Genomic DNA, 54622 nt, shown 5'->3' on the forward strand with positions numbered 1-54622 from the left:
TCCAGGGGGCCCGCTATCTGGCGGGCAACCGGGCCATGCTGGAGGAGCACGGCGTGGAATTGGGGGCCGACCGGCTCATTGCCGACGGCCTGGCGGAAAACGGCAGGACCCCGCTGTACTTTGCCGGGGACGGCAAGCTGCTGGGCATCATCGCCGTGGCCGACACGGTGAAGCCCACCAGCGCCCAGGCCATCCAGGGGTTCCGGGACCTGGGGCTGGACGTGGTAATGCTCACCGGCGACAATCGGCGCACCGCCGAGGCCATCGGCCGGGAGCTGGGCGTCACCCAGGTCATTGCCGAGGTGCTGCCCCAGGACAAGGAAAAGGTGGTCTCCCGGCTCCAGCAGGAGGGGAAACGGGTGGCCATGGTGGGCGACGGCATCAACGACGCCCCTGCCCTGGCCCGGTCCGACGTGGGACTGGCCATCGGAGCAGGCACCGATGTGGCCATCGAGTCCGCCGACATCGTGCTGATGAAGAGCGACCTGCTGGACGCGGTGACGGCGGTGGAGCTCTCCAGGGCCACCATCCGCAACGTGAAGGAGAACCTCTTCTGGGCCTTCCTCTATAACACCATCGGCATCCCCCTGGCGGCCGGGGTCTTTTTCCCCGTGCTGGGGTGGCAGCTCAACCCCATGTTCGCTGCCGCCGCCATGAGCCTCAGTTCCGTCAGCGTGGTATCCAACGCCCTGCGGCTCAAGCTGTTCCAGCCCAGGCACAAGGCCGCCGCTTCCCCGAAAACCCAATCAAAAACCGAAAAGGAGGTGTATGTTATGGAACGGACGCTCACCATCGAGGGTATGATGTGCCAGCACTGCGCGGCCCACGTCACCAAGGCCCTGAACGCCCTCCCCGGCGTCACCGCCACGGTGGACCTGGACGCCAAGACCGCCACTGTCACTGGCAGCGCCGACGACGCAGCCCTGAAAAAGGCCGTGGAGGACGCGGGCTATCAGGTGACCACCATCTCCTGATTCCCGAACGCGCCGGAGGCAAAGCCTCCGGCGCTTCCTTTTTGCCGCCGGATATGCTATGATGAAGCAAAAGGGAAAGGAGGCTCGCCCATGTCCACCCTGCTCGTGAAAAATGCCCGGTATATCGTCTCCTGCGACGACCAAGACACCCTCTACGAACGGGTCCATCTCTTTGTAGAAGACGGCGTCATCTCCTCCATCGGCCCCCAGCTCCGCCAGGCGGACCAGGTCATCGACGCGGCCCATATGGTGGTCTACCCCGGCCTCATCAACACCCATCACCACCTCTATCAGATCTTCTCCCGCAACCTGCCCGAGGTGCAGCGCATGGAGCTCTTCCCCTGGCTGGTCACCCTCTATGAGGTGTGGAAAAACCTGGACGAGGAGGTGGTCACCTGGTCCTCTCTCACCGGCCTGGGCGAGCTGCTCAAGACTGGGTGCACCACCTGCTTTGACCACCACTATGTCTTTCCCCAAAGCGGCGGCGACCTGATCGCCGCTCAGTTCCGGGCGGCCGCCCGGCTGGGTATCCGTCTGGTGGCCTCCCGGGGGTCCATGGATCTGTCCCAAAAGGACGGCGGCCTGCCCCCGGATTCGGTGGTTCAGACCATCGACGAGATTCTGGCCGACTCCGAGCGGCTGGTGCGGGTGTGGCACGACCCTGCGCCCTATTCCATGCGCCAGGTGGTGCTGGCCCCCTGCTCCCCCTTCTCGGTCTCCGGCGACCTGCTGCGGGAGTCCGCCGATCTGGCCCGTTCCCTGGGGGTGCGGCTGCACACCCACGTGGCCGAGACCCGGGACGAGGAGCAGTTCACCCTGGAAAAGTACGGCCTGCGGCCCCTGGCCTATCTGCACTCCCTGGGCTGGACCGGCCCCGACGTCTGGTACGCCCACGGCATCTGGTTCAACGACGCCGAACTGCGCCTGCTGGCCGACACCGGTACCGGCGTGGCCCACTGCCCCGCCTCCAACATGAAGCTGGCCTCCGGGGTATGCCGGGTGCCGGAGATGCGCAAGCTGGGGGTCCCGGTGGGCCTGGCTGTGGACGGCGCCGCCTCCAACGACGGCTCCAGCCTGCTGGAGGAGATGCGGGTATGCTATCTGCTCCACCGCCTCCACTCCAGCGCCGCCGCCCCTACCGGCTACGACGTGCTGAAGATGGCCACCCGTGGCTCCGCCCGGCTGCTGGGCCGGGACGACCTGGGCCAGCTCGCCCCCGGCAAAGCCGCCGACTTCTTCCTCGTCAACCTGGAACGGCTGGGACTGGTGGGCGCCCAGTTCGATCCCATGTCCATGCTGGGCACCGTGGGCTTTCCGGGCAGCGTGGACTACACCGTAGTGGGCGGCGTCCCCGTGGTCCAACAGGGTGAGCTGACCACCATGGACGAGACCGAGCTGGTGCTCAAAGCCAATCAGGTGGTCCGCCGGTACTTGGGCCGATAACGGTATCATTGGGAAAAAAGCGTGACCTTTTCGCCGAAAAGGTCACGCTTTTTGTGTAAGTTCCTGCTTGCAATTGCCGTGTCCTATAGTACAATAAATAGATATTGTAAAAAAATCTTGCGGAGGATCGAGGAACGGCATGGAAGAAATCAAGGAATCACAGCCTGTCAGCCCGCTTTTCACCGGCGGCGAGCTCAAGCGGCTCATCATCCCCCTGGTCATCGAGCAGCTTTTGCTGATGACCGTCGGCATGGCCGACACCGTCATGGTCACCACCGCCGGAGAGGCCGCCGTCTCCGGTATATCCCTGGTGGATAGCATCAACCTGCTGCTGATCCAGGTCTTTGCCGCCCTGGGCACCGGCGGCGCGGTGGTGGTGTCCCAATATCTGGGCCGCAGGGATCTGGACCGGGCCTGCTCCGCCGCTAAGCAGCTTTTGTACGTCATCACCGCCGTCTCGCTCACGCTGATGGCCCTGGCCCTGCTCTTCCGGCAGTCTATTCTGGCCTTCCTCTTCGGCAACATCGAGCCGGACGTGATGGAAAACGCCCTGGTCTATTTCCTGCTCACCGCCCTGGCCTATCCCTTCATGTCCATCTACAACGTGGGAGCCGCGCTGTTCCGCTCCATGGGCAACAGCAAGGTGTCCATGTTCAACTCCCTTCTGGTAAACATGGTCAATATTGCAGTCAATGCGATCCTCATTTACGGCTTCGACATGGGGGCTGCGGGGGCAGGCATCGGTACTCTGGCCTCCCGGGTGGTGGCCGCCGTCATCTTCATGGCCATGATCCGTAACCCGGCCCACCCCGTCCACATTGAAGGTGTGCTCCACTTCGAATTCCACTGGGATACCGTGAAACGCATTCTGGGCATCAGCATCCCCAATGGCCTGGAAAACGGCATGTTCCAGATCGGCAAGCTGCTGGTCCTCAGTCTGATCACCTCCTTCGGCACCGCCGCCACCGCCGCCAACGCCATCGCCAACTCTGTGGCCAGCGTGGTCAACGTGCCCGGCTCCGCCATCTCCCTATCTCTTATCACCGTGGTGGGCCAGTGCATGGGTGCCGACGACAGCCGTCAGGCGGTCGCCTACACCCGAAAGCTGATGCTGGCCGTCTATGTCTCCATGGGCACGCTGAGCGCTCTGCTGTTCTGCTTTGCCGGACCGTTGGTCGCCCTGTTCCACATCGGCGCGGCGGCCTCCGTCATGGCCGCGGAGGTCCTGCGCTGGTGCGCCGTGTTTTCCGCCACCGTCTGGCCCCTTTCCTTTACCCTCCCCAACGCCCTGCGGGCCGCCGGAGACGCCAAGTTCACCATGGTGGTCTCCATGCTCTCCATGTGGATCTTCCGCATCGGCTTCAGCTATCTGCTGGCCCAGTTCATGGACTGGGGGCTCCTGGGAGTCTGGGTGGCCATGTTTATCGACTGGATCGTCCGTGCCCTGGTGTTCCTGATCCGCTTTCTTCGGGGCCGCTGGAAGGCCAAACGGGTCATTTAGGACCAAAGGCTTGCGATTTTTCCCGCTTTATGTTATAATAAGTCTTGATATCGTTTTTTCGATGGGTCTGCCGGCGGCTCCCATCCCGTCCGCCCCCGGGAAAGGCGGTGGTTTCCATGTCTGATTCCAATATCACCAAACGGGCTCTGGCCCAGACCATGAAAGACCTGATGGCGGAACGCCCCTTCGCCAAGATCAGTGTGGGGGATATCTGTGAGCGCTGCGGCATGAACCGCAAGAGCTTCTATTACCACTTCCGCGACAAGCACGATCTGGTCAACTGGATCTTCCAGACGGAGTTTATCGAAACCATCCATCTGACCGATTACGCCAATGCCTGGGTCTTTCTGGGGGCCATTTGCGCCTATTTTTACCAGGAAAGGGACTTCTACCGCAGCGCCCTGCTCATCGAAGGGCAAAATTCCTTCCGGGACTACTTCATCGAGACCGTCTCCCCCTTCCTCAAGGCCTTCACCGAGGACATCTTCCAGGGGGTTGAGGACCCCGCCTTCTACATCACCTTTTTTGAGGACGCCTTTATGGCAGCCATCCTCCGCTGGCTCACCGGCAGCCAGCCCATGTCCGCCGAGGTTTTTTCCCAGCAGCTCCGGGACGTGCTGGTCAATGTCGCCCGCAAGACCCTCAGTGAGCTGGCCGAGAACGCCCCCGCCCCATCCGAATCGTAAAAAACGTGGAATGCGTGTGACACGCATTCCACGTTTTTGGGTTCAGATTTCCAGGCCCCAAATCGTGTGCAGGGCCCGCCCGTCCAAGCGCTCCTCCGTGTCCGCCTCGCAGCCGTCCCGATAACGGGTCAGGGTCCCGTCCGGGCGCAGGCCCAGAAAACAACGCTTGCCGGAGATAATCTCGTCCACGTAGAGATAGTCGGAGAAAAAGTCCATCAGAAATACGGAATAGTACTGCTCCGTCCGCGCCCGGCGGATATAGCCCTCCACCCGCCGGCTGACGGGCTCTGGGCAACTGCCTCCCGCAAAGCAGAAGGCCAGGGCCGGACAGCAGGCCATGGTCACCCGCTTCAGCCAGTTCCCGGTGGTAATCTCCCGCGCCTGCTCACCGTCTTCATAGGTGCGGTATACCCCGTAGAGGCACCGGGCCGCCTCCAGTCGGTGCGCCACCTGCTCCCAGCCCGGCTTCTCGGTATCCACCGAGGCGGACAAGTTGTGACAGCCCGCCACAGCCGCCGTGATCTCCGGCGTAAAAGCCTCCGGCGGCGCAAAAAGCAGAAACGCACAGGCGGACTCCCGCCGGACCAGCTCCAGCATGGGCCCCAGGCCGCAGGACGGGGCGTCCACCCGCAAGAAATAGGTAAAGATGCCGTCGGTCTTCCCCTGTTCGATCACTCCGCGGTACAGCGGCGGAACGCCTCCCTCTGCGGAGGCATCCAGGTGCAGCGTCAGGCCCCAGGGGATATGCCGCTGCCCTTCCGCCTCCAGCGCCCGGATGATCCGGGCCCCGTTGGTCCAGCTTCCCAGGCCCAGGTTGATGCCGAAGGTCTTGATGGCGTCGTGGTCCGCCTTCCGCACCACGTTGCGGACCAGCGTATAATAGGGGCTCTCCTCATCCTCCAGCATTTTCTGGGTCAGGTCCAGATACTGCCGCTGGAAGCGCCCCCTGGCCAACTGCCGCCCCAAATCCACCAGCTTGCGGACGCTGCGCTTGGGGTCCTCCTCGATCTCCCGGATACAACGGTCCACAACGGATTCCGTGATGGTCCTTGTGAGTATGTCCCGATCCACCTGCGACCACCCTCATGATCAATCTGTTTCCTGCATAGGATTCTCTAAGATAACATTTTTATCATACTGCAAAAGCCCCCCGTTCAAAAGGGACAAACTGCTCCTTTTGTCCCAAAAGGTAACATTTTGGGGGATTGTCGCAAAATGTCACATCCCACCGGATCTGTCCGGGGACAATCGGGTCCGGGGGGAGTAAAATAAATCAAACATGGGACATCAGAACCATTTCGATTGCAAAAAGGAGTGTCTGATATGAGCGACAGAAATCTCGTAGAGCATGTGGAGGCCTTCGCCATCAAACGGGTCCTGGACTATCTCAACGATACGGAGAACGTGGACGACGCCATTGAGAAGGCTATGGACTGGGTGGATCGGTTCGACAAGAAGGGTGAGGTCGCCGGTCAGCGCGCAGTCTTCCGCAAGATCGTGGACAGCAAGCAGGGAAACTGGTACGACCTCATCAAGAAGGTTTGGACCGAGATCGACCCCGGCGTCCGCGGCAAGTTTTTCGAGAACTTCGTTCTCAACGCCACCGCCATTGGCGGCCAGCGTCAGGACAAGACCAAGGAGAAGTACGGCTGCAACGTGCCTTGGGCCATCCTGATGGACCCCACCTCCGCCTGCAACCTCCACTGCACCGGCTGCTGGGCGGCGGAGTACGGCAACAAGCTGAACATGGACTACAACACCCTGGACTCTATCATCCGGCAGGGCACCGCCATGGGCACCTTCATGTACATCTATTCCGGCGGTGAACCGCTGGTCCGCAAGGATGACATCATCCGCCTCTGCGAGGCCCACCCGGACTGCATGTTCCTGGCCTTCACCAACGCCACGCTCATCGACGAGTCCTTTGCCGACGACATGCTGCGGGTAAAGAACTTTATCCCGGCCATCAGCGTGGAGGGCTTCGAGGAGGAAACCGACTTCCGCCGGGGCAAGGGCACCTATCAGGCCGTGACACGGGCCATGGAGATCCTCAAAAGCAGGCGTCTGGCCTTCGGCGCGTCCTGCTGCTACACCAGCAAGAACGTGGACGTCATCGGCAGCGAGGAGTATTTCGACGACCTCATCGCCAAGGGCGCGCTGTTCGCCTGGTTCTTCACCTACATGCCGGTGGGCGCCGGGGCCCCCACCGATCTGATGGCCACCGCCGAGCAGCGGGAGTTCATGTACCACCAGATTCGCAGGTTCCGGGACACCAAGCCGCTGTTCACCATGGACTTCTGGAACGACGGGGAATACGTCAAGGGCTGCATCGCCGGAGGCCGGTATTATCTGCACATCAACGCCAACGGCGACATCGAGCCCTGCGCCTTTATCCACTACTCCGACTCCAACATCCACGACACCACGCTGCTGGAAGCCTACCAGCGGCCTATGTTCATGCAGTACCACGACCACCAGCCCTTCAACGGCAACCATCTGCGGCCCTGCCCGCTTCTGGACAACAACGGCGCGCTGGCCGAAATGGTCCACGCCGCCGGGGCCCACTCCACCGACCTGGCCGCGCCCGAGGATGTGGATGGGCTGTGCGCCAAGTGCAAAAAGGCCGCCGCCAACTGGAAGCCGGTGGCCGACGAGCTGTGGGTGGAGTCCGGCCACGATGCCTCTGACTGCGCCAGGGTGAGCTGCGGCTGCGAGGCCCATCCAAACTGAGCCGGCACGGCAGGACGAAACGGGAGGACATCGTATGAGCGACTATCAAATCATCACCGACGCCACGGCGGATCTCAGTGCGGAGTGGGCCGACCGTATCGGCGTGGCCGTCATCCCCATGGATGTGGAGTTGGACGGGAGCCCCTACCTCTTCGGCCCGGGCGGGGACATCACCGGCTCGGAGTTCTTCACCGCCATGCGGCAGGGCAAGCTGGGCAGCACCTCCCAGATCAGCCCCGCCCGCTACGAGGCCGCGTTCGAGCGCTACCTCTCCCAGGGTCTGGATATCCTGTATATCTGCTTTTCTTCCGGCCTCAGCGGCACCATTCAGGCCGCCCGCATCTGCATGGACGAGCTGCGGGAGAGGTACCCGGAGCGGAAGCTGCTCTGCGTGGATTCCCTGTCCGCCTCCGCCGGGGAGGGCTTTCTGGTCACCGGCGCGGCGGAGCAGAAGCAGGCGGGGCTGGACATCGAAGCCCTGGCCGCGTGGGTGGAGGCCAACCGGCTGCATGTATGCCACTGGTTCACGGTGGAGGACCTGAAATTCCTCCACCGGGGCGGCCGGGTCTCCGCCGCCACGGCGGTGGTGGGCTCCGCCCTTCAGATTAAGCCGGTGATGCACTGCGACAAGGAAGGGCACCTTACCAACACCGGAAAGGTCCGGGGCCGGAAGCACTCTCTGCTGGCCCTGCTGGACCACGCCGACCAGAGCTGGACGCCCGGGCGGGGTCGGAAGGTCTTCATCTGCCACGGCGACTGCCTGGCCGACGCCCAGTTCATGGCCCAGGAGTTCCAGCGCCGCCGCCCTGAGGCCGAGATCACTCTCTTCCACATGGGCCCCATTATCGGCGCCCACTGCGGGCCGGGCGTCATCGCCATCTTCACCTGGGGCACCCAGCGGTAATCCCCTTTTCACAGGCAGCGCCTTCGGCGGGGCAACCCGCCGGAGGCGCTTTTCTTCTTGCCAAACTCCGCCCGATCTGATATCCTGTCAGCGATGAAGGGAGGGTTGGGTATGGAACAAGTCCAAGACCCCAGCCGCCTGGCGGAGCATTTCGCTCGGCACCACATGGCGGACCGTTTTCCGTGGCTGAACCGCTACCCCTGGTCACTGCTTCACTACCGCAAGGGGGAATACCTCTGCCGGTACGGCGGAGACGTGCCCCGCCTGCTCTTCCTTCTGGAGGGGCGGGTGGCCGTATCCATCACCCCGTCCCACGGGCGCACCCATCTCATCACCTGCTATGATCCCGTTGCCCTTATCTGCGGAGACGTGGAAGTGGCCCTTGGAAACACCCATGCCACCGCCGATCTTCGGGCCATTGACGGAGAGGTCTGGTGCGCTGCTCTCCCCATCGCCGTCTACCGGGAGCGGCTGATGGCCGATCCGGACTTTCTGCGCTACACCGTACAGCGACTGGCCCGGGAGATGGTGAAGGATTCCATCTACGCCACCAATAACCTGCTCTTCCCCCTAGAGGAGCGGCTGGGCGCCTATCTGGTGAACCACGCCCGGGAAGGGGTGTTTCAGGGCAACCTGACCCGCACCGCCGAGCTGCTGGGGGTGAGCTACCGGCAGCTTTCCCGGGTGATGAAGGTCTTTTCCGACCGCGCCTGGATCGAAAAGGACAGCGGCGGCTGGCGTATCCTCCAGCCGGCCCCCCTGGAACGGATGGCCGCCCGGATGGATGAACCGCCCGCCGCTTCGAACTTCTGAGGGCAAGGCCCCCTTCGGCTGTGCCGAAGGGGGCCTTTTTTCATACTAGGACAGATGTCCTACCAGCGGGCAACCGGTCTCTGGTAGGATAGGTGCAGAGCCCGCCGTTCCTTTAGCGCAGGCCCTTGTCGTAGGGGATACCCTCCGCCTTGGGCGCTCTGGACTTCTTGGAGGTGAAGGCCAGCACGATCAGCGAGACGATATAGGGCAGCATATTGTAGACTCCGCTGGGGAGATTCAACGCCTTCAGGAATTCAAACCCGGTGTACACGTTGCCCAGCGCCCGGAAGAAGCCGAACAGCAGAGCCGCCAGAGCGATGCGGGTGGGCTTCCACTGCCCGAAGATCATAACGGCCAGGGCCAGGAAGCCGAAGCCTGCCACGCCGTACTCAAACTTCCACTCGCTGACGCCGGCGGTGATGTAGACGATGCCGCCCAGGCCGCCCAGCATGCCGGAGATGAGTACGCCGGCATAGCGCATCTTATAGACGTTGATGCCCACCGAGTCCGCCGCCTGGGGATGCTCGCCGCAGGCCATAAGCCGCAAGCCGAAGCGGGTCTTATACAGCACCACGTAGGAGCAGACCAGAGCGATCAGTGCCAGCAGCATGAACCAGTTGAACTCAAAGCCGTTGATATTCACCAGAAATGCCTTTTTTGCATTGATATACTGAATGGTGGAGGACACGTTGTCCACGCTCTCGGCGGTGTTCATGGCCTTGACGAACACGGTGGCCGCGGCGGTGCCCAGCAGATTCATGGCGGTGCCCACCAGCGTCTGGTCGGCCTTGAAGTTGATGGCCGCCACGCCCAACAGCAGGGAGTAGAGCATGCCCAGCAGGATGGAGGCCAGCACCACCAGCACGATCATCACGATGGCGCTGGTCCCGTCTGGCAGGAACTTCATCATCAGCGCGCCACCCAGTGCGCCCATGACCATGATGCCCTCCAGGCCGATGTTGATCACGCCGGAGTGTTCTGAGAAGCAGCCGCCCAAAGCCACCAGGATCAGTACGGAGGCAAAGAGCAGCGTATATTGAATCAGCAGCATTACTTCCCGCCTCCTTCCCCATTGGCCGCGTCTGTCTGGGCGACCGCGGCCTCCTGCGCCGCCAGGCGCTCCCGCTCCCGCTCTTCCTTCCGGGCGACCCGGCTGCTCATAAACTGCTTAAAGAACAGCACGAAGGAGCACAGGTAGATGATCAGGGCGGAGATGAAATCCGAGATCTGGGCGGAGTACATGGTCTTGTCCACATACGCGCCGCCGTTGGTGATATGCTGGATGAAATAGGAGGAGAGAATGGTTCCGATGGGACTCAGTCCGCCCAGGAAGGCGGCGGCGATGCCGTTGAAGCCCATGGCCGGGACCGAGGACTGGGTGCACTGCCACTGCTCGAACCCCGTGAGGAACAGCATGGCCGCGCCCATGCCGGCCAGCCCGCCGGCGATGGCCATAGTGAGAATCAGGTTCTTCTTCTCCTTCATGCCGCAGTATTTTGCGGCGAACTTGTTGCAGCCGGTGGCCTTCAGCTCGTAGCCCAGCTTGGTCTTTTCCAGCAGGACCCAGATCAGGATCGCCACCAGGATCGCCAGCGGGATGGCAACGGTCACATACTTGTTGTCGTTAAACAGCTTCTCCAGGCCCATGGAGGGCAGGATTGCACCGGGGTTGGTGCTGGAGAGCGTCATGGTGTAGGGGCTGGCGGACTCCTTCACCAGGCTCAGGAGCATATTCACCAGATACAGGCTGATCCAATTGAGCATGATGCAGGAGATAACCTCGTTGACGTTGCAGTAGGCCTTCAGCAGGCCGGAGATCGCGCCCAGCGCGGCGCCGGCCACAATCGCGGCCAACAGGCACACGTACCAGGGCATGCCCCAGGCCAGGGCGCAGTAGAGGCTAGCCCCGGCGCCCACCACGTACTGCCCCGCGGCGCCAATGTTGAACAGGCCCACCTTATAGGCGAAGAGGACGGACAGGCTGCACATCAGCAGCGGTGCCGTCTTAACCAAGGTGCTGCCCAGATACTTCAACTGCGCGGACGGTTTGGAATAGGTCATGAAGTTCTTTACGATGGTCACAATGGCCTCGCCGGCGCCGGCGGGGTTGATGACCAGCAGCACCACATAGCCCACCAGCAGGCCGATGAGAACGCACAGCAGCGAGGCCAGCAGGGACTGGACGGCGCCGTTGCGCAGCAAGGGTGTTTTTTCCCGTTTCATACCTTACACTCCCTCCCGTTTCGCGCCGGCCATATACAGGCCCAGCTCTTCCACCGTGGTGGTCTCGGGGTCTAGCTGGCCCACGATCTCCCCCTCGTACATGACTAGGATGCGGTCGGACAAGGCCATAACCTCGTCCAGCTCCAGGCTCACCAGCAGTACGCCCTTGCCCTCGTCGCGCTGGGACACGATCTGCTTGTGGATGTACTCAATGGCGCCCACATCCAGGCCGCGGGTGGGCTGGACGGCCACCAGAAGCTGGGGGTCCTTGTCGATCTCACGGGCCACGATGGCCTTCTGCTGGTTGCCGCCGGACATGCTCCGGGCGGGCGTTACAGGCCCCTGGCCGGAGCGCACGTCGTATTGCTCAATCAGTCTGGTGGCATAGTCGCGGATGGCCTTGCGCCTGAGGAAGCCCGCGCCACTGACGAACTGGGGCTCAAAGTACCGCTGGAGCACCATATTGTCCTCCAGAGTATAGTCCAGCACCAGGCCGTGCTTGTGGCGGTCCTCAGGGATGTGGCTCATCCCCATCACAGACCGCTCCCGGATGGGGGACTTGGTGATGTCCCGGCCGCACAGCGAAACCTTGCCGCCGTGTACCGGCTCCAGGCCGGTCAGGCCGTAGACCAGCTCGCTCTGTCCGTTGCCGTCGATGCCGGCGATGCAGACGATCTCCCCCGCCCGGACCTGGAAGGTGACGTTTTTCACCGCGTTGTTCTTGTGCTGCTTGGAGGCCATGGTCAGGCCCTGCACGTCGAGAATGACCTCGCCGGGGTGGGCGGGCCCCTTTTCCACGGCGAAGCTCACATTGCGGCCCACCATCATGCGGGAGAGCTCCTCCTTGGTGGTCTCGGCCACATGGACCGTACCGATGCCCCTGCCCTTGCGCAGGACGGTGCAGCGGTCGGCCACCGCCATGATCTCGTTGAGCTTGTGGGTGATGAACAGAATGCTCTTCCCCTCGGCCTTCAGCCCCCGCATGATATCCATCAGCTCGTCGATCTCCTGGGGCGTGAGCACGGCGGTGGGCTCGTCGAAGATGAGGATCTCGTTCTCCCGGTAGAGCATCTTCAGGATCTCGGTCCGCTGCTGCATGCCCACCGTGATGTCCTCCACCAGGGCGTCCGGGTCCACCTTCAGCCCGTATTTGTCGGACAGGGCCAGCACCTTTTCCCGTGCCTCCGCCTTTTGCAGGAAGCCGTGCTTGCAAGGCTCCACGCCCATAATGATATTGTCCAGCACCGTGAAGCACTCCACCAGCTTGAAGTGCTGGTGGACCATGCCGATCCCCAGCGCGTTGGCGTCGTTGGGGTCGCGGATCTGGACCTCCTTGCCGTCCTTCTTGATGGTCCCCTCTTCCGGCCGGTAAAGGCCAAACAAAACGCTCATCAAGGTGGACTTTCCGGCGCCGTTTTCGCCCAGCAGAGCATGGATCTCGCCCTTTTTCAGTTGGAGCGTGATGTTGTCGTTGGCTACGATGCCCGGAAACCTTTTGGTGATGTTAAGCATCTCAATGGCATATTGGCTGTCCACGCTTAACGCCCTCCCCACTCCTGTGTTTTTTGTACAAAACGATCAATCTTATTGTACTATATACCGCGCTATATTTCAAAGGAAAAATGAGAATATTTCTCCCGCTTCGCCGCCGGACTTCCGCCCCGGCCCGGGAGGCAAAAAAAGAGGACGGGAAAGCTTCCCGTCCTCTTGGTTCGCAGGGGTAATTTACTTGATGTTGCCGTACTCGTTGACCGTGATGGTGACCGCGGGCATGGCGGTGATGTCGTTGGAGACGGTGACGGTGCCGTCAAACATGGCCTTTACCAGGGTCTTATAATCGTCCTGGGTGAAGCCGTCGCCCCACTGCGTGGTCTCCATGGGGATCTGGACGTAGTTGGCCGTGGGATCGTCGCCGGACACCAGGCCCAGAGTCTCGATCTTGCCGCCGTAGTTGGCGAAGTTGCCGGCCGCAACCTCTCCCAGCATGTGCTGCACGGTGGGAGCCAGACCCTTCATGGCGGAGGTGACGGTCATGCCGGCGCCGTAAGCACCGTCGATGATGCCGGCCTGGTCCACGTCCACGCCGATGACCTTGGCGCCGTCCACCTTGGCGGCCGCCTCAGCCGCGGAGGCGTAGATGCCGCCGCCGCAGGCGAACACGGCCTGCACGCCCAGGGTCTGATACCAGTTGTCCATGTAAGCGGTGATGTCGGCGTCACCGAAGAACTGGTTGCCGTAGACATACTCCACGGTCACGTCGGCGCCAGCCTCAACCGCAGCGGCGTCCGCGCCCTGCACGAAGCCGTAGCCGTAGCGGACCACGGCGGGAACGGCCATGCCGCCCAGGAAGCCCAGGTGGGTGTAGCCCAGCTTCACGGCGGCGTAGCCGGCCATGTAGCCGCACAGCTCTTCCTGATACACGGCGCAGTAGACGTTGCTGGGCAGGGTGTAGTCGCCCAGGTCGCCCTCGCCCACGTCCAGGGCGATGAAGGTCACGTCGGCGTACTCCTCAGCCACCTGGGTGATGGTCTCACCGAAGGCGTAGCCGGGCATCACGATGACGTTGTAGCCCTCGTCGGCGGCGGCCTCTACCATGGCCACACGCTCGGCGGTGGAGTCACCGGCGGGCTTGTAGTAGTTGAACGGTACGCCGTTGGCGTCGCAGTAAGCCTTGCAGGCTTCGTAGGTGGTCTGGTTAAAGGATTGGTCGGTGATGTCGCCGTAGTCGGTGATCATCGCCACACTGAAATCCGCGGCGGCGGGAGTGGTCTCGGCCGGGGCGCTCTCCGTGGGAGCGGGCTGAGAGGCGGACGGGGAGGGGCTGGCGGTGCTTCCGCCGCCACAGGCCGCCAAGGCAAACACCATGGACAGAGAGAGAAGCAGCGCGACAAGTTTCTTGGAATTCTTCAAGCTGATCTACCTTCCTTTCAAGATAATGGCCTGGCGCGGGGCACAATCCTTACCTTCCGTCCGTTGTGGCTCCGTTCTTCCAGGCACGGGCCCATTATAACGCAATTTTTACCTAAGCGCAACCGATATTTCATCTTTATCACCGAAAGTTTACAAGAATGTTTCCAAAGTGTTAACCGCCCGATGCAAAAAACCGGCTCCGCCTTAGAGCGGAGCCGGTCAGGCTGTCAAAAAACCCTCCTGGAGAAGAGCCTCGCAGAGTTCCGTCGTCCGCAGACGCCGGAAGGAAAGGAAGCTCCGTCATTTTCGGCGACATGCGCGTCGGAAATGACACCTCTCATGATGGACAGGGCGACTTTTCTGCAAGAATCGAGCCCTGTCCGTCATGCATCCCTCTGTCGAAAAAGGCCAAAGGCCTTTTTCGACAAGCTGAAAACCGGCTCCGCCTTAGAGCGGAGCCGGCTTCCACTGTTTTCAGTACCCTTCGCCCTGCTGGCCCTTTACCAGCTTGACGATACGGGAAGTCCCCAGACGGTCCGCGCCCAGGGCCAGAAAATCCTCCGCATCCTGCATGGAGGAAATGCCGCCGGCAGCCTTGATCTTTACGCTGGGGCCCACGTGTCTGGCGAACAGCGCCACGTCCTCCCGGGTGGCTCCCCCGGTGGAGAAGCCGGTGGAGGTCTTGATATAGTCCGCCCCGGAGGCGGTGACCAACTCACACAGCTTGATCTTCTCCGCCTCGGTCAGCAGACAGGTTTCCACAATAACCTTGAGGATGCGGCCCTGACAGGAAGCCTTGACCGCCTTAATCTCGTTGAGGATGTCGTCCCAGCGCTGGTCCTTGGCCCAGCCGATGTTGATGACCATGTCAATCTCGTCGGCACCGTTGCGGATGGCGTCCTCGGTTTCAAAAACTTTTACTGCTGTGGTGGAATAGCCGTTGGGGAAGCCGATGACCGTGCAGATCTTCAGGCTGTTGCCCACATACTCGGCGCAGGCCTTCACGTAGGCGGCGGGAATGCAGATGGAGGCGCAGTTGTATTTTTTCCCGTCGTCGCAGACCTCTTTGATCTGCGCCCAGGTGGACTCCTGCTTCAGCAGGGTGTGGTCGCAGTGGGCCAGAATTTCCTTGACATCCATAGTCGTCATCCTTTCCATAACCCATTTTCCTTGGGGGGCTCGTCACAGGAGCCGCAGATACCTTACAGACGGATCAGCTCGTAGTCCCGGCTGCCCAGGCCGATCTTCTCGGCATGCTCCAGACAGCTTTTCCATTCGGTGTCCGGCGTGGTGTTGCAGAAGTGGTCGTGCTGATCCACAAAACCCTCCTCGTGCATCCGCTGGTCCAGCAGGCTGCCAGGGATGGGGTCCAGCTTCAGGCAGGCGTCCACGCAGGCCTGGTCCAGCGCCACCGGGTCGAAGGAGGCAAACATACCCACGTCCGGCAGGATGGGGATGTCGCTCTCGCCGTGGCAATCACAGTAGGGGGAGATATCCTGAACCAAGCTGATGTGGAAGGCGGGCCGCCCGTCCACCACCGCTTTGGCGTACTCCGCCATCTTGCGGTTGAGCTCGCCGTTGGCGCTGTCGTCCGGGCTGAAGATGGCGTCGAAATTGCACACGCCGATGCAGCGGCCGCATCCCACGCACTTTTCGTAGTCGATGGCCGCCCGCTTGTCCTCGCCGTAGGAGATGGCGTTCTGGCCGCAGTGGTGGCTGCACACCCGGCAGCCCACGCAGCGGCGCCTGCTCACCCGGGGCTTGCCCGCCGCGTGCTGCTCCATCTTGCCCCGGCGGCTGCCGCAGCCCATGCCAATGTTCTTGATGGCTCCACCAAAGCCGGTGGCCTCGTGCCCCTTGAAGTGGGTCAGGCTGATGAACACGTCGGCGTCCATAACAGCCCTGCCGATCTTGGCGCTCTGGATGTATGCTCCGCCCCGGACCGGCACCTCCACGTCGTCGGTTCCCCGCAGGCCGTCGCCGATGACGATCTGGCAGCCGGTGGACAGGGGCGAAAAGCCGTTTTCATAGGCGGCGTCCAAATGCTCCAAGGCGTTCTTCCGCCGCCCGGCGTAGAGGGTGTTGCAGTCGGTGAGGAAGGGCACGCCGCCCAGCTCCTTCACCATGTCGGCCACCACCTTGGCGTAGTTGGGGCGCAGGAAGGTCAGGTTGCCCGGCTCCCCGAAGTGCATCTTGATGGCCACCAGCTTGCGCTGGAAGTCCATCTCCTCCATGCCCGCCTTCCGGATCAGCCGGTCCAGCTTTTTCAGCACGCTGGTCCCCACCGGTGCGCGAAAATCGTCAAAATATACCTTTGCCTTTTCCATGGGTGTCGCTCCTCACTTTCATGTTTCTGCCGCCCGGCGGAGCCGTCAGCAGGGGTAGTACCGCAGCAGGCCCTCTCCGTCCGGCTCTTCCCGGATCAAGTCCCTGCGCTTGAGATAGTCCATATGGGAGGCGCACTCCCCTACGGCAAACCATTTCTGGGCCAGAGGGAATTCCTCCCAGGAGTTGGCCCGAATCTTCCAGGTCATGTGCCCTGCCAGGAAGTAGGCGGTGTTGCCCGGGTACTTCTTTACCACCTCCAGCGCCTCGGCCAGACGGCGCTCATGGTGGGCCAGCAGATCGTCGATGCGGGCCCGGAACGCTCCTCTCCCCCGGTGGCCGGGCAGGGGGAGGGCCACATCGTAGGCCCGGATGGCCCGCAGGCTGTCCAGGTAGTTGCCCAAGGAGTCGTCCACGCCCTCCCAATTGGTGATATTGGGGGTGATGTCGAAGAGGACGTGGTCCCCCAGCAGCATGGCTCCTTCCTCCTCCAGCCAGTAGCACATCTGGCCCGGGGTGTGCCCGGGGACCTGGATGCACCGGAGTCGGTAGCCGCCGCACGTGATGACGTCGCCGTCAAACAGGCTTTTGTAGTTGTCGGTCACCGGCGGGGCCATGGTAACGGCCGGGTTGGACCTGCCCTCCGCGGACAGCTCCTCCTCGGTAAAGCCCTGGGCCCGGCGCAGAAGGGTCTTCTGGTTCACGCCGCCGCTCCGCTGGACCTGGGCATACTTCTCCAGCAGCCTCCGGTCTACATCCCCGACGTAGATGTGCCGCCCCTCCCCCGCGGCTACCTCGGCGGACAGTCCGGAGTGGTCGGAGTGCAGGTGGGTCAGCAGCACGTCGGTCTCCTCCGGATGGACGCCCAGCTCCCGCAGCCCGGCAAACAGCGCCCGGCGGCAAGGCTCCTGGCGAAAGCCGGTGTCCACCACCAGCGTCCGGTCGCTCCCCTTGATGACATAGCTGTTGAGTTCCTTCAGCGGGTTCCCCGGCAGGGGCACCGGGACCCGGTAAAGATTCTTCCGTATTTCTTCCGGCATAGGGCCCTCCTCGAACTGTTTGTATAATGAATTATAATAATGCGTACTGAACAAAGCGGAAAGCCTTAAATCCCAAGGCTTTCAAGGCCAATTTGCTTTGTTCAGGTGCAAGGTTTTTTGGCAAATGAGCCTGAAAACCTTGCACCTTCCGCTGGAGCAATACGGCGCTCCAGCGGAAATACGCATTGTAACAATGTCTAAATTTCATCAAAAGGGCTATAAATAGCCCTTTTGATGAAATTATGCGGCAGTGGCCGCACAAATAAACCGCTTGGCGGTTTATTTAGTAGACATTATAATAGCATAGGTTCTGGAAAAAGGAAAGCCCCGGATTGGCCCCACCTCTGCCGGGAGGAAAGGAAGAAAAGGGCCCGCGGCAATGCCGCGGGCCCTGGAGGATACAGGCTTAGTAGTTGTCGGCGTGGATCTCGAAGTAAGCCTGGGGATGGCCGCAGACGGGGCACACGGCGGGAGCCTCCAGACCGTACTCCAGATGGCCGCAGTTGCGGCAGTACCAGACCTTGATGTCGGCCCGCTTGAAGACCTCGCTGTTGGAGAGGTTCTCGGCCAGCTTCATGTAGCGCTCCTCGTGGCTCTTCTCGATCTTGCCCACGGCGGCGAAGGCGTCGGCCAGAGCGTGGAAGCCCTCCTCCCGGGCGGTCTCGGACATCTCCTTATACATCTCGGTCCACTCTTCGTGCTCGCCCTCGGCGGCGGCGATCAGGTTGGCTGCGGTGTCGCCGATGCCGCTGAGCGCCTTGAACCACAGCTTGGCGTGCTCCTTCTCATTGCCGGCGGTTTCCTCGAAGATGGCCGCGATCTGCTCATAGCCCTCCTTGCGGGCCTTGCTGGCAAAGTAGGTGTACTTATTGCGGGCCATGGACTCCCCGGCAAATGCCTTCCAGAGATTGGCCTCCGTCTTGCTCCCCTTCAGTTCCATGCGAAACAGCTCCTTTCTTTTTTTGTGGATGCTTGTGTGGTGTCGTTACTCGTTGCCCTTCCAGAAGCCGTGGAGATTGCACAGCTCATAGGCGGTGACGGGAGCCTCGGAGCTCACCTTGAGCACGGGCTCGTCGCCGGGCTTGGGCAGCTTGAAGGTGACGGTGTCGCCGGCGGCAGCGGCGATGATCTGGATGTAGTGCTCCTCCAGCATGGGGTGGATGACGGAGCCGACCTGGACGGAGACTTCCTTGCCGTCGCGGCTGACGGCGGGGACGTGCTTCTCCAGCGCGCCGTCGGTGGTGTTGGGCACCAGCTCATCCATCTTCTGACCGCAGCAGAACAGGGGCACGCCCTTGTCTACCAGCTTGAACGCCACGTTGCCGCAATGGGCGCACCGATACAATTTCAGTTCCATAAGTTCAGTCCTCCTAATTGTAATATTTTTCTATTCTTGGCTGTGCTTACTATAGCACATGCTTTCGGGAAAATCAATGCCTTTTCGTGCAGTGAACGCAAATCCCGCTGAACACCAGCTCGTGCCGCTCGACCTTGTGCCCGCTGGCGGCGGAGATCCGTTCGTCCAGCTCCCGGTCATAGGGCAGGCCCTCCAGATCGTACACATGGCCGCAGCCGCGGCATTGAAAATGAGGGTGGGGCCGGATGTTGGCGTCATAGCGCTCCACTGGGAAGGCCATTCGGGTAATGCTGCCCTCGTCCGCCAGCAGATTGAGGTTCCGATAGACCGTTCCCAAACTCAGGCTGGGGTTTTCCGGCTTCAGCCAGTTGTAGATCATTTCCGCGGTGGGGTGCTGGTCTGTCGCCATCAGGGTCTGATAAATGAGCTCCCGCTGGCGGGAGTATCGCTTGCCCTTCATAACTCACCTCCCAGTCCATTATTGATAATCATTCCTGTTACTGATTGAAGTATAACAGGAATCATTTTCAATTGCAAGTCTTTTTTCAATTCCTCTAAAAAATTTTTCCGTGTGTAACTGTGCCGCCGCCGCACATACTAACCATCGGACGGAATGTCTCATTGTATGAATAGGAGGATGCGCAATGAAACGCAATCTGCTTGGTCTGGCCCTGGCTCTCAGCCTGGTCTTTGCGCTGACCGGCTGTACCAGCGACAAGGCCCCCAACGTGACGCCCAGCCCTTCCACCAGCGTAGCCCCCAGCGTAACGCCCAGCACCACGCCCAGCACCACGCCCAGCGCTACACCCAGCGAGACCCCGGGGGACATCACCGAGACTTCGCCGGCGGTCACCCCCAACCCCACCCACTCCAATTATGAGGCCGGCACGGACGGTGCGGTGGAGAACACCGACAACGCCGCAGGCAAGACGGTGCGCAACGCTGTGAACGACGCGGGCAACGCAGTGCGCCGCGGCGTGAACGATGTGGGGCAGGCGGCCAGGAATATCGGCAACGATGTGTCCAACGCCCTGCGCTGAACCCGAAAAGAGAGACGGCATGCCGTCTCTCTTTTCGGGTTCAGATATCCCCGTCGCCCTTCCTGACATAGCGGAAGACCCAGGCGCCGTCGGGGCGCAGGTAGCCATAGCAGTCCTCGCCATAACGTCCCGTCTGGAGCAATCCGCCGTACAGAGCTCCGGAGGTTGCCAGCACCCGGCCGTCCTCGTCCAAAAGCAGGACTTCCCCGGGATTCTCATCGGTACTCTTCCAGAAATACGGTTGGCCGGTCAATTCGTCCGTGGAACTGTAGAGCCTCCCTATCGAGCCGAAGGGCTCCACCACCTCCCCCTCCGGGGAGATCAGCACACACTCGCCGGTATCCTCCAGGGCCACTATCCCATGGGGGCCCACCGCAGAGCAGTATTGGTACCGGAACTCCGTGACCCACCGGCCCTGATCGTCGGCCAGAGCGTACCGGTTTACCCATTCCCCATTCTCTTCCCTCACAGCGCCCAGGATCAGCAGGGGCAGGGTCCCCCGGCCGTCCGTGTCATAGTCCCACCAGCCGGCCTGATAGACCGAATGAAACACCGGGTCGGTAATGAGCTCGCCCTCCGCATTGCAGAGGCCCCACAGCTCCTGCCCGCCGGAAAATCCCCACTCGTCTGCGTTTCGGCGGTCCAGCCTGGCCCCCCGGTAGGGCAAAAGCTGCCCATAATCCCCGGCGGGGATCAGCCGGTCGGTAAAACTCTCATACCGGCGGGTGTAGAGGCTCTCCCGGTCCTCCGGCACGTAGGGGGTCAGCTTGGACCAGTCGGTGTAAACCACGCAGGGCTCCGTTTCCGCAGAGGTGGAGGGGGGCGGCGGCATCTCCGCCTCCGGTGCACAGCCCGCCAGCAGCAGGAGGCCAGAACAAGAGCCACGCCTCTTTTCTCATTCCACATCCCCCAAAAGCAGCCAGGGCCAGCAAAAAGCCCAGACGCCGTCCGCATTCCGATAGCCGCAGCCCCAGTCCTCCAGGACATAGGTGAGCCCCTCCTCCGACGGTTCCAGCTCATAGGTCTCATCGCGGTAATCTCCCGTGCCGTCCCGGAACCCGGCCCGGAGCTCCGTCCGGCCCGTCTCCGGCGGCACATAGAAAGACAGCGATTCGCACTCGCCGTAGCCGGCCAGGACCGTTCCGTCCAAAGATACCAGGGCGTACTGATACGCCCGCTCACTCAGCGCCTTCTGCAGGATGACATATTGCCCTGCCGCCTCCCGCACCACCCCCGCCAAAGGCAAGGGATAGGCCACACCATTTTGATAAAACAGAGTCTCGTTTCCCTGCATGCGGGACACGGCGCTGCCCCACCAGGTGGTCACCCGCTCCCCTACGGCGGGCTGTGCCAGCGGTGCGCCGTCCCCGCCGTAGGCTCCCAGCACCGTCACCATGCCGTTTCCGTCCTCGGCGGTGCAGTGGAGGTACCACAGCCCCTCCCGCCCGCCGACGTCATAACCATAGGAGTCGCCGCCGCAGGGGATGATCTGCTCCCCCTGGTTGGCCTCCAGCGCGAACCTGCCGTCCCGGCCCACCAGGGCGGGCAGGGAGCCGATGACCCGCACCAGAGCCATCCCCTGAGAGAAGTTTCCCGCCTGTTCAAACATAGGCTCGATGGCCCAGGCGCCGGCCTTGTCGATGTAGCCCCACAAACCGCTCCTGCCATCCTGCACGGCGGCCAGCCCCTCATAGAAGGGCTGGGCGGAGAGATAGGGGCCCAGAAGCCGCCGGCCGGTCTGGGCGTCGTAATAGTAATACTCCCCCTGGTAGGAGGTATTCACCACCATGCCGTCGGACCAGCCGCACATTTGAGGGGACCAGCCCCCCTCCGACTCGGCCGGGATGGTGAAGCGCACCGCCCCGCTCTCGTCCCACACCTCGGTCTCGCCGTTTTCCCGGGTGAGCAGCAGCGTATGATCGTCCGCGGCATAATAGTCGGTGTAGACCAGCTCTGTGACCCAGCTTCCATCCCGGGCTGCCGCGCCGTACCGCCACACCCAGGCCACAGGTCCGTCGTAGTCGACGTCCGGGTCGGGCTCCCGCTCCACCAGGACCCCCAGCAGCAGCAGGTCCGGCATGGGGTGGTAGAAGCTGGGGCCGTCCAGATAGCGGTCGCAGGGCGGGCCCACCAGGTCGTACACCGGGTCCACCACCACCTCCCCCCGCTCGGTCACCAGGCCGTATTTGTAGATGTCCGTGGGGACGCCCTCGTCCTCCTCCCCCATATACCGATGCCGGGCGGGGACCTTCTCCCCGGCGAAGGGGTACAGCTTTCCGTAATCGTCCGCCGGGATCAGCCGGTCCGTCCAGTTCTCATACCGCCGGGTGTAGAGTGGGACGTGCCCCTCCGCCTTGGGCTCCAGCTTGGACCAGTCGGTCTGGACCCGCACGCTGGGGGGAGACGGGGAGGCCGCGGGCGCAGGGGTCTCCTGGGGCGTCCCCGCGCATCCGGCCAGCAGGGCCAGCGCACACACAAACGGCATCCATTTCTTCATCATGGTTCACCTCGCTTGTCCCCATCCTATCACACCCCCCGCGAGAAAGCCAGTCGGACCGGGCAACAAGAGTGTGACAAATGGTTACGCGCAGGGCCCCCGGCGCAAGCCGGGGGCCCTGCGGCTCTGCTTTTACTTCATGTCCGGGTAGAGGCGGATGGAGTCCAGCGAAGCCCAGGACACGGCCTCCTCCCCGCACAGGGCGGCCAGGTCGGCGGGGCGGCCGCTGACAAAGACCCCCTGGGCCTGCACCCCATGCGTCTCCACGTAGTCCAGCGCCCGCTGGTATTGGTCGTGCTCCGCGCCGCCCAGCTCCCACACCGTCTGCTTCTGGTCCATCATGTACCGCAGCAGGTCCTTGAAATGGTTTTCATAGAACGCCCCCCGGTCCGCATCCTCCCGGTGCTGCTCCGGGAACAGCCAGGGGTAGCGCTCCCTCATGCCATCCCTTGTGTCGGGGATAAAACCGTCGGGCTCGAAGCCGGTGGGCGGCAGGAGAACGCCGTCCCCCTCCAGGGTGCGCACCTTGACCCAGCAAACCCGCAGGTCCGGGTGGGCGTCCATCAACCCGGCCAGCTCGGCCATGGACAGATCCCGGTCAAAGGACAGGCACAACACCCCCTGGGTGTAGTCGGGCAGCTCCCGCAGCTTTTTCGCCGCCTCCGCCGGGCTCTGCCCTGGAGCGTACTCCCCGCCGTCCCCCGCGGACTTCCATTGGTTCACCGGACAGTACCCCTCCCAAAAGGCGTCCTCGAAGGATAGGTCCCACAGATGGACTGCACCCTGCATGCGGGCAGGCCGTCTGCCGCCTCCGGTCCAGTCGCCCATCTGGAGGGTCACCTCCCACCGGCCCAGGCCGGTGTTCTCGGCATAGGCGCCGGAGCAGCTCCGGGTCGGGAAGAACAGAGAGGAATAGACCGCCATGGCCTGCTCCAGATTCTCCCGCTGGGGGTTGTAGAAGAAAAACTGATTGAGCAGCGGCCACAGCAGAAGCCGCCCGACGAGCAGCACCGCGCAGGTGACGGCCACCGCCAGTCTTACGGTCTCTCTCCGGCTGCGGCGGGCCCGCCGCTTCACCGCCCGGTACTCCCTCGCTTCGGCCTCTGTCGGGGGCTCCGGCAGGTCCAGCTCGTCATGCTGGGCCACATGGTCGGTGAGCAACCGGAATTTGGCCAGCTCTTCCTCCACCCGGGCCGCTTCCTCCGCCGTGGCCGCCCCCGTCCGGTATCTCTCGTAGAGCTCTTCAAACCTCATAGCCATCCTCCTCCATGATCTGTCTCAGCCGCTGCCGGGCCCGGCACAGGGCGGTCTTGGCCGCCCCGGGACTCAGGCCGGCCAGCTCCCCTACCCGGGCCAGGGGCAGTCCCCCGAAATAGTGGAGGGTCAGCAGCTCCCGGGGGCGCTCCGGCAGTCTGGCCAGAGCCCGGTAGAGGGCGGCGTACCGCTCCTCCTGCAAAATTCCCTCCAGCACATCGTCCGGAGCGGTCAGCGGCAGGTCCTCCGGCGGCGCCGGGTGCCGCCGCCTTCCCCGGCGGACCTCGTCCAGCCACCGGTGCCTGCACACCTTCAGCAGCCAGTAGCGAAAGCCGGGGCTGCCCTCCTCCAGGGTGAGTAGGGCGGTCTCGAAGGCGGCGGAGACGATGTCCTCCGCCTGGGCCGGGTCCCCGCACAGAGACAGCGTATAGAGGAGGGCAGGGCGGTAGTGGGCCCGGTACAGCTCCTCCAGCGTGTCGCGGCGCATCGTCCTCCCTCCTTCTGTTTAGAAAACGTTTCCGGCGGCAAAAGGTTACACAAAAGGCGCGGAGAAATGCTCCGCGCCTTTTCATGTTCAGCCTCCGCCCTTCCGGGGCCGGGCGTTCTTCTTGGGCTTGGGCTTGGCCCAGCCCGCCTTCCGGACGGGAGCCGCCGGGCGGGCGCAGGCAGCCTGCCGGGCCGCCGTTTTTTTCTGTCCCGCCGGACGGGAGCCCTTCTTGGGGCCCTGAGAAGCCCCGCCCCCCGCCGGACGGCGGCCGTCTGCTGGACGGTCAGGCCGGAGCAGGCACTCCCTGCCATAGCCGATCAGGTCCTCCCGGTGGGTGCGGCGGAGGGCCTCCAGCACCAGCCGCCGCTTTTCCGGCCGCTTCCACTGCATCAGGGCCCGCTGCATGGCCTTCTCGTGGGGATCGGTGGGGACGTAGACCGGCTGCATGGTCCTGGGGTCCAGGCCGGTGTAGTACATACAGGTGGACAGGGTGCCGGGGGTGGGGTAGAAGTCCTGAACCTGCTCGGGCTGACGGCCGGAGCGGTTGAGCCACTCGGCCAGCCGCACCGCGTCGTCCAGAGTGCAGCCCGGGTGAGAGGAGATGAGGTAGGGCACCAGGTACTGCTCCTTGCCGTACTTCCGGTTGAGTCGCTCGTACTTCTGCCGGAACTTCTCATAGACCTCCACATGGGGCTTTCCCATGTAATCCAGCACCCCGTTGACACAGTGCTCCGGGGCCACCTTGAGCTGGCCGGACACGTGATATTTCACCAGCTCGGCGAAGAACTCCCCGTCCCGGTCCTGCATCAGGTAGTCGAACCGGATGCCGGAGCGGATGAACACCTTTTTGACGCCGGGGATGGCCCGGATCTCCCGCAGCAGCTTGAGGTAGTCGGTCTCGTCGGCGTCCAGGTTGGGGCAGGCCTGGGGGGACAGGCAGGCCCGGTTCCGGCACATGCCCGCCTTGAGCTGCTTCTGACAGGAGGGATGCCGGAAATTGGCGGTGGGCCCGCCCACGTCGTGGATGTAGCCCTTAAAGCCGGGGTGCTTCACCAGGCGCTCCGCCTCCCGCAGCACGCTCTCGTGGCTCCGGGCGGAGATGGTCCGCCCCTGGTGGAAGGCCAGGGAGCAGAAGTTGCAGGCCCCAAAGCAGCCCCGGTTATGGATGATGGAGAAGCGGACCTCCTCGATGGCGGGCACGCCCCCCATGGCGTCGTACATGGGATGGGGCTCTCCCACATAGGGCAGCTCGAACACGGCGTCCAGCTCGGCGGTGGTCAGGGGCATGGCGGGGGGATTGGCAATGAGCAGCCGGTCCCCGTGCTTTTGCAGGATGGCCTTCCCCCGCACCGCGTCGTGCTCCTCGTACTCCACCTGATTGGCCTGGGCGTAGGCCCGCTTGTCGGCGCAGACCGCCTCGAAGGAGGGGACCTCCACCATGGGGTAGGCGCACTGGCCGGGGTGCCGCCCGGCGAAGCAGGTGCCCCGCACGTCGGTGATCTGGTCCACCGGCGTGCCTGAGGCCAGCCGGGCGGCGATGGCGCGGCTGGCGGTCTCCCCCATGCCGTAGACCAGCAGGTCGGCCTGGCTGTCGAATAGGATGGACCGGCGGACCTTGTCCTCCCAGTAGTCGTAGTGGGCGAAGCGGCGGAGGCTGGCCTCCAGCCCGCCGATGATGAGAGGGATGTTCCCAAAGACCCGCCGGACCATGTTGGCGTAGACGATGGTGGCCCGGTCGGGGCGGAGGCCGGGCTGATTCCCGGGGGAATAGGCGTCGTCCCGGCGGCGCTTTTTGGCCACGGTGTAGTGGGCCACCATGGAGTCGATGTTGCCGCCGGAGACCATCACCCCCAGCCGGGGACGACCCAGGGCGGTAAAGGCGGCGGGGTCCTTCCAATCCGGCTGGGCCAGCACCGCCACCCGGTAGCCCTCGGCCTCCAGCACCCGGGAGATGATGGCCGGACCGAAGGAGGGGTGGTCCACATAGGCGTCGCCGGTGATGATGAGGAAATCGCAGTCCTCCCAGCCGCGGGCCCTCATATCTGCTTTGGAGACAGGGAGGAATTGGGTGTTCATGGTTTTTTTACCTCATTTGTTTTGACGTGATCGGGAGGGCGCTCCTCCCCTGCGGCGGCCTCTATCGGTCGTCGGTGCGGCCCATCAGGAAGTCCACCGTCACCTTGAAGTGGTCGGCCAGGGCCCAGAGGTTGTCGAAGCCGGGCTTCTGCTCGCCGTGCTCAAAGCGAACGACTTGCTTTGTCGAAATTCCAATCGCCTTTGCCAGTTCAGGCTGGGTCTCACCGACTTGCTTTCGCAGCGCCTTGAGTCTTTCTTCAAATTTCACGGCATCCACCTCTTGACATGTACCAATCAGTCCATTATACTAATCATGGTCTAATTAGTCTATTTATAGGGAGGGAATCCAATATGGATACTCACGTTGTCAGCGACCTCTATTTCGGCAAGCTTGACTACCAAGATGATGAAGCCGCCCGGGTCCCCGGCTATCTCCCCGCTCTGGACGAGTTTTCCAACGCCTGGGACGCCCTACGCGGGGCGCTGGACGCCGAGGAGCGCAAGCTGCTGGTCCGCCTCATCGACGCCCACAGCGCCCTGCTGGAGGTCTCCCGCGAGGAATTTTTTGTCCGGGGTTTCCGTCTGGGCGGGCAGTTGGTCCTGGAGCTGGCCCCCTAATACCCGATGGACTTCTCCAGCAGGTCCAGGGGTACCCGTGTCCCCTCGGCGGAGCCTACCCGGTAAAAGCCGTAGCGCTTGTAAAACCGCTGGGCCACCAGATTGTCCGGCGCGCAGCGCAGGCGCAGGTACCGCCGCCCCAGGGGCCGGTAGACCGACACCGCCTGACCCAGGAGCTGCACCCCCAGGCCCTGCTTGCGGTGGCTGGGCATCATATAGACGAAGGGGATATAGCCGATGCCCTTCTCGGCGTGGCGCTGGAGGTCCAACTGGAGCAGGCCCGCCAGCTCGTCCCCCAGCATGGCGCAGGTCACCGCCCGGCGGTCGTACCGCCACTGGGCCAGGGCGTCCTGATAAAAGCCCTCCTCCTCGTAGTGGGCGGGGCTGCCGTGGATGTTGAGCCAGGCCTCTCTCCGGCACCGGCGGTAGATCTCCCCCTCCCGCTCCATGTCCAGGGGACGGAACCACAGGTTGGAGTCGGCGCGGGAGCCGCTGTCCTGCTTCCACCAGCGCTGGCGGGCAAAGGTGGAGATCTCCTCCGGCAGGTGGGAGGCGTCGTCGTGAAAGACCACCCGGACTGCGTCGCCGTCAAATTCCAGCAGGGAGACCGCGGTGTTGTCGCTGTGGGGCAGGCGGGCGGAGTCGGCCTCCGGGATGTTCTGGAAGGCGGCCAGCAGATTGCGGATGGCGGTGCCGTGGGAGACCACCGCCACCGTCTGGCCGGGGTGGTTCCGGACGAGCTGCCGCACCGAGGCGGTGGTCCGCCTCCGCAGCTCCCGGAAGGACTCGCCCCCCTCGGCCCGAAACTCCGGGGCGTTGCGGTTGAAGCGGTCCAGCTCCGCCGGGTCCAGCCGGGCCACCTCGCCCCAGGTCCGGTCCTCCCAGTCCCCCAGGTGGATCTCCCGCAGCCCCTTCCGGGTGGTCAGGGCCAGGCCCTTGGGCTTGCAGATGGCCCCGGCGGTGGTGCGGGTGCGGAACAGGTCGCTGGAGTAGACCGCGTCCACAGGGATGCCCTCAAAGCGGTGGGCCAGGGCGGCGATCTGCCGGTAGCCGTTGTCGGTGATGAGGCTGTCGTACCAGCCATGGATGCGGCGGTAGAGGTTGCCCTCCGCCTCCGCGTGGCGGACGAGATACATTCGAGTCATAGTCTGACGCTCACTTCTTTGTGGATTTTCCTACCAGGGTCTGACCGCCCCGGTGAGCTGAGACACCCGCTCCAGCCCCTGCCGGGCGGCGAGGGCCGCCAGGCCGTCCCGGACCTTCAGCGGCGCGTAGGGGTCGGCAAAGCAGGCGGTGCCCACCGCCACGGCGGAGGCCCCCGCCAGCATGAGCTGGGCGGCGTCCTCTGCCGTGGCCACGCCCCCCATGCCCAGCACGGGGATCTGCACCGCGCCGGACACCTCCCAGACCATCCGCACCGCCACAGGCAGCACGGCGGGGCCGGACAGGCCGCCGGTGTTCTGCTTCAGAATGGGGCGGCGGGTATTCACATCGATGCGCATCCCCCGCAGGGTGTTGATGAGGCTCACCGCGTCGGCTCCCGCTCCCTCCACCGCCCGGGCGATCTCGGTGACGTCGGTGACGTTGGGGGACAGCTTGACCATGACGGGCACGGCGGAGTGGGCCTTGGCGATCCCGGTGACCTCGGCGGCCAGCTCCGGCCGGGTGCCGTAGGCCAGCCCGCCCGCCTTCACGTTGGGGCAGGAGATGTTCACCTCGATCATATCCACCCCCGCCGCCGACAGCTTTTCGCACATGACGCCGTACTCCTCAGGCGTGTCGCCCGAGATGTTGGCGATGATTCGGGTGTCGAACTGCTTCAGATAGGGCAGCTCGGCGCGGATGAATTCGTCCACCCCCGGGTTCTGGAGCCCCACGGAGTTGAGGATACCCATGGGGGTCTCGGCAATGCGGGGGGCGGGGTTGCCCTCCCGCCGCCGGGGAGTCAGCCCCTTGATGCAGATGCCGCCCAGTTCGCTCAGGTCGTAGAACTCCCCGTACTCGTGGCCGAAGCCGAAGGTGCCGGAGGCCACCACCACGGGGTTTTTCAGCGTCATCCCGGCCAGGGTGACGGTCAGATCAGTCATTCCAGTCCACCTCCCGGCTGTCAAAGACGGGGCCGTCCTTGCACACATGCTTCATCCGGCCGTCCGCCGTCTTACAGGCGCAGACCAGGCAGGCCCCCACGCCGCAGCCCATGCGCTCCTCCAGGGAGACCTGGCAGGGCACGCCGTACCGCTCCGCCAGGGCGGCCACGCCTTTCAGCATGGGTCTGGGGCCGCAGGCCAGGATCACCGGCCTTGCCGGCGCGCCGCAGCAGGCGGTGCAGGCGTCCCCGGCACAGGCTTCGGCGGCCAGGAATTCCTCCACCAGCTCGGTGACGAAGCCCTTCCGGCCGGTGGAACCGTCATCGCTGATGACATGCAGGCAGCGGCAGTATTCCGCAAAGTCCCCGGTGAGCATCAGATGTCCCTCGTCCCGGAAGCCCAGGCAGGCGTGGACTTCTCCGCCCCGGGAGGCGGCGTACTTGGCGCAGCCCAGCAGCGGGGGCACGCCGATGCCGCCCCCCACCACCAGCAGCTTTTTCCCGGACACGTCGAAGCCCCGGCCCAGGGGGCCCAGAACGTCCAGCTTGTCGCCGGCCTTCCGGCGGGAGAGCCACTCGGTGCCCTCGCCCCGGACCTCAAAGACCACCCGCAGGGTGTCCCCCATCCAGTCGCAGATGGAGATGGGCCGCCGGAGCAGGCGGGAGTGACCACACTTGATGTGGATAAACTGGCCGCAGGAGACCTGACCGGCCAGCTCCTCCCCCACGTCCAGGGTGAGGGAGAAGGCAAATGCATTGAGCTTCACCGCTTCCGCCACGGTGCAGAGGGCTTGAATCGGCATGGGGCACCTCCAGGATAAAAGATGATCAGGGGCGCTTACCGCTCCCAGTCGGGCTTGCTTTTCGTCTATACGATGGTCACATACTTCCGGATGTCGTCCCGCATGGCCACGGCGGCGGCTCTGGCCGCCTCCTGGTAGTCCGTGCCGTCCCTGCCGGTCTTCTGCCAGGCACACATGATGGACCGGGAGGCGTTGACGATGGCTCCGTGGCCGTATTTGTTGAAGGCGTACTGCACGTCCTCGGCGGTGCCGCCCTGGGCACCGTAGCCGGGCACCAGAAAGAAGGTGTGCTCCAGACGTCTGCGCAGCTCCCGCATGTCGGAGGGATAGGTGGCCCCCACCACCGCCCCGGCCAGATGGAAGCCGTACCTGCCCTCGGTGCCCTTCCCCAGCTTGGCGGTCATGTCCCCCATGACCTTGTAGACCAGCCGGTCCCCGGCCACCATATTCTGCAGCTCCCCGGAGCCGGGGTTGGAGGTCTTGACCAGCAGGAACAGGCATTTGTCCCCGGCCTTGCAGGCCTCCACGAAGGGCTCGATGGTGTCGGAGCCCATATAGCCGTTGAGCGTGACGCAGTCGGCGTTAAACACTGGGTGGGACGCCTCCCCCACCCGGGTTTCCCCCAGCCAGGCGTCGGCGTAGGCCTGGGCGGTGGAGCCGATGTCCCCCCGCTTGATGTCGGCGATGACAAAGAGGTCCTTTTCCCGGGCATAGGCGATGGTGCGCTCCATCACCTCCAGGCCCCGCCAGCCCAGCCGTTCGTAGTAGGCGGCCTGGGGCTTTACGGCGGGCACCACGTCGCACAAAGCGTCGATGAGTCCCTGATTAAACGTCCAGACGGCCTCGGCCGCCCCCTGGAGGGTCTCGCCGTACGTCTCATAGCTGGCTTTGAGGATATGGGGCGGGATCTGCTCCGGCTTGGGGTCCAGCCCCGCCACGGTGGGATTTTTCTTCGCCCGGATCTTCTCCTGTAGTGCGTCGAACGACATCTATTTGCCCTCCTGATAGATTATTTTTCCGTCCACGATGGTGTATTTGACCCGGCCCTTCAGGGTTCGTCCGGCGAAGGGGGTGTTGCGGCCCTTGGAGGCAAACTGCTCCGGGTCCACCGTCCACTCCTCGTCCGGGTCGAAAATGGTGAAGTCGGCTCCCCCGCCCAGACTGAGCCGCCCCTTGGGGATGCGGAGAATAAAGGCCGGATTGATGGTCATCTTGCGCAGGATGTCCGACAGGTCCATCACCCCGGTGTGGTAAAGGCTGGTGAGCGTCACAGCCAGAGCTGTCTCCAGCCCCACCATGCCGCTGGGGGCCTCGGGCAGAGGCCGGGCTTTCTCCTCGGCGGAGTGGGGAGCGTGGTCGGTGGCGATCACGTCGATGGTGCCGTCCTTCAGCCCCGCCAGAATCCCCTCCACGTCCAGCCGGGTCCGCAGGGGCGGATTCACCCGGGCCAGGGTCCCCCGGCTCAGGAGCTCGTCCTCGGTCAGGGCGAAGTACTGAGGACAGGTCTCACAGGTGATGGGGACTCCTTTTTTCTTAAACTGCCGGACGATCTCCACCGACCGGGCCGTGGAGATGTGGCAGATGTGGACGGCGGCTCCGGTCTCCTCAGCCAGCATGGCGTCCCGCATGACCTGAAGCTCCTCCGCAATGGCGGGCCGGCCCGGCAGGCCCAGCGCCCGGGAGACCCGGCCTTCATTGACGGCGTAATTTTTCACCATATCGGCGTCCTCACAGTGGGACAGGATGGTAAGCTCCTGCCGTCTGCACCGGATCAGGGCGTCCCGCAGCAGGTTGGCGTTCTGCACCGGCATCCCGTCGTCCGACAGGGCCACCGCTCCGGCTTTCTTCAGCGCGGCGGCATCGGTGAGCGCCTGTCCCTTCTGCCCCCAGGTCACTGCGCCGATGGGCCACACGTGGACCCCACAGGCCTGCGCCGCCTTCTGCCGCACCAGGGCGATGCGCTCGGGGCAGTCGGTGGCGGGGCGGGTATTGGGCATGGGCGCGATGGAAGTGAACCCTCCCCTGGCGGCTGCCAGGCAGCCGGTCTGTATGGTCTCCTTGTACTCAAAGCCGGGCTCCCGCAGGTGGACGTGCATGTCCACCAGTCCGGCGCATACCGTCAGCCCCCGCGCATCAATGACCCGGGCGGACGGCGCGGTCAACTCACTGCCGATCACCGCCACCCGGCCGTCCTCCACGAGAATGTCCATGACGCCGCCGATGCCTCCCACCGGGTCCACCACGCGGCCCTTTCGGATCAATAGCTTCACGTTCCCCGACCTTTCCTCGTTACACAAAGAAAGGGACCAGGTCCCCCCGCCCCTTCCGCTTCTTTTCTTCTGCGCGCCGCAGTCGCCGCGGCGGTCGTTGTTATTATATCGTGATATGCATGATTTAGCAACGGATTTTTCGGTTTTTCCGGGTACAATATCAATGGAAAAGGAGGATGATTCTTGTGTCAAAACACCCGTTTTTAACCGGCATTGGCATGGGCGCCGCCGCCGGCGCCGCTCTGGGCATGGCGATGGCTCCCAAAAAGAAGGAAATGAAAGCCGCCGCCCGGAAGGCAGTCCGCGCCGTAGAGGACGCCGCCGGGAACATCAACGACGCTATCGGCCGCTGAGGACTGCGGTCCCGCTCCATCCTGGAGCGGGACCGCAGTTTTTTCCGGAAAAAGAAATTTTTCTGTTGACAACCCTCCCGCGAGGTGCTAATATAATATGCGTTCGCTGCGGATATTTTTCAGCGCGCAGCGGTTCCAATATGGGGGTATAGCTCAGCTGGGAGAGCGCTTGAATGGCATTCAAGAGGTCAGCGGTTCGATCCCGCTTATCTCCACCAATTATAACTGAATATTGATGTGGGGGTATAGCTCAGCTGGGAGCCCGGTACAAGCGTGTACCTACCCCTGTTGGGATTGCTTGAAAATTGAATATCGAAAGTAAATTTGCTTAAAGGCAACTCTCCTCATCTGGGGGTATAGCTCAGCTGGGAGCCCAAACCTGACGGTTGCGTACCCCTCTTGTGAGAACTTAAAAAAGTTAAAGTTAATAAATGCACTTTCCCACATCTGGGGGTATAGCTCAGCTGGGAGCCCGATACAATCGTGTACCAGCACCCCACACAAAACTGAATAAGAAATACCCAGCGCATCCTCTTATATGGGGGTATAGCTCAGCTGGGAGAGCGCTTGAATGGCATTCAAGAGGTCAGCGGTTCGATCCCGCTTATCTCCACCATAGGATGCGCTGGGTATTCTTAGATAACTTGTCTTACTTCAAGGCAAGTTTTTTCTTTTGCCTATTCCCTGCCGGGAATGGGCTTTTGTTTTTACGCGGCGATCTCCACAATGTCCAGCCCCAGGCTGAACTGTGCAAAGTCAATGTTGAAATCAATGTGCAGCTTGTAGTCCCGATAGACCTCCACCCGGCGGATCAGGCAGTTGACGATCATTTTCTTTGCCTCCAGGCTGGCCGTGTCGTAAAGATCTGCCCAGGAGATTACATTGTCGTACTGCTCCTCCAGGGAGTGCAAAACGGTCTGCCCTTCCTCATAGGCGGCTTGTGCGTCCTCAAACTGCTTTTGTAGTTCGGTGCATTTGGCCTCAGCCTCGGACACCATAGAGCCTAGCAGGTCTTTGGAAAAGGTGCTTTCCCCTCGCAGAGCCTTGATGACTTCCGCTTTGAGCATATCCAGTTCATCGGCTGCCTTGGTGTAGTCGACCCGAATGGAGCGGAGCAGATTTTTTCGTTCTTCCATCTTTTCCCGATAGCGAGCGTTGACAATCTCGCTTTTCGGGATTGCCTTCATGCGCTCAAAGATTTGCCGCACCAGCTTGTCGATGATCCTGTCCAGGATATGTGCCGTGTAGCCCGTCTGCCCGTCGCAGTCAGTCTGCTTGCGGGTTTTGCCATAGCAGATGTACCGCACCCGCTTGATTACCCGGTGGGGATCTTCTTTACAGGGATAGGCCTTGCCGCTGGTGGTGAGGTTGAGCCGGGCACCACAATGGCCGCAGTACACATTCCCGGACAAGAGCGACTGGCCCGCGATGTTGCGGGGAACGGTACGCTCCGTTTCATTGGCCCGGTTAGTACGAATCCGCTGGGCCTCCTCAAACAGTTCCGGCTCTATGATTTGCAGGTGGGGCAGCACCGGGGAGCGGCTTTCCCCGCTGCGGAGTACGCCGGTATAGGTCAGGTTACAGAGGATGCCCCGGATGGTGGCGTGGTGCCACATCTTGCCGCTCCGGGCCCGGTAGCCCTGGTTATTCAGGTGGGTGGCGATTCGCTGGGCCCCATAGCCCTCATGCACATACTTGTCAAAGACAATGCGGACAACGGCGGCCTCGGTTTCATTGAGAGCCAGCTCGTAGACCTCATGCTTGCGCTTATTCACGCGCCCGCTTTTCACAAGGTCATAGCCATAGGGGGCGACGCCGCCCTTAAAGCCTCCATCCTCCACAAGCTGCCCCAGGGCGGTTTTGGTACGTATGGAGGTTTTTTCGCTTTCACCGTCCGCTTGCCAGAACCGGATGTAGTTGGTGAGTTTGTCGGTGTGGTTGTCAAACCGCTGTTCGCCCTCCTGGGTGCTCCAGACCCGGACGCCGTTCTTGACGAACCATTCCACCACAAAGGGCGTTTCATCCGCGATCCGCCCGATGCGGTCAAACATGAACACCAGCAGAATATCAAACTTGCCCTGCCGGGCCCGTTCCTTGATGATTTGCAGCTTGTCCCGGTTTTCCGCCCGTACCTTGTGACCGGAAACGCCGTCCTCCTGTTCCTCGTGAACAATTGTCCAGCCCATTTTCTCACAAAAGGCGTGGCAGGCTTTCCGCTGCATGGGAATGTCGGCCTGGTTTTTATCGTTGTGATCCACCTGCTTATCGGTAGACACCCGGTATAAACAATCAACGCGAGTGCCAGTTATCATTTGATTTTCCATGTATAAGCCATCCTTTCAAATGTCATTTAGGCAGGTGAAAAGAGGCTTTTTGTACGCAGGATTTTTGAACTTGTCAAGGTGCATAAGGACTACCCCCACCATTATTATCCCTCTGTTCCGAGGGCTTGACAAGGATGACTCCAGGCCGGGGGGATGAGGTCTGCGCCACAAAGGACGAAAGCAAAATCTGCTTGACCTGCCCGATGGCCGCTGTGTTTTGCGACTCTGCAAAGGTGGCGGATATTTCAAACCCATCAATGGCAAAAACGGCATTTGCTTTTGGCATATACGGCCTCCTCTCTCATGGACGGACTGACATAAACAAACTCCCCGTTGTCCCGTGGGGCAAGGAACAGGGCCAGCACCGTTTCCGATGCTGGCCCTGTTCCTTGCCTCACTTCTGGACAAAGTGTCCATAGGTCTAAAGATGGGGCCGCCGCGCTCATTTCCTTGGCCTGTCGTTAGACAGCAATACTCGGCGCGACGGCCCCGCGCAAAGGGGCGGCGGCCCGGACGGCCAGGTAGCCAGCCTGACCCGGCGGATCGTGGCCGTGGGATGGCCTGTCCCACTTGCGGCGCTGGTGTCAGACACCCGCCGCTAAGCTCCCCAACGCTATATCGGGGCCCCGGTGTCCATTTGCGGAGAGGAACCTCCTCTCATATACCACCAGAAAAAAGGGGCCAAATGGAGATGGCAATTAGAAATTTTCCTGCAAATATTTTTTCATCTGCTTGATACCGCTCTCCACCGAGTGCCGGACGGCGCTTTTGTCTACGCCCTCTTCGCGGGCGATCTGACGGTAGCTTTTACCCAGAATCAAATAGGCGTCCACGCGGCGCCCCTGGATCTCCTGCAGAGAATTGAGGGCGTTCCACAGACGAAAGAACAACTCCTTGCGATCCATGAGTTCCTGGGGGCTGGGCTCGTGCAGGCAGGCGGAATATTCGATCCCATCGTCACAATCCAGGGAATAATAAGCCTTGTTGTAGCGCACCCGTTCCGTATGGGCGGCTTCGCGCCGCCTGCTGGCCATGAGCTCCTCGGCCACTTCGTCAGAAACCTCTGTGTATTCATCGTGGGTGTACCACGGGTAAAAGTCTTTCAGATTGATGGTCGTCATTTGTAATTCCTCCGTTCAGATGGTTAGGGGGTGAATGGCAATCTGAACGGGGGAAGGTGGAGAGCGGCATCGAAACTCAACTCGTTTCTTTTTTCTTGATATGAATCGCAGTACACTTTGTTTTCCGTACCGAACTTCTATGCAACATTGAAATTCACATTCGACAACTCAGAAAACCAAAGAGGCCTGGGATTCATCGAAACCTCCCTTCACCAAACAAATGAATTGTAATACCTAAAAAAGGCGCACTGTGATGAATTTAGTCAGAAAAGAGTGTATTGTAAAATATTTTTGAGGTGAATTACAATGCAATCTTATTCTAGGCCTTTAGGCGACGCAGTAAAGCGTGCGCGAGCTGAACTTGGTTTCACCCAGAATCAAGTTGCAGAAGCGGCAGATATTGATGTGCGTACAGTACTGAACATAGAGAACTATAAAGGCAATCCTAAAATGGAAGTGCTCTTCCCTCTTGTACGTGTGTTGAAAATGGACTCTAGAGAGATTTTCTATCCAGAAATGCGTCGTGAAAGTCCAGCAATTCGCCGGTTGCGCTTCTTGATAGAAGAATGTAGCGAAGAAGAAGCAGAGGCTTTAGCACCTGCGATAGAGTCTATTCTGTCGGTATTGAGATCAAAAACAGCTGCTACGGTTGGCTAATCATAAAAAAGAGAGCCTGCGTCCCTTATATTGGGGAAGCAGGCTCTTCATGCCTAAGTGTCAGGCTCTTTGCTTACTACCATTTTCAGTTGTACGACATCTACCCTGATTTCCTTTTTACATTTCGGGCAGTAAAGAGGGAATTTCACAAGGACAGTATCTGCATATATTTTTGTTCGTGTCTTTCCACCACAGATTGGGCAGCAAACCCACAGTGAGCCTTGTTGATCGTTTTTTACTGGTTCTATTCCGTCGTGTCTCTGCGTTAATCGGCGGGATCTATCAGACGAAATATACATACCCTCAAAAGGTCAGTTGGCTTCGATCGAGATTTGATGATTTCCGTATTTCACATAGTCTACCTGAGACAGATCCAACGGAGCAGCGAACACATAATACTCCATGCCTTCCATACCCGCAGTCTCACTAATAGCTACTGTGGAGCCGTCCTTTAAGACAACTTCCAAGGGACCGACATACGGAACAATGCGGTTGTTGTTAGGTTCTGTAGCGGAGTAACTGAAAGTAAGGCTCAAAGGCGAAAGAGTCAGGTTCTCCAGCGTACTGGTATATCCATATTCTTCATCCGTCCAGGTCAGGCCAGCCGTATCCAGCGAGAGTATCTCGGTATCATTATAAAGGGTAATGTCGAAGGAAAACTCTCCACTCAGAATTTGAGTATATTCCTTTTCGGGAGTCTGAAGCCATAGTCCATGAAGGGTAAGCTGCTTGGACACCTCGTCATTGAAACGGACATCGGTTCCGGTTTGAGCTCCAATCCAGATAACAACTTCTTTCAAATTATCCTGGGGATTTTCATCAGGGAGCCAATCACATTTGAGGATGTAACCACTATCGGAATATGCACCATCCTCAAAGGTAAGCTCCAATGCTTCACCAGGCCCAAAAAGCTGGTAGCTTCCATCTGTCTTGCTATCATAATCAGGCAGAATCACATCTTCCGGTGCCTTGATCTGGAGACGGAGATAGTAAACGTTTTCGTCGGCCAGAGCTGCAATAGGTGTAATAGTTGTGCCGTTGCTGGTTACACCATTCTCAAAAGTCTTTCCCATCTGGTCAATGATCTGAATCTGGCCATCCGAAAGAGAGCCATTCTTTTCAGCAAAGAAATTTTGAAGCAGCGCTCCCGCACCGAGTACATGACCAACTGCCAATGCAGAAACAGTAAGTGTAGAAATGATTGCTGCAACCGCCAAAAAACGAAGTGGACGGATGTGTTTCCGCGGTTTATTCATTGATACTTTATTCATAGTTAACTCCTTAATCCGTGACGAGGAGTAAGGAGTAGTAATGCCCAAATCCAAACCCTCTACCGGGTATGAATCCAGCAAATCGGAAATATTACGCTTCATTAACAAATCCCTTCCTCGTCAGTATTTCTTTTAGTTTTGCGCGACCTCTTCTTAGCCTGGTTTTGATGGTTGATTCATTGATTGCCATGCTAAGGGAGATCTCTTGAATCGTTTGAGCGTAGTAATAATATCGTAAAAAAATCTCTTGATCTTGTTCCGGCAACGATTGGATTGCTTTACGAACGAGCTGTTGCTCCTCGGCCTGCTCAACATCATTCAGCGGATCATTGGGGCCGGGAATATCAAGAAAATCATCTTCTAGCGGAAGAGTCTTTCCCATCTTCCGCAACTTGTTTTTTGCTTTATTTCTCGCAACGGCAGCAAGCCATCCTTTTACAAAACCCGGTTTCAATTCGGATGATTGCTGCCATGCAGCCAGAAATACATCTGATACGACCTCCTCTCCGTCCTCCTGGGACATAGCACCGCGAAGAATATTCCATACCACAGTAGACACATAAGGTATGTAAATATCCATAAGCGATTCTAGCCCAGATGGATCACCAGTTTGCATTTTATGCAATATGGCATCTTCTCTCATAAGAAAGGCTCCTAACTGTCTTTGAAAGCTGCTTTCGCTTATAATATCACATCATTTTAATGCTAGGTTTCAAAAATTTTTGCTTTTGATGGCTACTGAAAGCGGTAGCGATTTTGGGCATATTCATCGATAAATTTGAGATATTGTTCACGGCTTGTAATTTCTAACGGTAGTCCGTTTTCCATAGTATGAAATGATACAATGTGATTTTCCTCGTCAATCCATACGCGCCACGATTCGCACAACTCTTTTTCTACTTCCATTCAGTATCCCTCCATCTACCACGGTTGCTTAAGAAAATTCTTTATAAAGTTGATTGTTGCAATAAGGACAGAATTTGTTTCATATCGCCTCGCATCACTAATATCACATAAAAACTGTGCGTAGTTTCAAAAATTAAAAAAGGAAATATATGGAAAATATAGAGTGTATGGCGTTGCAATTTTGGCAAGCAATTCGGGTGTGGCCACACTCCGAAATTTTCACAGGCCGCAGGCCCGTGAAAATGCTTGTTGGGGAACTCCCCAAACCCGCGGAACTTCTGGACATTTTGTCCAGAAGTTCCGGCGCAAGCACCTGTTGTCGGCGGCCCGGAGCTAACGCTCCTGGGCCTTATTTTTTTGCTCGTCCGTATGGCCGAGCAGGTGATCGATATTTGCCTTGACTGCCACGGCCTGCCGCATATCCGCCTGGGCCTTGCGGTATTCCGCGTAAAGGGCTTTTTTCTTTTCGGAGAGCTCCCGGCGCTGCTTTTTCAGCGCGTCCATTTTGGGGAGCTTTGCCCCGCCCAAAAGCTCACTCATGGACACCTTTGCCGCCCGGTAGTCTGCCAGCTCCGCCTCGTGCTGGGCCAGATATTTTCTGCTATACCGGGCCGCCTTGTAGCCGTCAAACACAGGCCGCGTCTTTGCGTACTGCACCACCGCGCCCATGAGCTCGGAGGTTTTGGCAAGGGCCGCCTCCGTGTCCCGCAGCTCCCCGGCCAGCTTGTGAACCCGATCCACCGCCGCCTCGGTGCTTGTCGCAAGAGCCTTGTAATCGGAAAGCCCATGCTCCCGGAGATACAGGAGCGCGGCGGCCATCTGCTTTATGTTATAGACTTTGGCCCACCGCTCATAGGCCGGGCCCTTGCCCTGGGCCATGCGCTCTTGAATGTCGATGATCAGATTGACGCGCCGGGCCGGGGCCGGGCTGTCCTGGGGAAGCTCCGGGATGGGCCGCTCCCCGGCAATCGCCGCCCGGATGTCATCGGGATCGAAACCGGGGCCCAGGGTGGATGCCCGCAGGCGGGTGTACTTATCCTGCCCAGGGGCCAGGAACGAGATCGCGCCGCCCCGCCCATGCTTTACTTGAAAGCCGGACTCCTCCATGAGCCGCAGAAACGCCGGGAAGTCGGCGGGCTTTTGCTCCAGAGCCGCCACGATCCCCAGCCGCACCCGCTGCTGGGCCGAGTGCGGCTTTTCCCCAATCCATTGTCCATAGTGGAGAAAGCGTCCCTTGCTGTGCTGCTTCGGATTTTGAATGACAGACAGCTCGTGCTCAATGCACACCCGGTCAGAGAGCCGCCGCACCGCAAAGCTGGAGCCGATGAAGTTATGGAATTTCCGGGAACAGTCCTGGGCGGTGGAGTTGTAATAAATGTGATTGTGAATGTGCCCCTTGTCAATGTGGGTACAGACGAAGAACTGATACTTGCCCTTTGTCCAGCGCATGGCTGTTTCATAGCCGATTTTGTTTGCCTCCTCCGGCGTGACCTCGCCGGGCGGGAACGCCTGCCGGATCTGAAAGAACAGGGCCCCGCGCTCCACCGCCCGGCCCGTTTCCGCCTGGTACTGGCTTTTTAGCAGCAGGAACTCAGCGGGGGCGGATGCAGGATCACAGAGATAGGCAGACACGGCTCCCAGCTTTTTCGGATTGAGCCCATAGGATAACCGCTCCTCCATCGTCTGGATGGCCGTTTTCCCAGCCGCTACCTTGTAGGGCCGGATGTAGGTTGTAGCGATAGCCGCACCTCCTTTCACAGCAGAAAAAACGGGCGGTGGTCTGTTCCACCCGCCGCCCGGAACTTCTGGACAAAATGTCCAGAAGTATCAGCTTACCATAAAATCCATCGCCGCATACTTCACACCATACAGGCGCTCCATCAGCCAGCCGCCCAGGGCTGGGAGCCCAAAGGGAGAAACCAGGAACGCCAGCACGAACATGGCGATGCAGCCCGTGGTCTGCCCGGCCAGCAAGCAGAGAATCGCTAGCAGGGACAGGCTCACACAGGCCACAACGCACACAGCGCCCGCCACGCAGGACAGGAATGAGAGCACCGCCACGGCGAGGATCAGGGCCAGAATAAAGGGGGGTGCGATAATTTTTAAGATTGTCCGCATGGTTCATACCTCCTACAAAAGTTTGATATTTGCCTCTATATGTATATTATAACTCTGTAAGAGGGGGCCAACAAGGATGCCTCGGTTATCCCCACCTCTGGACGAAGTGTCCAGAGGTGGGGATAGCCGTACGATAGCCGATTGTTTTAATATTTGTTCAATGAAATTTTTAATTTCCCGTTTAGCAAGATGGATTATTGACTTGAAGCAGGTTCAGCATTAAATTATTATTGAAACACAATAAATAAAGATGGAGGGATAGAGATGAACAAAGATGCCGTGTATGAATTTTTGCAAAATATAAATAGAGAAAGCTTTGCAGACCTACTGAAAACATCCGATTACGAATCTGATAACCTTGACTTTAAGGAAACGTGGATAAAAAAAGGGGCGTTAGCAAAGGAACTTTTGGCAATGGCCAATAGTGGGGGCGGACTCATTGTTTTCGGTGTTAAGGAAATAGAAAATAATCAGTTTGACCCTTGTGGACTTCAAGAAACGTCTGATCCAGCGGAAATTCAAAATAGTATAGAAAAGTTTATTCCCTCTAATTTAAAATATCGAGTTGAGAGCTTTACCTTTGATCGGAGTGAATATGACAAGCTGCAGGGAAAAAGTTTTCAAATTGTTATTGTTGAGAATTGTCCTCAGTATTTTCCATATATCTCCAAAAACGAAACCGACGGATTGAAAAGAGCAACTATTTACGTGAGACGGGGGACAGAATGTACTGTTGCAGATAAAGATGATATTGAAGGGTTAATCAACAAGAGACTTGCTACTGGTTATAAGTCCAAGTTGGAATTTGAAGACCATATTCGCCAACTCCAGATCCTATATCGCTATAAACAACCAACATGGACATCAGCAACATCAGTTATAGCTGTACTGAAAAAATTATCTTTTAGTGCAAGTGATCAAAATCCATCCGAATTTTATGCTTATATAGATGGACTAATAGAAAGAAAAAAGAAGATAATTGAAATGGATTTAGGCCTTTATTAAACATCTGACATAATAGGATAAATGGAGCGAAATTAGTTGCTCCATTTATCCTATTTACAATTATAATTGAACTATGGTGGAGAGCTTTTCCAGAAGATCGGACAGGGGCCGCCACAGCTTTTCATAGTCCCGCTGCAACGTCTTGATCTCCTCCGGGTAAATGCCGCCGTAGGTATTCGCCTGGATCGCCACCTGGTTTAAGTTGTTGGAGCACCGCCGCTGGAGCGACACTAGCTCCTGGACGGGTGACAGATCAACATGGAGCACATAGCCATTGAGGGCCATTTTCCGCATATAGGCCCCCATATTGCGGATGCCCGCCTCGGCCATGCGCTCCTGGATCAGCGCCAGCTCCTCCTCGGACACCATCACATGGAGATGGATGGGGCGGCGGCGTTTCTTTGTCACCGCTCCTCCCGTTTCAGGCTCCGGCTGGTATGGGGCGGCTCCTTTACCTTGTCCAACGCCTTGTCACGCTCCGGGGGCAGCGTGGGGATCGGCGTACCGAACACCCCGCAAAGCCGCTTTACTTCCAGATCGACAAAATCCTGTTCACGCTTTTTATCCATAATTATCCTCCTATCTGTCGCCCCGGTCAGGAGCTTTCTTTTTGGGTGCATCCGGGGCCCGCTGTTCCTGGACCTCCCGTTGGGCCGCTTTCGGTTGTTCGGCAATCGGGGGCTGGTGTTTGGCCTCCTTGTGAACCCGCGCCGCCTCCTGGCGTTCAATGCTGCGGACGCGAACGGCCAGTTGCTCCGGGGTGATGTATTCTTTCACCACATAACTGCCGAAGTCAGGGCAAAACCATGTCAGCCGCTTCTGATCCGGGACATGGTGGGCATTCTCCCATTTCCCCACCATCTGGGCCTGGGCATCCATCTACCGCCGGATGTCCAGATTTTCACGGGAGGGCCGGAGCTCATAATTCTGCATTTCCCGCTCTGTCAGGGGATGGGCATAGATGATGGCTCCCCACGCCTGAAACTCCTCGCCCGTCACTTGCTGGCGGGTGAAGTACAAATCCATGTGGACAGGGCGGTTAAAGTAGCTGTTCGGGTAAGTGCCGATGTCAATAGGCCGCTGGGTGGAGTAGTATTTGTAGGTTTCCTTGTCCGGGGCCTGCTCTACCGCAAACACATGATAGCGCCGCTGATAGTCCTCGGCCCGATTGTGCAAATCCCGTTCCGCCATGTCCGGCTCGTTGTGGTAGTGGCCCCAAAAGAAGTCCCGGTGTCCGTCCTGCTCGTTAAATTGCCATGTCACAAGGGGTTAGGGGCTTTCGGGTTTTCCCCCAGCACAAAGCCGCATTTGATATCAAACAGGATCGTGCGGCGGATCACATAGCCTTGATTTTCTTCCAGAATAACACCTCCTTGATGTTGACAGCATCCGGGCCAAACAGGGGCAGGCCGTAGAAACACACGGCCCACCCCAAAAGCGGCCCCGAAAAGCCTTGTAATCAGCGGGTTTTGGGGGCCTAATTGTCAACGCCCCAGCCCCGCTTTTTCCTCATATATTCACGCTGTTGTCGGCGGTGGGCTTTCTTTGCACAGACCGCCGAGCAGTAAGCCTGCCGCCGATCCGGGGCAACGGGCCCGCCGCAGATAGGGCAAATCTTAAAATCCGGCCTGGGCCCCTCGGTCAAGAGGGCGGCCTCCAGCGCCGGATCAAGGGGCAGCACCGCCTCCCGAAAGTAGTGGCACAGCGCCCCCGTCCAGCATTTCCCCAGCATATAGCACTCACAGTCCAGGGGCAGGCAGCCGCACTCTCGGTCATAGTTGGCACACCATTTTGTCACCAGGGCGCGGATCGCCCGTTTTTCCTCGCGTGTCAGTTCACGGGCCAAGCCGTCACCTCCCGCCAGCCGGGGCCCGCATAAGCTCCCGGTAGCAGGACACGCAGCCGATCCCGCGCCAGTAGGGACACCCGGAACACCGGGAGCCCCTGGGCGGCTTTGCCGGGGCCGGAGCCTGGGGGCGGGGCTTCTGCTGCATCATCTTTTCATAGGGGCTGTTGGTAAACCTCATTTGTCCGCCTCCTCTCCGTCATCGTCCTCCTCGTCCCAGGGCGGGCCGTCATCGTCATCGTCCCCGTAGCCGTCCGGCTCGTCATAGTCCGTGAGCTCGTCGCCGTAGTCCTCCTGGGGCGCGGCGGCTTTCTGCTGTTTGGGGCGCAGCACCTTGAAATAGAACGCCGCTCCGCCGCCCACCAGGGCCACAGCCAGCACCGCCAGGAGCATCCCCATGTTGCCGCCCGTTTCCGGCTCGGCCTCCTCCGGGGCGGGCTCCTCGGTTTCCGTGGGCTCCGGCTCAACGCCCACGCACTTGCTCATATTGACGGAGCAGACGGCACAATCCGTATTGACGGCCCCCGCCTCGCATTTTTCAGAGCAGGAGCACACCGCTTGTTCAACGCCAGCGGCCTCCGCCGCAGCGAGCAGATCAGCCTCATCCACCACGCTGAAAAAGTAGGTTTCGTACTGTTCGCCCTCTTCGTCCACGGGCTTGTCATAGTCGATGACGATATAGAACGTGTTGCCGCCGCTGGTCTGGACGGTAATAAACTGCTTGTTGGTGTGCTCGTCATAGAGCAGATCGCGGGTCACAAGGTTGCCCTCTTCGGAAAAGCCCTCGCCGGGCTCAATGGTGGGCTCCGGGGCGGGAGTTTCCTCCGTCATGGTGGGATCGCCGTAGTCCGCGCCCTCGCCGCCGTCCGCGTAGGCATACGCCGGGACACTAAAGCCGCATAAAAGAACGACGGCGCAGAGCGCCGCCGCCATCACCCGAAAGCGTTTCATCTTCAATTTTCCTCCTTTCCGCCGTCCTCGGACTTCTGGACACTTTGTCCAGAGGTGCCGCCGTCCCGGAGCCGCTGGAGCACCAGGGGCAGCTCCTCCAGGGAAACGCTCATGCCCCGCACGATGTCCACGATCTCCTCGTTTTCCGCCTCCCGGTGCTTTTGCTCCAGCTCTTTCAGCCGGGCCTGCTGTTCGCTGATTTTGGCCTTGACCTTATCAATCTCGGCCTGGATTTTTTGGCTTTTGCTTGCCGCCATAGATAACCTCCTTGTCAGGGTAAACACCCGTAGGCGTAGAAATGAGATTGCCAGTAGCTTGTATTCAGGTTTGCATATTGGATGGGATCGCCACAATGGATCATCATCCCGTCCCCCACATAGATGCCACAATGGGACACGCCCGCCGTGTCATAGGTGCCGACAAAGAACACCAGATCGCCGGGGCGGGGTGCGCTGGTGGGGGTGCAGATGTTATAGAGCCCCTGGGCTCCCAGGCGGCCCACATTCCAGCCGGAGTGATTGATCACCCAGGACACAAAGCCGGAGCAGTCAAAGGACGTGGCCAGAGAGCTGCCGCCCCACACATAGGGATAGCCCAGGTATTTCTCCGCCTCGCCCAAAATGGCCGCAAAGGTTTCATCGTCCAGATATTCCTCCGGCACGTCATAGTCAGCGGGCGGGTTCGTGATGTATTTCCCCACATAGGCTGACTCCGGGAACAGATCGGGCCTGTTCCCCAGGGTGGACATATAGAGAGAATAACGGGCCATCTGTTCCTCTCCCATCATTTCCAGGGGCAGATGGGAAAGGTTTTTGTTTTCCAGCGTGACATAGCAGATGTACCAGGAGTAGGGATCGCCGTCGCTGTCATACCGGGTTTCCCGCACCACGCGCTCCGTCAGGATATACTGGCGGTCAAAGAGGGTTTCCAGGGTGCCCTGCACCTCGTCCGCCGTCCATTCCCCCTCATGGAGCACGCAGAGGGTAGAGATCAGCACATAGGGATCGTGCTCGATCTCGTCCAAGTCAAAATGATATTCGTCATAGCTGTGGGTGGCGGTATAGGTGTCCAGGTAGTTTTGCAGCTCGGCCTCCATGCTGGAATAGGCCGCCTCCGCCGCCAGGATCTCCCCGTCCTCCGAGGGGTAGGTGGTAACGCCCACAGCCCCCGCGCCGGAATTTCCCAGCATCACTAGGGAGGAAGAACAGGACTGCATCATAAAGAGCAGGAGCACACAGGTCAGGGCCAACAGCACCCCCACGGGATGCCGCTTCACAAAGCCCGCGATCTTCGCCCCGGCCTTTTCCGTGGCGGCGGCGGTCTTTTTGGCCGCGCTTGCCGCTCCCGTCTTTGCCGCCTCCCGCGCCCGCTTTTGATACTGCTTTTTCAAGCGGTGCTTGCGCCACATCCGGGAAACGGGGTTGCCGGACATTTCCGGGTGTTCCTGGGCGGTCATGCGGAAATGATAGTCCGCCGTGGCCTTGACATATTTGGACTCGGCCCGCTGGACAGCCTTTGCCGGATGCTGCCGGATTTTCTTTTGCACGAACCGCTTGCCATGCCGCAGGCCGGACTCGCCCACCAGCTCGGAGCGGTGGGCCCCCTCGATCCCCACGTTTTCCTGTTCATTCTCATAAATCTTGCCATGCACAAAACCGCGGGCGGCCCCGCCAGCGGCCCGGCCTATCCGCCGCACCGGGCCGGGCTTTTTGGGCGGTTTCTGTTTTGCCAGCTTATCCTTTGCCCGTTCCAGCTTTTCCCCGCGCTCCTCCATGCGGAGCTTGGACGCGGCGGCCTGCTCCTGTTTGCTTTTCTGACGGAACTTCGTCGTCGCAAACTTCGCTTTGGCTTCTTCGGCGGCGCTGCCGCCAAAATCCGCCCGCTCCGTTGCTCCTCCTCTCCCCACAAAGTCTTTCGACTTTGCGGGGCACCCCATGTTCTGGACACTTTGTCCAGAAGTGCCGCTGTCCGCAGCCCCGGCACCGCCTGGGGAGCCGCCCCCAGCGGCCCCGCCAGGATCGGCGGCGCTCTCCCAGGAGCCGGGGCGCTCCCTGGCCTCCTGTTTGGGCTTATTCGGTTTTCGCTTCATTCTTCAAATCCTCCGGGCGGGTAGTCAGCAGGTTATAGATTTCTCCACGGGGGAACCGATCCACAAAGGGGATGGTCACATCGCCATAGAACAGCAGGCCCTCGCCGGAATTGGAGTGGGTGATATAGGAGAGCTGGTGCTCGGAAATGCCGAGCTGTTTCGCCAAAATCGCCCGGTCACTTTGGGCCTGGGACAGCAGGATCATAAAGTCCGTGTTGTCCAGAATAGCCTCGATCTCCCGACTGGCCAAAAGGTCTTTGACGTTCTGCGTCAGGGCTGAAGGGACACAGCCTTTCTTTCTCAGCATCTTCCACACGGCCACAAAGTAGCTGGCGGTGAGCGCGTCCCGGAGCAGGATATGGAACTCATCAAAATAGCACCAGGTAGAAACGCCGCTGTGAAAATTCACATTGACCGCCGAAGTTACAAAGTCGTTGGTAACGTGCATGGCGATCTTGCGGAGGTTTTCTCCCAGCCCTTTTAGAACGATGCACACGATATGGGACGTGAGCTTTACGTTGGTCTGGTGGTTGAACAGGTTAAGGGAGCCGGTGCAGTAGAGCTCCAGGGCGGTTGCCACACGGCGGGCCTCCGGCTCCGGCTGCTTCAAAAGCTCCTCGTACAAGTCCTGGAGCAAGGGCGGCTTGCCGTCCCCGATCCCCAGGGCCATATCCCGGTAGATCAGCCGCACACAGCGGTCAATCACCGTCTTTTCGATGGGCTGCAAGCCGTCCTCGCCGCCCACCACCAGCTCACACAGAGACAACAAAAAATCCGCTTTCATGGAAAGCGGGCTTTCGTCGTCGTCCAGGTCAAGCTGGATGTCCATAGGGTTGATATGGCTGGGAGATCCGGGGGCGATCTCCACCACCTGGCCGCCCAGCCGCCGCACCAGCGGGGCATATTCGCCCATCGGATCGACAATGATAATGCGATCCTTTGGGATAGTGAGAAACACATTGATGATCTCACGCTTTGCGGCAAAGGATTTGCCGGAGCCCGTGGAGCCGAGATAGAGCCCGTTGGCCGATTTCAGTTTTTTGCGGTCAGCCATGATGACGTTATGGGAAAGGGCGTTCATGCCGTAGTAGAGGGACGGCCCGGCCATGCGGAGCTCCCTGGTCATAAAGGGAATGAAAATCGCCGTGGAGCTGGTTGTCATACCCCGCTGGATTTCCACCTCGTTATAGCCCAGGGCCAGCGAGGATACAAACGCCTGCTCCTGCTGCAAATCCAGCCGCTTCAAGGCACAGTTATATTTCTGTGCGATGCCGCCCACGGTAAACACATCATTTTCCAACCGCTGCCGGGTGGGGGCGATATTGATGACCGTGAACGTGAGCAGGAACATCCGCTCGTTCCGGGACTGGAGATCGGCCAGGAGCTCCGCCGCGTCCTTACTGAATGTGATCAGGTCAGGGGGCAGAATGTCGGGATCGTACCCGGCCCGCACCGCCTTGCGCTGTTCCTCCACTTTCATTTTGCCAATGTCGGAGAGCTTTCCCTTGATGGTCTTAATGGCTTTGAGCTGATCCACCGTCTGAATGTGCATGGTAACGGTCATTTCCGCATCCAGCTCCAGAATTTCCGCCAGGAGCTTGTCAGAGAGCTCGGACGCCAAAATCTGCAAGTAGGACGCAGCGCCCCAATACTGGCCCACCCGGAATGTCCGGGATTGCCGGAAGTCGAAGCTGTCCGGGGCGATAAAGTCCTTTGTCCCCATACCCGTCCGGGGAATGTCCTGCCAGGAGAAGCGGAACGGCTCCCGGCTGCCGGGGTGCATCTGACTGTGGAGCAGCGCCAGCCGTTCCTGCCCGTCCATCGGAGCAGAGGGAACGCCCAGCCGTTTCAGATTGCCTGTCACATCGGCCTCCACCCGTTCCAGGCGGGGCCGGGCCTCCGCGATCCCCTCGGCGGGCAGGCCAAACGTGATATACTTTGACCGCTCGATGCCGTTGTTGCTTTTGGCAATCTGATTTTTCAGCATACTTGTGAACTCGGCCCGGATGCTGTCAAAGTCATCCTGTGCCGGGGGGATATTGACCTTGTACTTGCTCCGGGAACGGGAGCGGCGGTTGATAAAGGAGAGCTGGAACGGCAGGGAGCTGTCAAAGTAATTGAGGAACGAGCTCCACCCGCTGAAAATCGCCGTCTGATCCTCGGTAGAAGCCACGGAATAATTGATGTCCTCATATTCCACGGTTTTCGTGTAGAGCCCACCGGGAAGCTGGCACACCCCGTCCGGGTGCATCACTAGATAAGGGATTGTCTGCTGGGCAGACAACGCAGCTTTCCGGTTAGCGGCCTTTCCGGGGCCGCGCTTTGGGCTTTTTACTTTTTGCAATCGCATCCTCCTTTCTCACAGCGCCCCGCTGGGTAAACGGGGCATAGATATTTTCCGTCTGGTAGGGCCTCACCCCAGGCCGCAGGAAACGGGCCCGCAGGACGTTCCGCACCACCTTTTCAAAGGGGAGCCCGTCTTTTTCGTACATCGCCAGCAGGAACGCCGGGAGCGCCACCGCCATCATCAGGAACATGGCTCCCGTGTTGCCGATGGCACTCCGGGCCAGCAGATAGGACGGGATGCCCACCGCTGCCGCGATCCCGAAACACACAAGCTGGCGTTTCGTCAGGTTAAAGGCCAGCTTGGTCTTGATTTTGGATAAGTCGTTGGGAACATTCACATAGGGCATGGATCAACCTCCTTTCGCGCCCACCTCTGGACACTTTGTCCAGAAGTCCGGGACGGTGCTTTCCACCTCGTTCCCCCACACATCCCAACCGGGCGGGGACTGCCGGGCGAACAGCTCCACCCTGGGCACGTCGCCCATGAGGGCCACGATCTTATCACGGGCCTCGTCCGGCTTTCGGCTGTGCTCCTGGATCGGGGCAATAATGAATTGATGGACGTTTGCCGCCTGCCGTTTTGGGTGTCCCCGTGTTGCCAGCAGGCAAACCTCCGCGTTGCCCCTCGTCCAAAAGCCCAGGCTATAAAACCAGCTCTCGGACTTTCGGTTTTTCTTCAGCCAGACGAAAGCCACGGATTTATATTGAAAGCCCCACGCACTGATTAGCCGCAGGGCCTCCGGGAGCTGTGGGAACGTGGCCCACAAAAAAAGCACGCTGTCCGGGGCTGCCAGATCAGCCACCGGGAGCGTGCATAACTCGTCAATCCCCATTGTGGGGTAATGTTTTTCCGCCGCCCCCTGCAAGCCCTTTTGCGTGTAGCGCCAGGGGGGATCGGCATAGATCACAGAATACTGTCCGATAGTTACACTCCTTTCTCCCCGGCCTCCAACGCTGCCCGCGCCAGACGGATGCGCTCTGTGGCGGCTGCGTAATAGGCGGGGACGGTTTCAAAACAGATGAAGCGGCGGCCCGTGTTGAGGGCGGCCACCGCTGTTGTGGCAGAGCCCGCGCAGATGTCCGCCACCACCTCGCCGGGCCGGGTGTAGGTTTTGATGAAATACTCGCACAGGGCCACCGGCTTCTGCGTGGGGTGGACGGTGCGCTGGACGGCTGGAAAGGTCAGCACATTTCCGGGAAAGCGCAGGCCGTCCTCCGATCCGCTGCCGGAACGGGTGAATTTCCCGTAGTTGGTGCTGTTCCCGTTATTGCCCGCAATTTTCTTATAGGGCTTGCCCTGTTCAAACTGCGGACTGTAAAGAGGGAGCTTCTGATAGAACACCAGAATATTCTCCGTCTTTTTCAGCGGAGCGCGGCGGGCGTTGAGAAAGCCTGTGCAGCGGCTTTTGTACCATACCCACTCATAGCGGAGCATGGACAGGTTGGATGCCCCCAGCACCTTGTCATAGGGGCATTGTGCAAAGAACAGTACAGCGCCGTCCGGCTTGACCGCCCACTTAACCGCCTCCCACAGCTCCGGGAGCGGCAGGGGCACATCCCAAAAGTTCCGGGTGGTGCCGTAGGGCGGATCGGTCAAGAGCATATCCACCGAATGACGGGGCAGGGAGCGCAAGCCCTCGATGCCATCCATAAGGAACAGGCCCTCCGGGAGCTCCGGGGACTTCTGGATACTTTGTCCAGAGGTGCCCTTATCGGTCATCCCTGGCCTCCTTGCCCTTTGCCGGGGCGGGCCGGGCGGCGTTTTCACGGGCGGCCTGCGCCCGCTCCTCGGCTAACTGCTGGGCAATCGTCTTTGCGTCATCCCTGCCGCCCAGCAATTCCTGCTTTTGCAAAACGGCCTCTGTTTCCGCCATAAAACGGTAAACATCGGCCTGGTTGAAGTCCTCCGGCGCTTTCCCGTTCCGCAGGCGCGACCCGTCGGGCCCATATCTTCTCGGCATATAACACCCCTTTCTCAATGTGCGCTAAAGATACTTCGCGCAATCGTCCCGGTTTTGAACAGCATGAAGCAGAGCAAAACCGTATAGCCCACGGTGCCCCATATCGCCCCGATGGGATCTCCGCCCGTGGCAATTCCCTGGATCAGCACCGCATAAATCGCAACACACACCAGAATGAGCAACCCCTGGAAGCCTACGGCAAACAGGGAGCGCAGATAGTTCTGCCCGATCTGTCCCACTTCCCGGTGGGAGATCGTTGCCATCGGGATGGGGGCCAAACTGGTGAGCAAATAGATTTCCAACATTCTGCCATACACCAACACAAAAATGACGATGCCCAGCGCCCACATGGTAACGCCAATGATAGAGGACTGGAGCCACAGGCCCAAAAGCAGCCCTAAATCCATCCCCTCCAGGGTGGTTTCCAGCTCCGCCATCATATCCGGCGTGATGTCCGTGGAGCCCTGGATCAGGCCGCCCGCCTGGGCGATCACCCTCTGCGACACGTCAAAGACGGCCATCACAATGTTAAAGGTGTTTGAGAGAATGAAGATGGCACAAGCCGTTTTGAATATCCATTTGTAGATATTCGCCACGTCAAACTCGTGCATATTGTTTTTTTCCAAAAGCATCTGAATGAGCTCATAGGTGGCAACAAAGGTCAGCACCAGCCCGGCAATCGGCAAGATCACCGTTTCGGAAAGCTGGCGGATGAGGGAAAATACCCCGGCGTTCCACGCCGCCGGGGTAGTCCCCACCTGTACCGCAATCTCTCCGACTTGGGTATTGACGTAATCAAAGAGCCCCTCCAAGTTCCCCATGATCCCGCCAATCAGCAGCTCTTTGAGCCAGTCCGTGAGCCAGTCGGTGAGAAAATCCATAAGCCGCTACCTTAAAACAGGCCGGACAGCAGAGGGATCAGGGTGGTGCCCAGCAGGATGATGCCGCCGCCCGCCATGAGCTGTTTTATCCCCAAATAGGAGTAAAACCTTGCTCGATGGCAGGCGGCGGCGTGTCAAAAAATATATGGAATTGTTTTAGAACCGCCCCGGAGGGGACAGGTCAGCCCTTGACCTGTTCCACCTCCGGGATGGGTTTGAGATTGAAGTGAATTTCGATAGAAATGTGTCGTGTCTTATCGCTGTCGATGTGTTCATGGACAACGATTTCTTTAATCAGGCGGTTTAAGGTGGCGGCGTCCAACTCCGTGATGTCGGCATATTCCTGAATGGCGTCCACCCATTGTTTGGCGTCCATCGCCAGCCGCATTTCATCAGCCAGCTTCTTGCGTCCCTGTGCAACCCGTTCTTTCAACTCGGCCTGTTCCTTCTGCGTCTTGTCCAGCATGAGATTGAAGTTGGCTTCGCTGATCCGCCCGGCAACCATGTCCTCATAGAGCCGCAGCACCATCTTTTCCAGCACCTCAATCCGTTCCTCGTCTTTTGTCAGGGAACGCTCCAACGCTTCCCGTTGGCCTTTCTGTTCGGCTTCGCAGGTGTCGGTCAGCTTCCCGGCAATGGCTTCCCCATCGGTCAGGGCAGCCTTGGCGCAATCCCGGATTTTGTTCAGGACAAGGTGGTAAAGGGTGTCGTACTCCACCCGGTGCTGGGTGCAATGGTTCTTGCCAAACGCCCCATAGGTCTTACAGGCGTAAATCTGCTGCGGGTGCTTGGCGTGGGTGGTGCGGATGGTCAACGACTTGCCGCACTCGCCGCACTTGATAAGCCCGGCAAACAGGCTGGTTTCCCCGTCCTGCCGGGGGCGCTGGCGGGATTTCAGCTTGTCCTGCACGATGGCAAAACTTTTGCTGTCAATCAACGGTTCGTGCCGTTCCTCCACCACAATCCAGTCCTGCGGCTTCTTCTCGCCAATGGTTCCAATTTTGAAGCGGTAGTCCTTCTTTTGGGAAGCTATCGCCCCAGTATAAACGGGATTCATCAGGATGTCTTTTATCACAGAGAAGTCCCACATATACCGCCCGTTTTCCGGGTCTTTCTTTTCCCATTTGGTGCGGACATTGCGGAAGCCCCGTTCCCGGTTCCACCATGTAGGGCAAGGCACCTTCTGTTCTTCCAGCCTGCGCCGGATGAAGTTGGGGCCGTGTCCTTCCAGCGCCCAAAGGAAGATTTGCCGGACAATGGGGGCGGTTTCCTCGTCCACCAGCAGGTGGTTTTTGTCCTCTGGGTCTTTCCGATACCCAAAGGGAGCCACACAGCCGGTAAACTGGCCTTGCTGGGCTTTCAGAAGATACGAGGAATGTACCTTCTTGGAAATATCCTTGCTGTACATCTCATTCAGGATGTTCTTGAACGGCGCAATGTCGTTGTTGTCCCGCATGGTGTCGATACCGTCATTCATGGCGATATAGCGGACGCCGTGACGGGGGAAGAAGTCCTCGATCAGTGTGCCGGTCTGCAAGTAATTTCGGCCCAACCTCGATAAATCTTTCGTTATCACAAGATTTATCTGCCTGCGCTCGATGGCTTTTAACATCCGTTTCAGGTCGGGGCGCTCCATGTTCAGCCCCGTGTAGCCATCGTCCTGATAGACTGCCACAACCTCCCATCCCTGCTTTTCGCAGTAGCTTTCCAGCATATCCCGCTGGTTGGCAATACTGGCGCTCTCCCCGTCAAGGTCATCGTCTTTTGAAAGCCTGCAATAGATGGCCGCCCGGAAGCTGCCCGCCAGAATTGCGTCCATGCCTGTGTATTCGTATCCGTTCATCATAACCGTTTACCCGCACAATCCAGACGGAACACGGTTCTTCTGAACCTCGTCTCTATTATATCCTAAATCTTGTGTTTTCACAAGATTTTCCTCGCCGGTATTCTGCCCATACTTTTGGGCAATCAGGCTTACAAAGACATCCGCTGCGTCCAGCTCGCCGTCAAAAACTGTGGTAACATGAATCTCTGTTTTCGTTTTTGCCATAGGCAGTTATCCTCCATAATAGAATAGCCAGACAAGGAGAAGGTCGGCAACGAAGTCCGGCAACGGGCTTCAAAAAACCTCAAAACCTTCTCTGTCTGGCGGTTTGGTTACGATTTATATTTTCTTTTATTTTTCTGTTGCTTTGGTTGCTGATAGGGGAAAAAGCCCGCAGTTACGGGGCTTTCCCCGGCAACCAGCCCGGCAACGGGAGTGCAACAAAGTCGGCAACGGGGTGGGATTTTCAGAAAGGAAGCTCCATCTGCTCTGTGACTTCCACAAATCCCTCCAGGATTTTTCCGGCTCCGTTGCTGGTATCCGTTGCCGGGTTTTCACGCTCCCAGCCCTTTTGCCTGCCGTATTCCGGGAACATCCGGGGATTGGAAAAGTAGTGCCAGCCTGTGACACAATGGTTCATAATGTCGTTGATCTCCCGGATTTCCCATTGTTTCGGCTCGTCAAAGGGGTGGTTCAGGGCTTCCCGGAAAAGCTGCTTGGAACACACTATGCTGCCGGTATAGCGGTCAAGGTAGGCTTGGATCATCCCGGCCTTGGTGTCCTCCGGCATGAAATCCCGCTGGTGTTCTTTGAGATAGCGCACCATTTCGGGGCTGAAAGACAGCTTAAAATCCCCACTGCGGTAAATGGTCATGGCTTCCGCCCATAGCTGCTCCATGTAGGCTCTGGAAGCGGCTTCATCGTCCAAAAT

61 protein-coding genes, 2 tRNA genes and 1 pseudogene (2 of these 64 only partly in view) are annotated in these 54622 nt (G+C 59.8%); 14 read left to right on the forward strand and 50 right to left on the reverse strand.

The window, feature by feature from the left end; translation table 11 throughout:
• The 4 genes from BN2154_RS09970 to BN2154_RS09985 all read left to right on the forward strand — a co-directional run.
• Positions 1–974, forward strand: partial view of a heavy metal translocating P-type ATPase gene (locus tag BN2154_RS09970; protein WP_050618642.1) — the end only. It extends 1558 nt beyond the left edge of the window; 974 of the gene's 2532 nt are visible here — the last part of the coding sequence; its start codon lies beyond the left edge, outside the window; its stop codon occupies positions 972–974.
• Positions 975–1064: 90 nt separating this feature from the next.
• Positions 1065–2417, forward strand: a complete 1353-nt coding sequence (locus tag BN2154_RS09975) for an 8-oxoguanine deaminase (RefSeq protein ID WP_050618643.1) — start codon at positions 1065–1067, stop codon at positions 2415–2417.
• A 139-nt stretch (positions 2418–2556) separates the two neighbouring features.
• The gene (locus BN2154_RS09980; RefSeq protein WP_050618644.1) at positions 2557–3918 is read left to right on the forward strand and encodes an MATE family efflux transporter; all 1362 of its coding nucleotides are present in this window, start codon (positions 2557–2559) and stop codon (positions 3916–3918) included.
• Positions 3919–4034: 116 nt separating this feature from the next.
• Positions 4035–4604, forward strand: coding sequence for a TetR/AcrR family transcriptional regulator C-terminal domain-containing protein (locus BN2154_RS09985; protein WP_050618645.1), 570 nt, complete (start codon positions 4035–4037; stop codon positions 4602–4604).
• A 42-nt stretch (positions 4605–4646) separates the two neighbouring features.
• On the opposite strand, the gene BN2154_RS09990 is transcribed toward BN2154_RS09985, so the two are convergent.
• Complete coding sequence (locus tag BN2154_RS09990) at positions 4647–5675, reverse strand: hypothetical protein (RefSeq protein WP_050618646.1); 1029 nt, start codon at positions 5673–5675, stop codon at positions 4647–4649.
• Positions 5676–5927: 252 nt separating this feature from the next.
• Between BN2154_RS09990 and BN2154_RS09995 the strand changes: the two genes are divergently transcribed.
• From BN2154_RS09995 to BN2154_RS10005, 3 genes are all read left to right on the forward strand, one after another.
• Positions 5928–7334, forward strand: coding sequence for a radical SAM/SPASM domain-containing protein (locus tag BN2154_RS09995; RefSeq protein ID WP_050618647.1), 1407 nt, complete (start codon positions 5928–5930; stop codon positions 7332–7334).
• A 34-nt stretch (positions 7335–7368) separates the two neighbouring features.
• Positions 7369–8238: a DegV family protein gene (locus BN2154_RS10000; RefSeq protein WP_050618648.1), complete on the forward strand. Its 870-nt coding sequence runs from the start codon at positions 7369–7371 to the stop codon at positions 8236–8238.
• A 111-nt stretch (positions 8239–8349) separates the two neighbouring features.
• The gene (locus tag BN2154_RS10005) at positions 8350–9051 is read left to right on the forward strand and encodes a cyclic nucleotide-binding domain-containing protein (RefSeq protein ID WP_050618649.1); all 702 of its coding nucleotides are present in this window, start codon (positions 8350–8352) and stop codon (positions 9049–9051) included.
• A gap of 112 nt (positions 9052–9163) precedes the next feature.
• Here the strand turns inward: BN2154_RS10005 and BN2154_RS10010 are convergent, their stop codons facing one another.
• The 10 genes from BN2154_RS10010 to BN2154_RS10055 all read right to left on the reverse strand — a co-directional run bounded on the left by BN2154_RS10010 (position 9164) and on the right by BN2154_RS10055 (position 19366).
• Positions 9164–10102, reverse strand: coding sequence for an ABC transporter permease (locus tag BN2154_RS10010; RefSeq protein WP_050618650.1), 939 nt, complete (start codon positions 10100–10102; stop codon positions 9164–9166).
• Complete coding sequence (locus tag BN2154_RS10015; protein ID WP_050618651.1) at positions 10102–11274, reverse strand: ABC transporter permease; 1173 nt, start codon at positions 11272–11274, stop codon at positions 10102–10104. Before BN2154_RS10015 ends, BN2154_RS10010 begins: the two co-directional genes overlap by 1 nt.
• A gap of 3 nt (positions 11275–11277) precedes the next feature.
• Entirely contained in the window at positions 11278–12786 is a 1509-nt protein-coding gene (locus tag BN2154_RS10020) for an ABC transporter ATP-binding protein (protein ID WP_050619609.1), read from the reverse strand.
• Between the two features lie 213 nt (positions 12787–12999).
• Positions 13000–14184 (reverse strand): BMP family lipoprotein, encoded by a 1185-nt coding sequence (locus BN2154_RS10025; protein WP_242853738.1) that lies wholly within the window; start codon positions 14182–14184, stop codon positions 13000–13002.
• Positions 14185–14658: 474 nt separating this feature from the next.
• Entirely contained in the window at positions 14659–15324 is a 666-nt protein-coding gene (gene deoC / locus BN2154_RS10030) for a deoxyribose-phosphate aldolase (RefSeq protein WP_050618652.1), read from the reverse strand.
• Positions 15325–15386: 62 nt separating this feature from the next.
• Complete coding sequence (locus tag BN2154_RS10035) at positions 15387–16511, reverse strand: DUF362 domain-containing protein (protein WP_050618653.1); 1125 nt, start codon at positions 16509–16511, stop codon at positions 15387–15389.
• A gap of 45 nt (positions 16512–16556) precedes the next feature.
• Positions 16557–17549 (reverse strand): MBL fold metallo-hydrolase, encoded by a 993-nt coding sequence (locus BN2154_RS10040; RefSeq protein WP_050618654.1) that lies wholly within the window; start codon positions 17547–17549, stop codon positions 16557–16559.
• Between the two features lie 406 nt (positions 17550–17955).
• Positions 17956–18489, reverse strand: a complete 534-nt coding sequence (gene rbr / locus BN2154_RS10045; RefSeq protein ID WP_050618655.1) for a rubrerythrin — start codon at positions 18487–18489, stop codon at positions 17956–17958.
• 45 nt (positions 18490–18534) lie between these two features.
• Positions 18535–18906, reverse strand: a complete 372-nt coding sequence (locus BN2154_RS10050; protein WP_050618656.1) for a desulfoferrodoxin family protein — start codon at positions 18904–18906, stop codon at positions 18535–18537.
• 73 nt (positions 18907–18979) lie between these two features.
• Positions 18980–19366 carry a Fur family transcriptional regulator gene (locus tag BN2154_RS10055; protein WP_050618657.1) on the reverse strand — a complete coding sequence of 129 codons (387 nt, stop codon included), beginning with the start codon at positions 19364–19366 and terminating at the stop codon, positions 18980–18982.
• 184 nt (positions 19367–19550) lie between these two features.
• Between BN2154_RS10055 and BN2154_RS10060 the strand changes: the two genes are divergently transcribed.
• Positions 19551–19946 (forward strand): hypothetical protein, encoded by a 396-nt coding sequence (locus BN2154_RS10060; protein WP_050618658.1) that lies wholly within the window; start codon positions 19551–19553, stop codon positions 19944–19946.
• A 40-nt stretch (positions 19947–19986) separates the two neighbouring features.
• Here BN2154_RS10060 and BN2154_RS10065 read toward each other — a convergent pair whose 3' ends face one another.
• From BN2154_RS10065 to BN2154_RS10090, 6 genes are all read right to left on the reverse strand, one after another.
• Entirely contained in the window at positions 19987–20778 is a 792-nt protein-coding gene (locus BN2154_RS10065; protein ID WP_050618659.1) for a WG repeat-containing protein, read from the reverse strand.
• Between the two features lie 63 nt (positions 20779–20841).
• Complete coding sequence (locus tag BN2154_RS10070) at positions 20842–22446, reverse strand: WG repeat-containing protein (protein ID WP_154666671.1); 1605 nt, start codon at positions 22444–22446, stop codon at positions 20842–20844.
• 129 nt (positions 22447–22575) lie between these two features.
• The gene (locus BN2154_RS10075; protein WP_050618661.1) at positions 22576–23697 is read right to left on the reverse strand and encodes an anti sigma factor C-terminal domain-containing protein; all 1122 of its coding nucleotides are present in this window, start codon (positions 23695–23697) and stop codon (positions 22576–22578) included.
• Positions 23687–24184, reverse strand: a complete 498-nt coding sequence (locus BN2154_RS10080; RefSeq protein WP_050618662.1) for an RNA polymerase sigma factor — start codon at positions 24182–24184, stop codon at positions 23687–23689. Before BN2154_RS10080 ends, BN2154_RS10075 begins: the two co-directional genes overlap by 11 nt.
• An 87-nt stretch (positions 24185–24271) precedes the next feature.
• Positions 24272–26260, reverse strand: coding sequence for a YgiQ family radical SAM protein (locus tag BN2154_RS10085; protein ID WP_050618663.1), 1989 nt, complete (start codon positions 26258–26260; stop codon positions 24272–24274).
• Between the two features lie 61 nt (positions 26261–26321).
• The gene (locus BN2154_RS10090) at positions 26322–26528 is read right to left on the reverse strand and encodes a helix-turn-helix domain-containing protein (protein WP_050618664.1); all 207 of its coding nucleotides are present in this window, start codon (positions 26526–26528) and stop codon (positions 26322–26324) included.
• Between the two features lie 83 nt (positions 26529–26611).
• Between BN2154_RS10090 and BN2154_RS10095 the strand changes: the two genes are divergently transcribed.
• Positions 26612–26878, forward strand: a complete 267-nt coding sequence (locus tag BN2154_RS10095; protein ID WP_050618665.1) for a DUF6809 family protein — start codon at positions 26612–26614, stop codon at positions 26876–26878.
• Here BN2154_RS10095 and BN2154_RS10100 read toward each other — a convergent pair.
• From BN2154_RS10100 to BN2154_RS10120, 5 genes are all read right to left on the reverse strand, one after another.
• Positions 26875–28023 (reverse strand): bifunctional histidine phosphatase family protein/GNAT family N-acetyltransferase, encoded by a 1149-nt coding sequence (locus BN2154_RS10100; RefSeq protein ID WP_050618666.1) that lies wholly within the window; start codon positions 28021–28023, stop codon positions 26875–26877. The two genes, BN2154_RS10095 and BN2154_RS10100, sit on opposite strands and share 4 nt — an antisense overlap.
• 30 nt (positions 28024–28053) lie before the next feature.
• Entirely contained in the window at positions 28054–28965 is a 912-nt protein-coding gene (locus tag BN2154_RS10105) for a dihydroorotate dehydrogenase (protein WP_050618667.1), read from the reverse strand.
• Positions 28958–29767 (reverse strand): dihydroorotate dehydrogenase electron transfer subunit, encoded by an 810-nt coding sequence (locus BN2154_RS10110; protein WP_050618668.1) that lies wholly within the window; start codon positions 29765–29767, stop codon positions 28958–28960. The genes BN2154_RS10105 and BN2154_RS10110 overlap by 8 nt, the downstream gene beginning before the upstream one ends.
• A 65-nt stretch (positions 29768–29832) precedes the next feature.
• Positions 29833–30756, reverse strand: coding sequence for an orotidine-5'-phosphate decarboxylase (gene pyrF, locus BN2154_RS10115; RefSeq protein ID WP_050618669.1), 924 nt, complete (start codon positions 30754–30756; stop codon positions 29833–29835).
• Positions 30757–32037 (reverse strand): dihydroorotase, encoded by a 1281-nt coding sequence (locus BN2154_RS10120; protein WP_050618670.1) that lies wholly within the window; start codon positions 32035–32037, stop codon positions 30757–30759. It lies immediately after the preceding gene.
• 185 nt (positions 32038–32222) lie between these two features.
• Here BN2154_RS10120 and BN2154_RS16060 point away from each other — a divergent pair, with 185 nt between their 5' ends.
• The 3 genes from BN2154_RS16060 to BN2154_RS10135 all read left to right on the forward strand — a co-directional run bounded on the left by BN2154_RS16060 (position 32223) and on the right by BN2154_RS10135 (position 33006).
• Complete coding sequence (locus BN2154_RS16060; RefSeq protein WP_195892334.1) at positions 32223–32390, forward strand: hypothetical protein; 168 nt, start codon at positions 32223–32225, stop codon at positions 32388–32390.
• A 142-nt stretch (positions 32391–32532) separates the two neighbouring features.
• Positions 32533–32608 (forward strand) — tRNA-Ala (locus BN2154_RS10125).
• A gap of 322 nt (positions 32609–32930) precedes the next feature.
• Positions 32931–33006, forward strand: a tRNA-Ala gene (locus BN2154_RS10135).
• A 91-nt stretch (positions 33007–33097) separates the two neighbouring features.
• Here the strand turns inward: BN2154_RS10135 and BN2154_RS10140 are convergent.
• The 3 genes from BN2154_RS10140 to BN2154_RS10150 form a co-directional block, all read right to left on the reverse strand.
• Positions 33098–34666 carry a recombinase family protein gene (locus tag BN2154_RS10140; protein ID WP_242853739.1) on the reverse strand — a complete coding sequence of 523 codons (1569 nt, stop codon included), beginning with the start codon at positions 34664–34666 and terminating at the stop codon, positions 33098–33100.
• A gap of 121 nt (positions 34667–34787) precedes the next feature.
• Positions 34788–35000 carry a hypothetical protein gene (locus BN2154_RS10145; RefSeq protein WP_050618672.1) on the reverse strand — a complete coding sequence of 71 codons (213 nt, stop codon included), beginning with the start codon at positions 34998–35000 and terminating at the stop codon, positions 34788–34790.
• A 412-nt stretch (positions 35001–35412) separates the two neighbouring features.
• A complete protein-coding gene (locus BN2154_RS10150) occupies positions 35413–35835 on the reverse strand; it encodes a sigma-70 RNA polymerase sigma factor region 4 domain-containing protein (protein WP_050618673.1) in 423 nt (140 codons plus the stop codon).
• A gap of 306 nt (positions 35836–36141) precedes the next feature.
• On the opposite strand from BN2154_RS10150, the gene BN2154_RS15335 reads away from it, so the two are divergent.
• Positions 36142–36492: a helix-turn-helix transcriptional regulator gene (locus BN2154_RS15335; RefSeq protein ID WP_087271471.1), complete on the forward strand. Its 351-nt coding sequence runs from the start codon at positions 36142–36144 to the stop codon at positions 36490–36492.
• Positions 36493–36545: 53 nt separating this feature from the next.
• On the opposite strand, the gene BN2154_RS15340 is transcribed toward BN2154_RS15335, so the two are convergent.
• The 6 genes from BN2154_RS15340 to BN2154_RS10170 form a co-directional block, all read right to left on the reverse strand.
• Positions 36546–36791, reverse strand: coding sequence for a cysteine-rich KTR domain-containing protein (locus BN2154_RS15340; protein ID WP_094762461.1), 246 nt, complete (start codon positions 36789–36791; stop codon positions 36546–36548).
• Between the two features lie 12 nt (positions 36792–36803).
• Positions 36804–37865, reverse strand: a complete 1062-nt coding sequence (locus tag BN2154_RS10155) for a DUF4179 domain-containing protein (RefSeq protein WP_050618674.1) — start codon at positions 37863–37865, stop codon at positions 36804–36806.
• Positions 37855–38406: an RNA polymerase sigma factor gene (locus tag BN2154_RS10160; RefSeq protein ID WP_050618675.1), complete on the reverse strand. Its 552-nt coding sequence runs from the start codon at positions 38404–38406 to the stop codon at positions 37855–37857. The genes BN2154_RS10155 and BN2154_RS10160 overlap by 11 nt, the downstream gene beginning before the upstream one ends.
• 92 nt (positions 38407–38498) lie before the next feature.
• A complete protein-coding gene (locus tag BN2154_RS16065; protein ID WP_164475031.1) occupies positions 38499–38669 on the reverse strand; it encodes a hypothetical protein in 171 nt (56 codons plus the stop codon).
• Positions 38670–39002: 333 nt separating this feature from the next.
• Complete coding sequence (locus BN2154_RS10165; protein ID WP_050618676.1) at positions 39003–40349, reverse strand: relaxase/mobilization nuclease domain-containing protein; 1347 nt, start codon at positions 40347–40349, stop codon at positions 39003–39005.
• Between the two features lie 147 nt (positions 40350–40496).
• Positions 40497–40787: a CD1845 family protein gene (locus BN2154_RS10170; RefSeq protein ID WP_050618677.1), complete on the reverse strand. Its 291-nt coding sequence runs from the start codon at positions 40785–40787 to the stop codon at positions 40497–40499.
• A 264-nt stretch (positions 40788–41051) separates the two neighbouring features.
• On the opposite strand from BN2154_RS10170, the gene BN2154_RS10175 reads away from it, so the two are divergent.
• Positions 41052–41792 carry an AlbA family DNA-binding domain-containing protein gene (locus tag BN2154_RS10175; RefSeq protein ID WP_050618678.1) on the forward strand — a complete coding sequence of 247 codons (741 nt, stop codon included), beginning with the start codon at positions 41052–41054 and terminating at the stop codon, positions 41790–41792.
• A 60-nt stretch (positions 41793–41852) separates the two neighbouring features.
• Here the strand turns inward: BN2154_RS10175 and BN2154_RS10180 are convergent, their stop codons facing one another.
• The 19 genes and pseudogenes from BN2154_RS10180 to BN2154_RS10255 all read right to left on the reverse strand — a co-directional run.
• The gene (locus BN2154_RS10180; protein ID WP_050618679.1) at positions 41853–42200 is read right to left on the reverse strand and encodes a plasmid mobilization protein; all 348 of its coding nucleotides are present in this window, start codon (positions 42198–42200) and stop codon (positions 41853–41855) included.
• On the reverse strand, positions 42197–42361 hold the full coding sequence (locus BN2154_RS16070) for a hypothetical protein (RefSeq protein ID WP_195892335.1): 165 nt from the start codon (positions 42359–42361) through the stop codon (positions 42197–42199). The genes BN2154_RS10180 and BN2154_RS16070 overlap by 4 nt, the downstream gene beginning before the upstream one ends.
• Positions 42362–42371: 10 nt before the next feature.
• Complete coding sequence (locus tag BN2154_RS16315; RefSeq protein ID WP_242853740.1) at positions 42372–42671, reverse strand: hypothetical protein; 300 nt, start codon at positions 42669–42671, stop codon at positions 42372–42374.
• Positions 42672–43055 carry a defense against restriction DarA-related protein gene (locus BN2154_RS16320; RefSeq protein ID WP_242853741.1) on the reverse strand — a complete coding sequence of 128 codons (384 nt, stop codon included), beginning with the start codon at positions 43053–43055 and terminating at the stop codon, positions 42672–42674.
• A gap of 214 nt (positions 43056–43269) precedes the next feature.
• A complete protein-coding gene (locus BN2154_RS10190; protein ID WP_050618680.1) occupies positions 43270–43638 on the reverse strand; it encodes a cysteine-rich VLP domain-containing protein in 369 nt (122 codons plus the stop codon).
• Positions 43639–43642: 4 nt separating this feature from the next.
• Positions 43643–43819 carry a hypothetical protein gene (locus tag BN2154_RS16075; RefSeq protein ID WP_007491259.1) on the reverse strand — a complete coding sequence of 59 codons (177 nt, stop codon included), beginning with the start codon at positions 43817–43819 and terminating at the stop codon, positions 43643–43645.
• Complete coding sequence (locus tag BN2154_RS10195; RefSeq protein ID WP_050618681.1) at positions 43816–44589, reverse strand: DUF4366 domain-containing protein; 774 nt, start codon at positions 44587–44589, stop codon at positions 43816–43818. The genes BN2154_RS16075 and BN2154_RS10195 overlap by 4 nt, the downstream gene beginning before the upstream one ends.
• Before the next feature lie 2 nt (positions 44590–44591).
• Complete coding sequence (locus tag BN2154_RS10200; protein ID WP_007491255.1) at positions 44592–44846, reverse strand: DUF4315 family protein; 255 nt, start codon at positions 44844–44846, stop codon at positions 44592–44594.
• Positions 44847–44860: 14 nt separating this feature from the next.
• Entirely contained in the window at positions 44861–46678 is a 1818-nt protein-coding gene (locus BN2154_RS10205; protein ID WP_050618682.1) for a C40 family peptidase, read from the reverse strand.
• The gene (locus tag BN2154_RS10210; protein WP_368013991.1) at positions 46659–49028 is read right to left on the reverse strand and encodes a VirB4-like conjugal transfer ATPase, CD1110 family; all 2370 of its coding nucleotides are present in this window, start codon (positions 49026–49028) and stop codon (positions 46659–46661) included. The genes BN2154_RS10205 and BN2154_RS10210 overlap by 20 nt, the downstream gene beginning before the upstream one ends.
• Positions 48976–49371, reverse strand: a complete 396-nt coding sequence (locus BN2154_RS10215) for a PrgI family protein (RefSeq protein ID WP_006575047.1) — start codon at positions 49369–49371, stop codon at positions 48976–48978. The genes BN2154_RS10210 and BN2154_RS10215 overlap by 53 nt, the downstream gene beginning before the upstream one ends.
• A 3-nt stretch (positions 49372–49374) precedes the next feature.
• The gene (locus BN2154_RS10220; RefSeq protein WP_050618684.1) at positions 49375–49932 is read right to left on the reverse strand and encodes an MT-A70 family methyltransferase; all 558 of its coding nucleotides are present in this window, start codon (positions 49930–49932) and stop codon (positions 49375–49377) included.
• 17 nt (positions 49933–49949) lie between these two features.
• A complete protein-coding gene (locus tag BN2154_RS10225; RefSeq protein WP_050618685.1) occupies positions 49950–50744 on the reverse strand; it encodes a DNA-methyltransferase in 795 nt (264 codons plus the stop codon).
• Positions 50734–50985, reverse strand: coding sequence for a hypothetical protein (locus BN2154_RS10230; RefSeq protein ID WP_050618686.1), 252 nt, complete (start codon positions 50983–50985; stop codon positions 50734–50736). The genes BN2154_RS10225 and BN2154_RS10230 overlap by 11 nt, the downstream gene beginning before the upstream one ends.
• Before the next feature lie 14 nt (positions 50986–50999).
• The gene (locus BN2154_RS10235; RefSeq protein ID WP_050618687.1) at positions 51000–51866 is read right to left on the reverse strand and encodes a VirB6/TrbL-like conjugal transfer protein, CD1112 family; all 867 of its coding nucleotides are present in this window, start codon (positions 51864–51866) and stop codon (positions 51000–51002) included.
• 11 nt (positions 51867–51877) lie between these two features.
• A pseudogene (locus BN2154_RS10240) lies at positions 51878–51958 on the reverse strand (Maff2 family mobile element protein); the annotation flags it as partial.
• A gap of 89 nt (positions 51959–52047) precedes the next feature.
• Positions 52048–53712 (reverse strand): recombinase family protein, encoded by a 1665-nt coding sequence (locus tag BN2154_RS10245; RefSeq protein WP_050618688.1) that lies wholly within the window; start codon positions 53710–53712, stop codon positions 52048–52050.
• 6 nt (positions 53713–53718) lie between these two features.
• Entirely contained in the window at positions 53719–53916 is a 198-nt protein-coding gene (locus tag BN2154_RS10250; RefSeq protein ID WP_050618689.1) for a hypothetical protein, read from the reverse strand.
• 241 nt (positions 53917–54157) lie between these two features.
• A protein-coding gene (locus tag BN2154_RS10255) for a virulence-associated E family protein (RefSeq protein WP_094762463.1) crosses the window boundary here: on the reverse strand, positions 54158–54622 show its final stretch. The gene runs 828 nt beyond the window's last position; the window shows 465 of its 1293 coding nt (coding positions 829–1293); the start codon falls outside the window, past its right edge — the gene reads right to left on this strand; the stop codon is at positions 54158–54160.

The organism is Intestinimonas massiliensis (ex Afouda et al. 2020) (genome assembly GCF_001244995.1).
Lineage (GTDB): Bacteria > Bacillota > Clostridia > Oscillospirales > Oscillospiraceae > Intestinimonas > Intestinimonas massiliensis.

What these genes read in the sequence shown, in the direction of transcription:
- BN2154_RS10235 (WP_050618687.1), bottom strand. Translation starts at nt 51,866, where the DNA reads ATGGATTTTCTCACCGACTGGCTCACGGACTGGCTCAAAGAGCTGCTG.
- BN2154_RS10165 (WP_050618676.1), bottom strand. Translation starts at nt 40,349, where the DNA reads ATGGAGGAGCGGTTATCCTATGGGCTCAATCCGAAAAAGCTGGGAGCC.
- deoC (WP_050618652.1), bottom strand. Translation starts at nt 15,324, where the DNA reads ATGGATGTCAAGGAAATTCTGGCCCACTGCGACCACACCCTGCTGAAG.
- BN2154_RS16075 (WP_007491259.1), bottom strand. Translation starts at nt 43,819, where the DNA reads ATGAGGTTTACCAACAGCCCCTATGAAAAGATGATGCAGCAGAAGCCC.
- BN2154_RS10065 (WP_050618659.1), bottom strand. Translation starts at nt 20,778, where the DNA reads ATGCCGCCGCCCCCCTCCACCTCTGCGGAAACGGAGCCCTGCGTGGTT.
- BN2154_RS10105 (WP_050618667.1), bottom strand. Translation starts at nt 28,965, where the DNA reads ATGACTGATCTGACCGTCACCCTGGCCGGGATGACGCTGAAAAACCCC.
- BN2154_RS15340 (WP_094762461.1), bottom strand. Translation starts at nt 36,791, where the DNA reads ATGTATATTTCGTCTGATAGATCCCGCCGATTAACGCAGAGACACGAC.
- BN2154_RS10145 (WP_050618672.1), bottom strand. Translation starts at nt 35,000, where the DNA reads ATGCCAAAAGCAAATGCCGTTTTTGCCATTGATGGGTTTGAAATATCC.
- BN2154_RS10250 (WP_050618689.1), bottom strand. Translation starts at nt 53,916, where the DNA reads ATGGCAAAAACGAAAACAGAGATTCATGTTACCACAGTTTTTGACGGC.
- BN2154_RS10010 (WP_050618650.1), bottom strand. Translation starts at nt 10,102, where the DNA reads ATGCTGCTGATTCAATATACGCTGCTCTTTGCCTCCGTACTGATCCTG.
- BN2154_RS16065 (WP_164475031.1), bottom strand. Translation starts at nt 38,669, where the DNA reads ATGGAAGTAGAAAAAGAGTTGTGCGAATCGTGGCGCGTATGGATTGAC.
- BN2154_RS10040 (WP_050618654.1), bottom strand. Translation starts at nt 17,549, where the DNA reads ATGCCGGAAGAAATACGGAAGAATCTTTACCGGGTCCCGGTGCCCCTG.
- BN2154_RS10150 (WP_050618673.1), bottom strand. Translation starts at nt 35,835, where the DNA reads ATGACGACCATCAATCTGAAAGACTTTTACCCGTGGTACACCCACGAT.
- BN2154_RS16070 (WP_195892335.1), bottom strand. Translation starts at nt 42,361, where the DNA reads ATGGATAAAAAGCGTGAACAGGATTTTGTCGATCTGGAAGTAAAGCGG.
- BN2154_RS10160 (WP_050618675.1), bottom strand. Translation starts at nt 38,406, where the DNA reads ATGAGAGAAGATGCCATATTGCATAAAATGCAAACTGGTGATCCATCT.
- BN2154_RS15335 (WP_087271471.1), top strand. Translation starts at nt 36,142, where the DNA reads ATGCAATCTTATTCTAGGCCTTTAGGCGACGCAGTAAAGCGTGCGCGA.
- BN2154_RS10195 (WP_050618681.1), bottom strand. Translation starts at nt 44,589, where the DNA reads ATGAAACGCTTTCGGGTGATGGCGGCGGCGCTCTGCGCCGTCGTTCTT.
- BN2154_RS09985 (WP_050618645.1), top strand. Translation starts at nt 4,035, where the DNA reads ATGTCTGATTCCAATATCACCAAACGGGCTCTGGCCCAGACCATGAAA.
- BN2154_RS10100 (WP_050618666.1), bottom strand. Translation starts at nt 28,023, where the DNA reads ATGACTCGAATGTATCTCGTCCGCCACGCGGAGGCGGAGGGCAACCTC.
- BN2154_RS10055 (WP_050618657.1), bottom strand. Translation starts at nt 19,366, where the DNA reads ATGAAGGGCAAGCGATACTCCCGCCAGCGGGAGCTCATTTATCAGACC.
- BN2154_RS10110 (WP_050618668.1), bottom strand. Translation starts at nt 29,767, where the DNA reads ATGCCGATTCAAGCCCTCTGCACCGTGGCGGAAGCGGTGAAGCTCAAT.
- BN2154_RS10015 (WP_050618651.1), bottom strand. Translation starts at nt 11,274, where the DNA reads ATGAAACGGGAAAAAACACCCTTGCTGCGCAACGGCGCCGTCCAGTCC.
- pyrF (WP_050618669.1), bottom strand. Translation starts at nt 30,756, where the DNA reads ATGTCGTTCGACGCACTACAGGAGAAGATCCGGGCGAAGAAAAATCCC.
- BN2154_RS09975 (WP_050618643.1), top strand. Translation starts at nt 1,065, where the DNA reads ATGTCCACCCTGCTCGTGAAAAATGCCCGGTATATCGTCTCCTGCGAC.
- BN2154_RS16315 (WP_242853740.1), bottom strand. Translation starts at nt 42,671, where the DNA reads ATGGATGCCCAGGCCCAGATGGTGGGGAAATGGGAGAATGCCCACCAT.
- BN2154_RS10155 (WP_050618674.1), bottom strand. Translation starts at nt 37,865, where the DNA reads ATGAAGCGTAATATTTCCGATTTGCTGGATTCATACCCGGTAGAGGGT.
- BN2154_RS10080 (WP_050618662.1), bottom strand. Translation starts at nt 24,184, where the DNA reads ATGCGCCGCGACACGCTGGAGGAGCTGTACCGGGCCCACTACCGCCCT.
- BN2154_RS10060 (WP_050618658.1), top strand. Translation starts at nt 19,551, where the DNA reads ATGAAACGCAATCTGCTTGGTCTGGCCCTGGCTCTCAGCCTGGTCTTT.
- BN2154_RS10215 (WP_006575047.1), bottom strand. Translation starts at nt 49,371, where the DNA reads ATGCCCTATGTGAATGTTCCCAACGACTTATCCAAAATCAAGACCAAG.
- BN2154_RS10020 (WP_050619609.1), bottom strand. Translation starts at nt 12,786, where the DNA reads ATGCTTAACATCACCAAAAGGTTTCCGGGCATCGTAGCCAACGACAAC.
- BN2154_RS09980 (WP_050618644.1), top strand. Translation starts at nt 2,557, where the DNA reads ATGGAAGAAATCAAGGAATCACAGCCTGTCAGCCCGCTTTTCACCGGC.
- BN2154_RS10170 (WP_050618677.1), bottom strand. Translation starts at nt 40,787, where the DNA reads ATGCGGACAATCTTAAAAATTATCGCACCCCCCTTTATTCTGGCCCTG.
- BN2154_RS10230 (WP_050618686.1), bottom strand. Translation starts at nt 50,985, where the DNA reads ATGCCGAGAAGATATGGGCCCGACGGGTCGCGCCTGCGGAACGGGAAA.
- BN2154_RS10075 (WP_050618661.1), bottom strand. Translation starts at nt 23,697, where the DNA reads ATGAGGTTTGAAGAGCTCTACGAGAGATACCGGACGGGGGCGGCCACG.
- BN2154_RS10035 (WP_050618653.1), bottom strand. Translation starts at nt 16,511, where the DNA reads ATGGAAAAGGCAAAGGTATATTTTGACGATTTTCGCGCACCGGTGGGG.
- BN2154_RS10085 (WP_050618663.1), bottom strand. Translation starts at nt 26,260, where the DNA reads ATGAACACCCAATTCCTCCCTGTCTCCAAAGCAGATATGAGGGCCCGC.
- BN2154_RS10095 (WP_050618665.1), top strand. Translation starts at nt 26,612, where the DNA reads ATGGATACTCACGTTGTCAGCGACCTCTATTTCGGCAAGCTTGACTAC.
- BN2154_RS10005 (WP_050618649.1), top strand. Translation starts at nt 8,350, where the DNA reads ATGGAACAAGTCCAAGACCCCAGCCGCCTGGCGGAGCATTTCGCTCGG.
- BN2154_RS10070 (WP_154666671.1), bottom strand. Translation starts at nt 22,446, where the DNA reads ATGATGAAGAAATGGATGCCGTTTGTGTGTGCGCTGGCCCTGCTGGCC.
- rbr (WP_050618655.1), bottom strand. Translation starts at nt 18,489, where the DNA reads ATGGAACTGAAGGGGAGCAAGACGGAGGCCAATCTCTGGAAGGCATTT.
- BN2154_RS10175 (WP_050618678.1), top strand. Translation starts at nt 41,052, where the DNA reads ATGAACAAAGATGCCGTGTATGAATTTTTGCAAAATATAAATAGAGAA.
- BN2154_RS10050 (WP_050618656.1), bottom strand. Translation starts at nt 18,906, where the DNA reads ATGGAACTGAAATTGTATCGGTGCGCCCATTGCGGCAACGTGGCGTTC.
- BN2154_RS10210 (WP_368013991.1), bottom strand. Translation starts at nt 49,028, where the DNA reads ATGCGATTGCAAAAAGTAAAAAGCCCAAAGCGCGGCCCCGGAAAGGCC.
- BN2154_RS10205 (WP_050618682.1), bottom strand. Translation starts at nt 46,678, where the DNA reads ATGAAGCGAAAACCGAATAAGCCCAAACAGGAGGCCAGGGAGCGCCCC.
- BN2154_RS10000 (WP_050618648.1), top strand. Translation starts at nt 7,369, where the DNA reads ATGAGCGACTATCAAATCATCACCGACGCCACGGCGGATCTCAGTGCG.
- BN2154_RS10200 (WP_007491255.1), bottom strand. Translation starts at nt 44,846, where the DNA reads ATGGCGGCAAGCAAAAGCCAAAAAATCCAGGCCGAGATTGATAAGGTC.
- BN2154_RS10245 (WP_050618688.1), bottom strand. Translation starts at nt 53,712, where the DNA reads ATGATGAACGGATACGAATACACAGGCATGGACGCAATTCTGGCGGGC.
- BN2154_RS09995 (WP_050618647.1), top strand. Translation starts at nt 5,928, where the DNA reads ATGAGCGACAGAAATCTCGTAGAGCATGTGGAGGCCTTCGCCATCAAA.
- BN2154_RS10225 (WP_050618685.1), bottom strand. Translation starts at nt 50,744, where the DNA reads ATGACCGATAAGGGCACCTCTGGACAAAGTATCCAGAAGTCCCCGGAG.